General features: G+C 47.2%; 50 protein-coding genes and 1 riboswitch (2 of these 51 cut by a window edge). Of the genes, 21 read left to right on the forward strand and 29 right to left on the reverse strand.

Annotation, left to right across the window (positions count from 1 at the left end; translation table 11 throughout):
- The 4 genes from hflD to JAO78_RS08450 all read right to left on the reverse strand — a co-directional run.
- Window positions 1-322, reverse strand: the 5' portion of a protein-coding gene (gene hflD / locus JAO78_RS08435; protein WP_226750929.1) for a high frequency lysogenization protein HflD. 302 nt of this gene lie to the left of the window's left edge; only the first 322 of its 624 coding nucleotides appear in the window; the start codon lies at window positions 320-322; the stop codon falls past the left edge of the window.
- Complete coding sequence (mnmA, locus tag JAO78_RS08440) at window positions 323-1,426, reverse strand: tRNA 2-thiouridine(34) synthase MnmA (protein WP_226750930.1); 1,104 nt, start codon at window positions 1,424-1,426, stop codon at window positions 323-325.
- A gap of 69 nt (window positions 1,427-1,495) precedes the next feature.
- On the reverse strand, window positions 1,496-1,951 hold the full coding sequence (locus JAO78_RS08445; protein ID WP_226750931.1) for an NUDIX domain-containing protein: 456 nt from the start codon (window positions 1,949-1,951) through the stop codon (window positions 1,496-1,498).
- A 42-nt stretch (window positions 1,952-1,993) separates the two neighbouring features.
- A complete protein-coding gene (locus JAO78_RS08450; protein WP_306176646.1) occupies window positions 1,994-2,620 on the reverse strand; it encodes an rRNA large subunit pseudouridine synthase E in 627 nt (208 codons plus the stop codon).
- 220 nt (window positions 2,621-2,840) lie between these two features.
- On the opposite strand from JAO78_RS08450, the gene JAO78_RS08455 reads away from it, so the two are divergent.
- Window positions 2,841-5,069, forward strand: coding sequence for an NADP-dependent isocitrate dehydrogenase (locus JAO78_RS08455; RefSeq protein ID WP_226750932.1), 2,229 nt, complete (start codon window positions 2,841-2,843; stop codon window positions 5,067-5,069).
- Between the two features lie 231 nt (window positions 5,070-5,300).
- Here JAO78_RS08455 and cspD read toward each other — a convergent pair whose 3' ends face one another.
- Window positions 5,301-5,513 (reverse strand): cold shock domain-containing protein CspD, encoded by a 213-nt coding sequence (gene cspD, locus JAO78_RS08460; RefSeq protein WP_226750933.1) that lies wholly within the window; start codon window positions 5,511-5,513, stop codon window positions 5,301-5,303.
- Window positions 5,514-5,714: 201 nt separating this feature from the next.
- Between cspD and clpS the strand changes: the two genes are divergently transcribed.
- Both clpS and clpA read left to right on the forward strand, forming a co-directional pair.
- The gene (gene clpS, locus JAO78_RS08465) at window positions 5,715-6,035 is read left to right on the forward strand and encodes an ATP-dependent Clp protease adapter ClpS (protein WP_226750934.1); all 321 of its coding nucleotides are present in this window, start codon (window positions 5,715-5,717) and stop codon (window positions 6,033-6,035) included.
- 62 nt (window positions 6,036-6,097) lie between these two features.
- Complete coding sequence (clpA, locus tag JAO78_RS08470; protein ID WP_226750935.1) at window positions 6,098-8,362, forward strand: ATP-dependent Clp protease ATP-binding subunit ClpA; 2,265 nt, start codon at window positions 6,098-6,100, stop codon at window positions 8,360-8,362.
- A gap of 135 nt (window positions 8,363-8,497) precedes the next feature.
- On the opposite strand, the gene infA is transcribed toward clpA, so the two are convergent.
- The 4 genes from infA to trxB all read right to left on the reverse strand — a co-directional run bounded on the left by infA (window position 8,498) and on the right by trxB (window position 11,388).
- The gene (gene infA, locus JAO78_RS08475; protein ID WP_008610216.1) at window positions 8,498-8,716 is read right to left on the reverse strand and encodes a translation initiation factor IF-1; all 219 of its coding nucleotides are present in this window, start codon (window positions 8,714-8,716) and stop codon (window positions 8,498-8,500) included.
- A 95-nt stretch (window positions 8,717-8,811) separates the two neighbouring features.
- Complete coding sequence (locus tag JAO78_RS08480) at window positions 8,812-9,537, reverse strand: arginyltransferase (RefSeq protein WP_226750936.1); 726 nt, start codon at window positions 9,535-9,537, stop codon at window positions 8,812-8,814.
- 8 nt (window positions 9,538-9,545) lie between these two features.
- On the reverse strand, window positions 9,546-10,259 hold the full coding sequence (gene aat, locus JAO78_RS08485; RefSeq protein ID WP_226750937.1) for a leucyl/phenylalanyl-tRNA--protein transferase: 714 nt from the start codon (window positions 10,257-10,259) through the stop codon (window positions 9,546-9,548).
- A gap of 172 nt (window positions 10,260-10,431) precedes the next feature.
- Entirely contained in the window at window positions 10,432-11,388 is a 957-nt protein-coding gene (gene trxB, locus JAO78_RS08490) for a thioredoxin-disulfide reductase (protein WP_226750938.1), read from the reverse strand.
- A gap of 202 nt (window positions 11,389-11,590) precedes the next feature.
- On the opposite strand from trxB, the gene trhA reads away from it, so the two are divergent.
- The gene (gene trhA, locus JAO78_RS08495) at window positions 11,591-12,229 is read left to right on the forward strand and encodes a PAQR family membrane homeostasis protein TrhA (protein ID WP_226750939.1); all 639 of its coding nucleotides are present in this window, start codon (window positions 11,591-11,593) and stop codon (window positions 12,227-12,229) included.
- 13 nt (window positions 12,230-12,242) lie between these two features.
- On the opposite strand, the gene JAO78_RS08500 is transcribed toward trhA, so the two are convergent.
- Entirely contained in the window at window positions 12,243-13,301 is a 1,059-nt protein-coding gene (locus JAO78_RS08500; protein WP_226750940.1) for a mechanosensitive ion channel family protein, read from the reverse strand.
- A 187-nt stretch (window positions 13,302-13,488) separates the two neighbouring features.
- Between JAO78_RS08500 and JAO78_RS08505 the strand changes: the two genes are divergently transcribed.
- The 3 genes from JAO78_RS08505 to JAO78_RS08515 are packed head-to-tail and all read left to right on the forward strand — an operon-like array spanning window position 13,489 to window position 16,273.
- On the forward strand, window positions 13,489-14,724 hold the full coding sequence (locus JAO78_RS08505; RefSeq protein ID WP_226750941.1) for a glycosyltransferase: 1,236 nt from the start codon (window positions 13,489-13,491) through the stop codon (window positions 14,722-14,724).
- Entirely contained in the window at window positions 14,721-15,479 is a 759-nt protein-coding gene (locus JAO78_RS08510; RefSeq protein ID WP_226750942.1) for a Nif3-like dinuclear metal center hexameric protein, read from the forward strand. The genes JAO78_RS08505 and JAO78_RS08510 overlap by 4 nt, the downstream gene beginning before the upstream one ends.
- A gap of 20 nt (window positions 15,480-15,499) precedes the next feature.
- Entirely contained in the window at window positions 15,500-16,273 is a 774-nt protein-coding gene (locus tag JAO78_RS08515) for a methyltransferase (protein WP_226750943.1), read from the forward strand.
- Between the two features lie 1,292 nt (window positions 16,274-17,565).
- Here JAO78_RS08515 and tamB read toward each other — a convergent pair.
- Both tamB and tamA read right to left on the reverse strand, forming a co-directional pair.
- The gene (gene tamB / locus JAO78_RS08520) at window positions 17,566-21,297 is read right to left on the reverse strand and encodes an autotransporter assembly complex protein TamB (RefSeq protein WP_226750944.1); all 3,732 of its coding nucleotides are present in this window, start codon (window positions 21,295-21,297) and stop codon (window positions 17,566-17,568) included.
- A gap of 31 nt (window positions 21,298-21,328) precedes the next feature.
- Window positions 21,329-23,029, reverse strand: a complete 1,701-nt coding sequence (gene tamA, locus JAO78_RS08525; RefSeq protein WP_226750945.1) for an autotransporter assembly complex protein TamA — start codon at window positions 23,027-23,029, stop codon at window positions 21,329-21,331.
- Between the two features lie 223 nt (window positions 23,030-23,252).
- Here tamA and JAO78_RS08530 point away from each other — a divergent pair, with 223 nt between their 5' ends.
- Complete coding sequence (locus JAO78_RS08530) at window positions 23,253-24,371, forward strand: beta-ketoacyl-ACP synthase III (RefSeq protein WP_226750946.1); 1,119 nt, start codon at window positions 23,253-23,255, stop codon at window positions 24,369-24,371.
- A gap of 90 nt (window positions 24,372-24,461) precedes the next feature.
- Here the strand turns inward: JAO78_RS08530 and JAO78_RS08535 are convergent, their stop codons facing one another.
- On the reverse strand, window positions 24,462-24,770 hold the full coding sequence (locus tag JAO78_RS08535; protein ID WP_226750947.1) for an isoamylase early set domain-containing protein: 309 nt from the start codon (window positions 24,768-24,770) through the stop codon (window positions 24,462-24,464).
- Between the two features lie 395 nt (window positions 24,771-25,165).
- On the opposite strand from JAO78_RS08535, the gene JAO78_RS08540 reads away from it, so the two are divergent.
- The 5 genes from JAO78_RS08540 to JAO78_RS08560 all read left to right on the forward strand — a co-directional run bounded on the left by JAO78_RS08540 (window position 25,166) and on the right by JAO78_RS08560 (window position 32,328).
- Window positions 25,166-26,398, forward strand: a complete 1,233-nt coding sequence (locus JAO78_RS08540; RefSeq protein WP_226750948.1) for an efflux RND transporter periplasmic adaptor subunit — start codon at window positions 25,166-25,168, stop codon at window positions 26,396-26,398.
- Window positions 26,391-29,858, forward strand: coding sequence for an efflux RND transporter permease subunit (locus tag JAO78_RS08545; RefSeq protein WP_226750949.1), 3,468 nt, complete (start codon window positions 26,391-26,393; stop codon window positions 29,856-29,858). The genes JAO78_RS08540 and JAO78_RS08545 overlap by 8 nt, the downstream gene beginning before the upstream one ends.
- A gap of 19 nt (window positions 29,859-29,877) precedes the next feature.
- Window positions 29,878-31,458, forward strand: coding sequence for an L-lactate permease (locus tag JAO78_RS08550; RefSeq protein ID WP_226750950.1), 1,581 nt, complete (start codon window positions 29,878-29,880; stop codon window positions 31,456-31,458).
- A gap of 21 nt (window positions 31,459-31,479) precedes the next feature.
- Entirely contained in the window at window positions 31,480-31,746 is a 267-nt protein-coding gene (locus JAO78_RS08555) for a putative signal transducing protein (RefSeq protein ID WP_226750951.1), read from the forward strand.
- Between the two features lie 129 nt (window positions 31,747-31,875).
- On the forward strand, window positions 31,876-32,328 hold the full coding sequence (locus JAO78_RS08560) for a hypothetical protein (RefSeq protein ID WP_226750952.1): 453 nt from the start codon (window positions 31,876-31,878) through the stop codon (window positions 32,326-32,328).
- Window positions 32,329-32,400: 72 nt separating this feature from the next.
- Here JAO78_RS08560 and JAO78_RS08565 read toward each other — a convergent pair whose 3' ends face one another.
- The 3 genes from JAO78_RS08565 to pabB all read right to left on the reverse strand — a co-directional run bounded on the left by JAO78_RS08565 (window position 32,401) and on the right by pabB (window position 35,998).
- A complete protein-coding gene (locus JAO78_RS08565; RefSeq protein ID WP_226751001.1) occupies window positions 32,401-33,780 on the reverse strand; it encodes an L-serine ammonia-lyase in 1,380 nt (459 codons plus the stop codon).
- 249 nt (window positions 33,781-34,029) lie between these two features.
- Complete coding sequence (locus JAO78_RS08570; RefSeq protein ID WP_226750953.1) at window positions 34,030-34,608, reverse strand: CoA pyrophosphatase; 579 nt, start codon at window positions 34,606-34,608, stop codon at window positions 34,030-34,032.
- The gene (gene pabB / locus JAO78_RS08575; protein ID WP_226750954.1) at window positions 34,586-35,998 is read right to left on the reverse strand and encodes an aminodeoxychorismate synthase component I; all 1,413 of its coding nucleotides are present in this window, start codon (window positions 35,996-35,998) and stop codon (window positions 34,586-34,588) included. The genes JAO78_RS08570 and pabB overlap by 23 nt, the downstream gene beginning before the upstream one ends.
- A 99-nt stretch (window positions 35,999-36,097) precedes the next feature.
- Between pabB and JAO78_RS08580 the strand changes: the two genes are divergently transcribed.
- Together JAO78_RS08580 and JAO78_RS08585 are read left to right on the forward strand one after the other, a co-directional pair.
- Complete coding sequence (locus tag JAO78_RS08580) at window positions 36,098-37,636, forward strand: fumarate hydratase (protein WP_226750955.1); 1,539 nt, start codon at window positions 36,098-36,100, stop codon at window positions 37,634-37,636.
- A 51-nt stretch (window positions 37,637-37,687) separates the two neighbouring features.
- Window positions 37,688-39,706: a S9 family peptidase gene (locus tag JAO78_RS08585; protein ID WP_226750956.1), complete on the forward strand. Its 2,019-nt coding sequence runs from the start codon at window positions 37,688-37,690 to the stop codon at window positions 39,704-39,706.
- Window positions 39,707-39,906: 200 nt separating this feature from the next.
- Here the strand turns inward: JAO78_RS08585 and JAO78_RS08590 are convergent, their stop codons facing one another.
- Both JAO78_RS08590 and JAO78_RS08595 read right to left on the reverse strand, forming a co-directional pair.
- Window positions 39,907-40,647 (reverse strand): transporter substrate-binding domain-containing protein, encoded by a 741-nt coding sequence (locus tag JAO78_RS08590; RefSeq protein WP_226750957.1) that lies wholly within the window; start codon window positions 40,645-40,647, stop codon window positions 39,907-39,909.
- A gap of 150 nt (window positions 40,648-40,797) precedes the next feature.
- The gene (locus JAO78_RS08595; protein ID WP_226750958.1) at window positions 40,798-41,349 is read right to left on the reverse strand and encodes an NADPH-dependent FMN reductase; all 552 of its coding nucleotides are present in this window, start codon (window positions 41,347-41,349) and stop codon (window positions 40,798-40,800) included.
- 220 nt (window positions 41,350-41,569) lie between these two features.
- A riboswitch (cobalamin riboswitch) is annotated at window positions 41,570-41,740 on the forward strand.
- Window positions 41,741-41,825: 85 nt separating this feature from the next.
- Here JAO78_RS08595 and JAO78_RS08600 point away from each other — a divergent pair.
- Genes JAO78_RS08600 through JAO78_RS08615 form a run of 4 tightly spaced genes read left to right on the forward strand, consistent with a single transcriptional unit; the run spans window position 41,826 to window position 45,110 of the window.
- Window positions 41,826-42,653: an ABC transporter ATP-binding protein gene (locus JAO78_RS08600; protein ID WP_226750959.1), complete on the forward strand. Its 828-nt coding sequence runs from the start codon at window positions 41,826-41,828 to the stop codon at window positions 42,651-42,653.
- Window positions 42,647-43,657 carry a FecCD family ABC transporter permease gene (locus JAO78_RS08605; protein WP_226750960.1) on the forward strand — a complete coding sequence of 337 codons (1,011 nt, stop codon included), beginning with the start codon at window positions 42,647-42,649 and terminating at the stop codon, window positions 43,655-43,657. Before JAO78_RS08600 ends, JAO78_RS08605 begins: the two co-directional genes overlap by 7 nt.
- A gap of 1 nt (window position 43,658) precedes the next feature.
- Entirely contained in the window at window positions 43,659-44,264 is a 606-nt protein-coding gene (gene cobO, locus JAO78_RS08610; protein ID WP_226750961.1) for a cob(I)yrinic acid a,c-diamide adenosyltransferase, read from the forward strand.
- Entirely contained in the window at window positions 44,265-45,110 is an 846-nt protein-coding gene (locus JAO78_RS08615) for a cobalamin-binding protein (protein WP_226750962.1), read from the forward strand.
- Here the strand turns inward: JAO78_RS08615 and JAO78_RS08620 are convergent.
- The 3 genes from JAO78_RS08620 to JAO78_RS08630 form a co-directional block, all read right to left on the reverse strand.
- Window positions 45,093-45,416, reverse strand: coding sequence for a hypothetical protein (locus JAO78_RS08620; protein ID WP_226750963.1), 324 nt, complete (start codon window positions 45,414-45,416; stop codon window positions 45,093-45,095). The genes JAO78_RS08615 and JAO78_RS08620 overlap by 18 nt on opposite strands.
- Window positions 45,417-45,507: 91 nt before the next feature.
- Window positions 45,508-46,548, reverse strand: a complete 1,041-nt coding sequence (locus JAO78_RS08625) for a patatin-like phospholipase family protein (protein WP_226750964.1) — start codon at window positions 46,546-46,548, stop codon at window positions 45,508-45,510.
- 15 nt (window positions 46,549-46,563) lie between these two features.
- Entirely contained in the window at window positions 46,564-47,844 is a 1,281-nt protein-coding gene (locus JAO78_RS08630) for an anti-phage deoxyguanosine triphosphatase (protein ID WP_226750965.1), read from the reverse strand.
- Between the two features lie 127 nt (window positions 47,845-47,971).
- Between JAO78_RS08630 and JAO78_RS08635 the strand changes: the two genes are divergently transcribed.
- Window positions 47,972-48,310 (forward strand): YebG family protein, encoded by a 339-nt coding sequence (locus tag JAO78_RS08635; protein ID WP_226750966.1) that lies wholly within the window; start codon window positions 47,972-47,974, stop codon window positions 48,308-48,310.
- A 146-nt stretch (window positions 48,311-48,456) separates the two neighbouring features.
- Here the strand turns inward: JAO78_RS08635 and JAO78_RS08640 are convergent, their stop codons facing one another.
- Both JAO78_RS08640 and JAO78_RS08645 read right to left on the reverse strand, forming a co-directional pair.
- Window positions 48,457-49,851 carry an alanine/glycine:cation symporter family protein gene (locus tag JAO78_RS08640; RefSeq protein ID WP_226750967.1) on the reverse strand — a complete coding sequence of 465 codons (1,395 nt, stop codon included), beginning with the start codon at window positions 49,849-49,851 and terminating at the stop codon, window positions 48,457-48,459.
- A 114-nt stretch (window positions 49,852-49,965) separates the two neighbouring features.
- A complete protein-coding gene (locus tag JAO78_RS08645; RefSeq protein WP_226750968.1) occupies window positions 49,966-51,183 on the reverse strand; it encodes a pyridoxal phosphate-dependent aminotransferase in 1,218 nt (405 codons plus the stop codon).
- Window positions 51,184-51,409: 226 nt separating this feature from the next.
- Here JAO78_RS08645 and JAO78_RS08650 point away from each other — a divergent pair, with 226 nt between their 5' ends.
- Window positions 51,410-52,285 carry a glucosaminidase domain-containing protein gene (locus JAO78_RS08650; RefSeq protein ID WP_226750969.1) on the forward strand — a complete coding sequence of 292 codons (876 nt, stop codon included), beginning with the start codon at window positions 51,410-51,412 and terminating at the stop codon, window positions 52,283-52,285.
- A 201-nt stretch (window positions 52,286-52,486) separates the two neighbouring features.
- Here the strand turns inward: JAO78_RS08650 and ttcA are convergent, their stop codons facing one another.
- From ttcA to JAO78_RS08680, 6 genes are all read right to left on the reverse strand, one after another.
- Window positions 52,487-53,407 (reverse strand): tRNA 2-thiocytidine(32) synthetase TtcA, encoded by a 921-nt coding sequence (gene ttcA / locus JAO78_RS08655; RefSeq protein ID WP_226750970.1) that lies wholly within the window; start codon window positions 53,405-53,407, stop codon window positions 52,487-52,489.
- A gap of 68 nt (window positions 53,408-53,475) precedes the next feature.
- Window positions 53,476-54,408, reverse strand: a complete 933-nt coding sequence (gene uspE / locus JAO78_RS08660) for a universal stress protein UspE (protein ID WP_226750971.1) — start codon at window positions 54,406-54,408, stop codon at window positions 53,476-53,478.
- Between the two features lie 97 nt (window positions 54,409-54,505).
- A complete protein-coding gene (fnr, locus tag JAO78_RS08665; RefSeq protein WP_226750972.1) occupies window positions 54,506-55,210 on the reverse strand; it encodes a fumarate/nitrate reduction transcriptional regulator Fnr in 705 nt (234 codons plus the stop codon).
- A gap of 35 nt (window positions 55,211-55,245) precedes the next feature.
- The gene (locus JAO78_RS08670) at window positions 55,246-55,920 is read right to left on the reverse strand and encodes a sulfite exporter TauE/SafE family protein (RefSeq protein WP_226750973.1); all 675 of its coding nucleotides are present in this window, start codon (window positions 55,918-55,920) and stop codon (window positions 55,246-55,248) included.
- Window positions 55,910-56,089, reverse strand: coding sequence for a cbb3-type cytochrome oxidase assembly protein CcoS (ccoS, locus tag JAO78_RS08675; RefSeq protein WP_226750974.1), 180 nt, complete (start codon window positions 56,087-56,089; stop codon window positions 55,910-55,912). The genes JAO78_RS08670 and ccoS overlap by 11 nt, the downstream gene beginning before the upstream one ends.
- Window positions 56,086-57,671, reverse strand: the 3' portion of a protein-coding gene (locus JAO78_RS08680) for a heavy metal translocating P-type ATPase (RefSeq protein ID WP_226750975.1). It continues 802 nt past the right edge of the window; only the last 1,586 of its 2,388 coding nucleotides appear in the window; the start codon falls outside the window, past its right edge — the gene reads right to left on this strand; the stop codon is at window positions 56,086-56,088. Before JAO78_RS08680 ends, ccoS begins: the two co-directional genes overlap by 4 nt.

Consider the following 57,671-nt stretch of genomic DNA (forward strand, 5'->3'; position numbering starts at 1 on the left):
CGAGCTGCTGCATATTCTTGCTGTTTTTATTCAGACGGCGCTCTAGCGCTAATACGCCGACTAAATAGCGGGTTAATTCGACATCTTTTTTTGGTTTATCAGCAAGTTGTTCGATAATGAGTTCAAAACCCTGCCGCAAGTTTTGCATCTCACCGCCATAAATATCGAGCGGCTCAGCCGGGTTAAGATTAACAACACTACCAAGCGCAATGGCTAATTGACCTTGTTGCGATTCGCTGCTGCGAGCAACCGTTTGCACCAATTTTACTGCTTGGCACAGGCCCGCTAAAGCAATTAATTGAGTTTGTAACGATGCTTCCATTTAGTTTAACGCCTCATCAATAATGCCGCCGCCCAAACAGACTTCATTTAAATAAAATACGGCAGACTGACCTGGAGTAACGGCCTTTTGTGGCTGATCAAATTCGACTTTTAACCGACCTTCAGACAACGGCGTAACCAAACAAGCGATGTCGGTTTGACGGTAACGAGTTTTCACCGTTAAGCGCTGCGGTTGTTGCGGCCCCGTGCGATCAACCCAGTCTAATTGCGTGGCGATTAAGCCGCTAGACAACAGGGCCGGATGGTCATGGCCTTGTGCCACTAATAAATGATTTTTCTGAAGATCTTTACCCACCACATACCAAGGTTCGTCGCTGCCATCACGTAGCCCGCCAATGCGCAAGCCTTTACGTTGGCCAAGGGTGTGATACATCAAGCCATCGTGTTGCCCAATCACTTTATGATCATCAATACTGACAATGTCGCCTGGTTGTGCCGGTAAATATTGTTGTAGAAAATCTTTAAATTTGCGTTCGCCAATAAAACAAATACCGGTGGAATCTTTTTTGTCGTGGGTGATCAAGCCTTGTTGTTCTGCAATAGCACGCACGGCCGGCTTTTCTAGCTCACCTACCGGAAACAACGTTTGCGCAATATGCTGTTCAGCGAGTGTGTATAAAAAGTAACTTTGATCTTTATTTTGATCTAAACCACGCAGCATTTGCCAATGGCCGTCTTGAAAGCGGCGGCGCACATAATGACCGGTAGCAATATAATCGGCTTGCAAGGCTTCAGCGGCAAATTCAAGAAAGGCTTTAAATTTGATTTCTTTGTTGCACATGATATCGGGATTTGGCGTGCGACCGGCTTGGTATTCAGCCAAAAAGTACTCAAACACGTTATCCCAATATTCAGCGGCGAAATTGACTTTGTGCAGCTTAATGCCGAGCTTATCGCACACGGCTTGCGCGTCGGCCATATCTTCAGCGGCGGCACAGTATTCGTCATTATCGTCTTCTTCCCAGTTTTTCATAAACAGGCCTTCAACCTGATAACCCTGTTGTATAAGTAACCAGGCTGATACTGAGGAATCTACGCCGCCAGACATTCCGACGATGACTTTTTTACTGCTGTTATCTGACATGACACCGCACTTAACTTAGCTGAAAATTAAAGGCGCGGATTATACCACCAAATTTAGTCGGGCAAAATGCTAACGCAACGGCTCAATCAGATTAAGTGCCAACCGAGTGCCTTGTAAGTAGCTATTGATGGCATCATGTACCAGTCGACTGCGTGCTGGCACGGGGTGCTGGCGTAATTCGTCGGCGCTAAGCCAATGCAAGGCAAGTATATCGTTATCTTGCGGTTGGTAGTGTTGCGGTAGCGAGTCGGGTTCAAATAAAAAGTTAATCCGCACATAAGTATGGCCGTTACTTGCCGCTAATTGTGAGATGCCAAGCCAAGCGGTAGGCGTGAGTATTAAACCGGTTTCTTCTGTCACTTCGCGACATACGGCACTGAGTACATCTTCATCTTCTTCCATATGTCCAGCTGGCTGATTCAGTACTTTATGACCGTGTTGCTTGTCTTGCTCTTCCACAAATAAAAAACGGCCTTGATACTGAATAACCGCAGCCACGGTCAAATGTAATCGATTTCTACTCATGCAGTGTCATCCTGTAAAGCAAATAGCCCTTAACAGAGCCGTTTAACGGGTTAGCGGGATAGTACGGCTCATACCCGGTGCTAGATCGGCCAGTTGCCAATCACCAATTTGCCAGCGCACTAAGCGCAGCGTAGGAAAGCCGACCGCAGCGGTCATCCGTCTAACTTGCCTATTACGGCCCTCGCTAATGGTTAAACTTAGCCAACTGGTTGGAATATTAGCGCGATAACGCACGGCTGGGGTGCGAGGCCACAGCTCGGGCTCGGCCATCCGTTGTGCTTGGGCTGGCAGGGTGAGGCCATCTTTGAGTTGCACACCTTGGCGCAATTGCTGCAGTGCCTGTTCGCTAATGTCACCTTCAACTTGTACCCAATAGGTTTTAGGGGCTTTAAATTTCGGATCGCTGATGCGTTGCTGGGTTTTACCGCAGTTGGTCAGTAATAACAGGCCTTCACTATCTCGATCTAAGCGACCTGCCGCATACACATCTGGAATATCAATATAGTCTGCCAGCGTAGCGCGCGGTGGGGTACTGTTGTCGGTAAACTGGCTTAACACATCAAAAGGCTTATTAAAAAGGACTAAGATCGGTGTTGTAACACTCTCGCCATTGTTTTTTTTGAAAAAGCCCTTATGTTTGGATTGGGCTGCTGATGTTGATTTTTTCACACAAATTCTCGACGTTAATCTGGGGCAAACCGCCGCCGTTACCAGTAAGCATCCTACCGCGTGAATTAGAACATTTACTGGTCGGTCATACTGCGCCTGTTTTAATCTGATTGATGCTGATATAATCAGTCGGTTTTTTGGCTGCGTTTAAAACAATTTCCACACTCGGGTGGCAATGGCCCTGTCAATGCGATCCGTCGATTACAATACAGGAACTAACATGTCGAATGAAAGTGCAAAAATTATTTACACCATAACTGACGAAGCGCCAGCACTGGCGACCCAGTCTTTATTGCCAATTATCGAGGCGTTCTCTGCCGCTGCCGGTGTAGTGGTTGAAACCCGCGACATTTCATTGTCAGGTCGGATTATTGCCAGCTTCCCTGAGTTTTTGACACCAGAGCAACGGATCAACGACGACTTAGCTGAGTTGGGTGAATTAGCTAAACAGCCAGACGCCAACATTATTAAATTACCGAACATTAGCGCTTCATTACCGCAATTAAAAGCAGCGATAAAAGAATTACAAGCGCAAGGTTATGCTTTACCTGATTACACAGAAGAGCCAAAAACCGAGCAAGAACGTGACGTCAAAGCGCGTTATGACAAGATCAAAGGCTCAGCCGTAAACCCGGTTTTACGTGAAGGTAACTCGGATCGTCGTGCGCCGGCTTCGGTTAAGCAGTATGCGCGTAAAAACCCGCACAGCATGGGTGCTTGGAGCAGCAGCTCAAAATCACACGTTGCCCACATGAGTGCCGGCGATTTTTATGGCTCTGAATTATCTACAACTATGTTGGCAGCGGATGTGTTAAAAATCAGCCTGCAGCAAGCCGATGGCAGCGTACAAGTACTTAAAGAAAAAGTGCCAGTATTAGCCGGTGAAGTAGTCGATGCTACCATGATGAGCGTAGCCGCCTTACGCGAGTTTTACGCCGCTGAGATTGAAGATGCCAAAGCGCAAGACGTGTTGTTCTCGTTACACTTAAAAGCCACCATGATGAAAGTGTCGGATCCAATCTTGTTCGGTCATGCGGTTAAAGTATTCTACAAAGAAATTTTCGCAAAATACGCCACAACCTTTACTCAATTGGGTTTAGATGTTAACAACGGTATCGGCGATTTATACGCCAAGTTACCGCAGTTACCTCAAGCTGAACAAGATGCGATTAAAGCTGATATCGCCGCGCTGTATGCGGATAAACCCGCCATGGCGATGGTAAACTCTGATAAAGGTATCACCAACCTGCACGTGCCAAGCGATGTGATTATCGATGCGTCTATGCCAGCGATGATCCGTAGCTCAGGTCAAATGTGGGGTCCAGATGGTCAATTAAAAGATACCAAAGCGGTCATCCCTGATCGTTGCTATGCCGGTGTTTATCAAGAGACTATTGCCTTCTGTAAGCAAAACGGTGCTTTTGATCCTCGTACCATGGGCTCAGTGCCTAACGTTGGCTTAATGGCGCAAAAAGCCGAAGAATACGGTTCACACGATAAAACGTTTGAAATCGCCGCGGCAGGTACTGTTGTGGTAACCAACAGCAAAGGCGAAACCGTGTTCAGCCATAAAGTTGCGGCCGGTGATATTTGGCGTATGTGCCAAGTAAAAGATGAGCCGATCCGTGATTGGGTTAAATTAGCGGTTAATCGCTCACGTTTAAGCAACACGCCAGCCATTTTCTGGTTAGACAACCAACGTGCTCACGATGCTGAATTGATCAAGAAAGTGCATGCTTATTTAGCGGATCACGACACTGATGGTTTAGATATTCAAATCATGTCGCCGGTAGAGGCAACCCGTCATACCTTAGCGCGTATGAAACAAGGTTTAGACACGATTTCGGTAACCGGTAACGTATTACGCGATTACTTAACCGATTTATTTCCGATCCTTGAGCTGGGTACCAGTGCCAAGATGTTATCTATAGTGCCATTGATGAACGGTGGTGGTTTATTTGAAACGGGTGCAGGCGGTTCAGCACCGAAGCACGTTGAGCAATTCGTGCAAGAAAACCACTTACGTTGGGATTCATTGGGTGAGTTTTTAGCGTTAGCGGCGTCGTTAGAACATTTAGCCCAAGTTGCTGATAACAAGGTTGCGCAGATCTTAGCGGATACGTTAGATAAAGCCACCGCTCAGTTTTTAGATAACGACAAATCACCACGCCGTAAAGCGGGTGAGTTAGATAACCGTGGTAGCCATTTCTATTTAGCCATGTACTGGGCACAAGCGATGGCGCAACAAACTGCGGATGCTGCTTTAGCCAGCCGTTTTGCTAAGCTAGCCGACGCTCTGCAGTCTGGCGAGCAGCAAATATTGGCCGAGTTAAACGGTGTGCAAGGTCGTGAAGTGGATATCGGTGGTTACTACCGTCCGGATCAAAGCAAGGCTGCAGCGGCCATGCGTCCAAGTTCAACACTAAACGCTGCCTTAACTGCCTTGTAAGCATTTGGGCAAGTTGTTTGGTTAAGCAAAAAGGCGCAACCCTCGGGTTAGCGCCTTTTTTCTGCCTGTAGTCACTGTAATGTAGAGAGAACAGCCAACGTTGTGAACCTGAAACAGCTCAGCAAGGTTGTGGATTGTACTCGGGCAGTTTAGTAAGCCACATCGGTTATTGGGGCAAGCTAACATTATGGCTAATGAACTTACCGAAATAACCGTAACGTGTTCGCTTACTTATTCTTCGCCAGGAAGTTTGATATTAACTGCATGTAAGCCCTTAGGCCCTTCAGACAAGTCAAACTCGACATCCTGACCCGCTTTTAGCGTGCGGTAGCCGTCCATGGTGATGGTTGAATAATGCGCGAAGATATCTTCGTCGCGCCCATCTTCCCGGATAAATCCAAATCCTTTTGCATTATTGAACCATTTTACTTTACCGGTAGCCATACTACTTACATCCTTCTCTAAGTTTAGCTATATTCTGTATGCTTGAGCTTCATGTTAGAGGAGCTTTTTGGTTGCTCCACTATCTAATGTAGATAATTTGTACAGACAGTCAAGGTATTTGCTGAAATATGCTAAATACTTTTACGCAATTTTAATTGAAGCGCCTTTGCTGGATGGCGCGCGCATGGCTATAGTTTATTTATGAGCGGTAATAACAATCCAAACGTACACTTTGATGACATTGCAGAATTAACGCGGCAACGACTGGCGCCACCCCCTATGTACAAGGTGGTTTTGCACAATGACGATTTCACGCCTATGGATTTTGTTATTGATGTGCTGTCACGGTTTTTTAACCTGCAGTACGAGCAGGCAACAGAAATTATGCTGAAAGTTCATTATGAGGGTAAAGCTGTTTGTGGCATCTACACGGCAGAAATAGCAGAAACTCGCGTACAGCAGGTCAGTGATTATGCCAAGGAGCATCAGCATCCGCTGTTATGCACCATGGAGCGAGCATAATCCAATGGGAACACCGACTGTGGTCGGAGAATTATCTAACTCAGGTGGATTAGGAGTAGTGCATGTTAAATAAAGATCTTGAGTTGACACTGAATGCGGCTTTCAGGTTCGCGCGTGACCGTCGTCATGAATTCATGACAGTAGAACATCTGCTGTTGTCCTTACTCGATAACCCTGCAGCAGGAGCAGCGTTAAAATCCTGCGGGGCTAATATTGATAAATTGCGCCACGAATTGGCCAGCTTTATTGACTCCACTACACCCGTATTACCCGAAGGCGAACTCGAGCGGGATACCCAACCTACTTTAGGTTTTCAACGGGTTTTACAGCGCGCGGTATTTCACGTGCAGTCTTCAGGTAAGTCAGAAGTCACCGGCGCCAATGTGTTGGTGGCGATTTTCTCAGAACAAGAGTCTCAGGCGGTGTATCTTCTGAAAAAAATCGATATCACACGCTTAGATGTAGTCAATTACATTTCACACGGCATCGCTAAAACCGAAAAGCTGGAGCAGCATGACGATACGCCCCCTGAAGAAATGGGCGAATCCTCGGCTGATGAGCATCGTTATTTAGAAAACTTCACCGCAAACTTAAATCAATTAGCGAAAAATGGTCAAATTGATCCGTTAATTGGCCGTGATGCCGAAGTCGAGCGGGCGGTACAAATTTTATGTCGGCGTAAAAAGAATAACCCTTTACTGGTTGGTGAAGCCGGGGTGGGCAAAACCGCCATTGCCGAGGGCCTAGCGTGGCGTATTGTGCAACAACAAGTGCCTGAGGTGATTGCTGATGCAACGATTTACTCATTGGATATGGGCGCGTTACTGGCCGGTACCAAATACCGTGGCGACTTTGAGAAACGCTTAAAATCGTTACTAAAAGAAGTGGAACAAGAAAAAAATGCCATCTTATTTATTGATGAAATTCATACCGTAATTGGTGCTGGTGCCGCCTCTGGTGGCGTTATGGATGCCTCGAATTTAATTAAACCGTTATTATCCAGTGGGCGTTTACGCTGCATGGGTTCAACAACCTATCAAGAATTTAAAAGTATCTTTGAAAAAGATACTGCCTTGGTACGTCGTTTCCAAAAAATTGATGTGTTAGAACCGAGTGTTGACGACACGACGCGTATTTTAATTGGTTTAAAAGAGCGTTATGAAAAACATCACAACGTTAAATATACCCAAAAAGCGTTGCGTGCGGCAGCGGAGTTATCGGCAAAATACATTAACGAACGGCATTTACCAGACAAAGCTATCGATGTCATAGATGAAGCCGGCGCGTCACAACGCTTATTACCGGCCTCTAAGCGCCGTAAAACGATTAACGTGGCAGAGATTGAACAAGTTATTGCCAAAATTGCGCGCATCCCTGAGAAGTCGGTATCGGCTTCAGATAAAGATGTGTTAGCCAATTTAGATCGTAATCTAAAAATGGTGGTGTTTGGTCAGAACGAACCGATTGATGTATTAACCTCGGCCATTCGTTTATCTCGCTCAGGTTTGGGCAATGAAGAAAAGCCGATCGGTAATTTCTTATTTGCGGGGCCAACCGGTGTGGGTAAAACCGAAGTGACCAAGCAATTGGCAAAAGTGATGGGCGTAGAGTTATTACGCTTCGATATGTCTGAATATATGGAACGCCATGCGGTGAGCCGCTTAATTGGCGCGCCGCCAGGCTATGTCGGGTTTGAACAAGGCGGCATGTTAACCGATGCCGTGTCAAAGCATCCCTATTCGGTGGTGTTGTTAGATGAAATTGAGAAAGCGCACTCCGATATCTACAACATTCTGCTGCAGGTTATGGATCATGGCACCCTAACCGATAATAATGGCCGTAAGATTGATTTTAGAAACGTGGTGTTGGTGATGACCACCAATGCGGGTGTACAAGAAACCATCCGTAAAACCATTGGCTTTAAGCAACAAGATCATAGCCATGATGCGTTAGCCGAAATTAACCGGACTTTTAGCCCTGAGTTTCGTAACCGCTTAGATGGCATTATTTGGTTTAAGCATTTAGATCCTGCCATTATTTTGCAAATCGTTGATAAGTTTATCTGTGATCTGCAAGTGCAGTTAGATAAAAAACAGGTGTCGTTAGAGTTAACTGCCGAAGCAAGACAATGGTTAGCAGACAAAGGCTATGATCCGGCAATGGGCGCACGGCCGATGGCGCGGGTAATTCAAGAGCATTTGAAAAAGCCGTTAGCGAACGAAATCTTATTTGGTAGTTTAAGCAGTGGCGGCGACGTGAAAGTCAGCTTAGTTGCTGATGCGCTGCAGTTTGATTATCAATCGAGCCAAGCTTTAGCGGATGCCTGATGAGAAAGCAGTTGCTGCCTAATCGGGTAGTGGCTTCTTGTTTAATTACTCGTCATCAAAAATGATTTAACGCAAAAACCCGGCTAATGCCGGGTTTGTCCAATAAACGAAAGCGTGTTCGTTTTTGGCTAATGCTTAACGCTGACGGAAAACGATCCGGCCTTTGGTTAAGTCGTACGGCGTCAGTTCAACCGTGACTTTGTCACCCGTTAAGATGCGGATATAGTTCTTACGCATTTTGCCAGAGATATGAGCGATCACAACGTGACCGTTTTCTAGTTCAACTTTGAACATCGTATTTGGCAGGGTATCCAAAATGGTACCTTGCATCTCAATTACATCTTCTTTCGCCATTCAGCGTACTCGCCTCTATAAAAAATTGGGTGCCTTCGAAAAACAGCGCAGATTGTGCCGAAAAGCCGTCGATAAGTAAAGCAGCAAGCGCTTTTTTACGCAAATGAATGCCAGTAACCATTAAAAAAACGCTGATGAGGTCGAAATTCGCTCTTATAGGCCATTTTTTGGCAGCCTTCAATTTGATAGCCAAGATAAACAAAACGCCGATCGGTGGTCGCGGCGAAGTCTAATAGATATAAAATCGCCAGCTTACCCGGTGAAAACCGAGCCCCTTCAGCAGCGAAAAAAGTATAAACCGCGGAAAAACTATCACTAAGATCATCAATGATACTGACTGCCATTAACACATCAGCTTGATACAGCTTTAACAAGCGGATAGGTTGCCAGTAGCTATGTAATAACGAGTGTAACTGTTCATCTGTAGCCGGAAACATCACACTGTCAGCATGTTTAAAAGCGATATAGCGGCTGAATAGGGCAAATAACTCGGTGTATTCTGCGCTATCAATTTGGGGGGCGTCACTCAGTTTATAATGCCAACGTTCGCGTTGTGCTTTATTTAATATGCGTCGCTGTGCAGCACTAGGTTGAAAATCGCTCACCAGTATCCGTAATGATTGGCAGGCGCTGCACGCTGCACAGTGCGGCCGATAAATCTGATCACCGCTACGTCGAAAATTATAGGTGATGAGTTGGCTATAGGTATCGGCTTCAATTGGCTCAGGACCAATTAATACGGCTAATTGTTCTTGTTTTTCAGGGAGGTAACTGCAGGTTGTCGGCTGCGTTAAACCAAATTGTAAGGCAATATTTTCCATTCAGCGCCTTAATACTGCAACGTTAAGGTTTGCGCTTGCCAATGTTTTGCAGGAGCCGGCAGAGTGCGGAGTTGTTGCAGTAATTCGAGGTAATCGGCTCTTGGCATGGTACTAGCACCTTGTTTTAATAAAAAAGGGTTGGGTAGCTGACAATCAATCCAGCCCGGTGCATAACGCTGTAAATGTTGTTGTAGCGCAACGAGCGCGAATTTAGCGCCATTGTCGATAAGGTTGAACATCGATTCTCCACAAAACAGCTGGCCTAATTGTACACCGTACAATCCTCCAACTAACTGCTGCTGTTGCCAGATTTCAATACTGTGTGCTAAGCCCTGTTGATGAAGCGCAATATAGGCTTGTTGAATATCAGGCAAGATCCACGTTTGTGCTTGGCTTGGCCTCGGGGCCGCGCAAAGTTTCACCACGGCAGCAAAATCAAGATTAAGGGTAATCTGCAGATCGGATTTTTGCCATTGTTTACGCAAGGTGCGATTTAATTGCAGCGTGTTAGGAGGAAATACTGCACGCGTACCCGGGCTCCACCATAACAGCGGATCGCCATCGGCAAACCAAGGAAAAATACCAGACTGATAAGCCAACGTTAACCGTGCCACCGATAAATCCCCGCCCATCGCCAACAAACCATCCGGCTCGGTCAACGCTTGACTTACCGGGGGGAAAACAAGTGAATTAACAGTTAGCTCAGGCAAATAAATCGGCATAGCAATGTCCGGTTAAAAAGCGCTAAAAACCCCGTTACAACGCCAACCTGTCTCAGAGTGCGGTCAGACCAGTGTCTGAGTGTGGTCTAACCTGTCTCAGAGTGCGGTCTGACCAGTCTCAGAGTGTGGTTGGACCTCACTCTGAGACGTTTAAGGTGTTAACGGGGATGGCTTATTTGGCAAGGGCGTCTAGGTAGCGCTCAGCATCTAGTGCAGCCATACAGCCTGAACCGGCTGAGGTGATGGCTTGACGATAAATATGGTCGGCAACATCACCGGCAGCGAAAACGCCTTCAATACTGGTTTGTGTCGCGTTGCCTTCAGTACCACTGTGTACTTTCAGGTAGCCGCCGTTCATTTCTAGTTGTCCAGCGAAGATGTCGGTATTCGGTTTATGACCAATGGCAATAAAGACGCCTTGTAAGGCGATATCTTTAGTCGCTTCCCCTTGGGTTGAGGCTAAACGTACACCATTCACGCCCATATCATCGCCTAGCACTTCTTCTAAGGTGCGGTGCGTGTGCAGAATAATGTTACCGCTGGCCACTTTAGCCATTAAACGGTCGATTAAGATTTTTTCCGCTTTGAAGGTATCGCGGCGGTGCACTAAATGCACTTCTGCAGCGATATTGGCTAAATACAGCGCTTCTTCCACTGCGGTATTACCGCCACCGATCACTGCTACTTTTTGGTTACGATAGAAGAAACCATCGCAGGTAGCACACGCTGAAACGCCACGGCCGCTATAAGCTTGCTCTGACTCTAAACCTAGATATTTAGCCGAAGCACCGGTACAGATTATCAGCGCATCGCAGCTGTATTGGCCGTTATCACCCGTTAAAATAAAGGGGCGCTGTTGTAATTGCACGGTATGAATATGGTCAAACACGATCTCGGTATTGAAGGCTTCTGCGTGAGCCTGCATCCGTTCCATTAGCGCTGGGCCTGTTAAACCATGCGCATCACCGGGCCAGTTTTCGACTTCAGTGGTGGTGGTTAATTGACCACCTTGCTGCATACCGGTAATTAATACCGGTTGTAAGTTAGCACGGGCGGCATAAACGGCGGCCGTGTAACCGGCAGGGCCTGAGCCAAGAATAAGTAATTTGCTGTGTTTTATCTCTGACATCAGAGCGCTCCATTATCAATCATCAAAACAAGTAGGCGGATTCTACGGCAAAGGCCGAGCAAAGCGAAACCCCGTAAAGCGGATATGCGGGTGTTTTGCTGTAAATAAAGACGAACAGACAGTTAAAATTGTCGACTGTGGTTAGGCATTAGCGATAAAGCTGGTAAGATGAGTTGCATTATCGCACTTATTTTAAGATGTTATGAGTCATTACAGCCGTTTAGAAGATCAATTACACAGTTTAAGCCATGGTATTGGTGCCTTACTGGCTTGTGTCGGTGGCTATGCCTTGTTTTCACATACCCTAGAGGGGGATGTTTGGCAGCGGGTGGCCGCGCTACTTTATGCCAGTGCTTTGGTGCTGCTGTATAGCAGTTCTTGTTTGTATCATGCGGTGGTGGATCCGGTATTAAAGTTTCGCTTTAGACAGCTAGATCACGCCGCAATTTTTATTTTAATTGCGGGTACTTACAGCCCTATAACCTTAGTCAGTTTGCGGGAGCATTGGGGCTTGGCGTTGTTTGCGCTGGTTTGGACCATTGCCATTGGCGGCGTGTTGCTAGAATGGCTCACTGCGATGAAATACAAAAAATTGTCGCTGGCGCTTTATCTTGGCTTAGGTTGGGTGGCGGTTTTGGCGTTAAAACCGATGCTGCAGCAATTAGAGCCGGGGGCTTTAATGCTGCTGTTAGCCGGCGGCCTAAGTTATTCGTTTGGTGTCATTTTTTACGTTTGGAAAAGCTTGTACATGCATCATTTAATCTGGCATCTGTTTGTGATGGCCGGTAGTATTTTGCACTTTTTGGCGGTGTACTGGTATGTGCTACCCGCACCCCGCTAAGTGTGATTTAAGCTTATTGAGCAGGCGATTCGGCTTGTTCAACCGGGGTATCATTTAATATTTTTAGCTGATCTTTTAGCATTTTTAGTTGCTGCTGAAGCAGTTCTTTTTGCTCATCTTTGGCATCGCCTAACCTTTGTTCACACTCGGCAATTTGTGCCTGCAAACCTGCTTTGGCGTTCTCGCGTTGCTCTGCTTCTTCGGCTTTATCAAACACGACGCTTTCTGCCACATTTTCAGTGTGACTCGGTGTAATAGGTTGGCGCCCCACAGGGATCACCTTGCCATCATCCGGCACTTTACGTTGACTCATAAAGCTGGGTGACATAATTTCGATACCCTCACCATGCAGGGCATCTAAAACCTGTTTGCGTAAATTTGAACGTGCACTGAGTAAACTTTTTACATCAACCAACATACCGCTGATTTTATAAGTAATCGCGAAATTACCCAGCTCAAGCACTTGCACAAAGGGATCGGTTAACTGGCTATTTTCCGCCGCTTGCAGCAGCAGCGTTTCAACTTGAGCATGATGCACATCATAGCCCAAAGATAAGGTTGTTGAGACAATACAACCCGAGCTGCGCGTCACAGTAACGGCAGTACTGACCAGAAGGGTATTGGGGATCGCCACTAATTCACGGTTTTCGGTTTGGATTTCGGTATCCAGTAAACCGCGTTCTACCACACGACCGAATAGCTCCCCGACTTGAATAAAATCGCCTGTCCGAAAAGGTTTGGTCACCCTTAGCATAGTGCCGGCCATAATATTCGAAAACAGGGTGCTAGAAGAAAACGCAAATACCCCCGAAATGACTAAACCAATTAACCCAATCACTTGGTTGCGGGAGCTATCACTCACCGGTAACGCCAGGGCAATGGCTATCACACCCATCAGCGTTAGCGTTAACATGGCTAATTGCCGTGGGAAAAGGCGTTCATTGCCATCATCTTGATGGCGTTGGATTAAAAAGACGTGCGCGATCCACAAGATTGCAGTGACGATGATTGCCGTAACCGCTAGCGGTAAAAACAGCAGTATCGTTTCGTTAACTGTTTGCAACAGTGACATAAAGACGTTTTCCCTAATCGCAATGTGATGCAGACAATCTGATGTTGCTGATAATGATGAACACTAGCCAATCACCTGATTTTAATCAATGTCTTTTTATCTCAATGTCAGTGAAATACGGGGTGGCAACACAGATGCTATTTACAGGCTTAGCAGGTAGAATATGGCCTTTTGAATAGGAGCCAACATGCCACTGTTAGTGATTATTGGTTACGTTTGGCCTGAACCCAATTCGTCGGCGGCGGGGAGCCGAATGCTCAGTTTACTGCAGTTATTTCAACAGCAGGGCTGGCAGGTGATCTTTGCCAGTGCGGCGGAAAAAAGCCCGCATCGCTTTGCTTTAGAAAGTATTGGTGTTACTGAGCAGAGCATTACACTGAACGACAGCCGTTTTGATCAATGGATCGCTGAGTTACAACCTGCTGCCGTATTGTTCGATCGTTTTATGTTAGAAGAACAATTTGGCTGGCGCGTAGCCGAGGCTTACCCAGAGGCTTTACGTTTACTTGATATGGAAGACGTGCATGCGCTGCGCCATGCCCGGCATGAAGCTGTTAAGCAGCAGCGACCGTTGCAGCTAGCTGACTTGAACAATGAACTTGCTATGCGTGAAGTGGCCGCGATTTATCGTTGTGATCTTACCTTGGTGATTTCTGAGTATGAGCTGCAATTATTACAACAGCATTATCAGCTGCCAGCCAACTTAATGGCCTATTGCCCATTTTGGCAAACTGAGCCGGTTGCTAGCGCGCCTGGCTTTGCTGAACGGCAGCACTTTATTAGTATTGGTAATTTCCGGCATGCGCCCAATTGGGATGCCGTATTGTGGTTAAAGCAGCAGTTATGGCCACAGATCCGAGCGCAGTTACCCCAAGCAGAGTTGCATATTTATGGAGCCTATCCGCCACCCAAAGCCACCGCCTTACATAATGCTCGAGAAGGTTTTTTAGTGAAAGGCTGGGTAGATAATGCCGAGCAGGTTATGCGTCAAGCCCGAGTCTGTTTAGCGCCGCTGCGCTTTGGCGCCGGTTTAAAAGGCAAGTTATTGCAAGCCATGCAATGTGGCACACCCAGTGTGACGACGCCTATTGGTGCAGAAGGGATGACCATCGACAGTGGCTGGGCCGGTCAGATTGCCCAGACTAGCAGCGAGCAGGCAGCTGCCGCCTGTCAGTTGTATCAAGATGCTGCCGCTTGGCAAAGCGCGCAACAGCAAGGTTATCACATTCTAGCTAAGCGCTTTGACAGTGATCAAGCTCAGTATTTTTGGCAGCGATTACAACCGCTGCTGGTCGAAACGGCTCTAACGCGAGCAGAGCGGCGCGCCAGCAATTTTACTGGCCAGATGTTACAATCGCATGCTTATCGTAGTACCCGTTATATGGGGCAGTGGATAGAAGCGAAAAATAGGAAAATGCCATGATTGAACGCCAACAGTTAGTCGACTATTTGGATCAGTTACTCGACAGTGGGCGCATTAAAGATTATTGCCCTAATGGTTTGCAGGTAGAAGGCAAAGCACAGATCCAAACCGTGGTCACTGGTGTCACTGCCAGCATGGCGCTATTAGAGCAAGCGGCGGCCTTAAATGCCGATGCCATCCTGGTGCATCATGGTTACTTCTGGAAAAATGAAGCGCCCATGGTGGTTGGCATGAAAAAGCGCCGTTTACAGCTTTTGTTAGCGCATGACATCAATTTACTGGGCTATCATTTGCCGTTAGATGTGCACCCAGCCTTAGGTAATAATGCGCAATTAGCCCAGATTTTAAATGTCGAGGCTGCAACACCGGTATTGGGTGTCGAGCCGATTGGCGTATTGCAACAAGGTGAGTTAGCCAAAGCTACGCCACTAAGCGATATTGCGGCGTTATTATCAGAAAAATTGCAGCGCGACCTGTTGGTGGAAGATGTGGGCATTGGTGCTGTAACCAAATTAGCATGGTGTAGCGGCGGCGGCCAAGGCTATATCGAGCAAGCCGCAGCGGCCGGGGCACAGCTATTTATTAGTGGTGAAGTTTCAGAGCAAACTATTCACTGTGCGCGCGAGCTGGGCATTCATTTTATTGCCGCAGGCCATCACGCCACAGAGCGTTATGGTGTAAAAGCTTTGGGTGAGCATTTAGCCGCTGAGCTGGGTTTAACCGTACATTTTGTTGATATTGCTAACCCGGCCTAAGCCGCCGACAAAGAGGCGCAATGCGCGATAAATTAACCGATCGTAATTTTGATCAATTAGCTGAGCGTTTCCAGCAAAACATTTATAACACCAGCAAGGGGCAGTTACGCCAAGCGGTGTTAATGCGCGATCTCTTGGCGCTACCGCTGTTAGCTAAGCCTTGTTCGGTGTTAGATGTCGGCGGTGGTCAGGGGCAACTCGCTTTGCGGCTAGCAGCCTTGGGGCATCAGGTGCACTTAACCGATATTTCTGCCGACATGTTGGAGATTGCACAGGCGCAGGCTGCAGCGGCAAACTTGTCGCAACAGTTTCGCTTTACCCATAGCCCATTACAAACCTTGGCGAGTCAACTTGCCGGGCAACAGTATCCGCTGGTGCTTTGTCATGCGGTATTAGAGTGGTTGGTTGATCCGGCCAGCGCAATTCAACAATTACGGCAAGTGCTGGCACCCGGTGGCATTTTGTCTCTGATGTTTTTTAATAAAGACGCGCTTCGCTTTAGTAATATTGTGTATGGCAACTTTGATTACGTAAAAGCCGATATGCGAGTGAAAAAACCGGTACGCTTAAGCCCACAGCAGCCGTTACTGCAAGCGGATGTGCTGGCGTGGTGTCAGCAAGCGGGGTTCAGCGTCATCAGTAAAAGTGGTGTACGCTGTTTTCATGATTATTTACGTGATCGTCAGCTACAAATCACTCAATACAGCGAACTTGAAGCACTCGAGTTACAATACAATCAACAAGAGCCGTATGCGTCGTTAGGGCGTTACACGCATTTGCTGTTGCAAGGTTAAGCATAATGCCGTGATATCTAGCTTTAGCTTCGGGGGCAGATACCAAGTCCCTTAACCTTTTCGCCGTTGGCGAGATACTTTCTTTTGCGTCGCCAAAAGAAAGTATCCAAAGAAAATGCGACCCCACTTCCGCTCGAAAGCCCGACTGCTCATGCGTTGTCCAAGGCGAAAACGTAACTCGCGCGGCGCTACCGTCGCCGCACTCAAACACCCGTTTTCTTAAAACCTTGGACAACGATGATCAGTCGGCTCGCTCTAAGGGGAATAAAATCCAGAGTAAGCTTCAAGCTTCGGGGCAGATACCAAGACTCTATTGATGAGTTAATAGCGAAGTAAACGTTGGCTTAAGACGTCTTTTCAGGATGAAAAAGAGCAGCGTACACGGATGTATTTACCGCGTGCTCCAGTCAAAGCTTTACGGAGAATTTAACCTTTTCGTCGTTGGCGAGATACTTTCTTTTGCGTCGCCAAAAGAAAGTATCCAAAGAAAATGCGACCCCACTTCCGCTCGAAAGCCCGACTGATCATCGTTGTCCAAGGCGAAAACGTAACTCGCGCGGCGCTACCGTCGCCGCACTCAAACACCCGTTTTCTTAAAACCTTGGACAACGATGATCAGTCGGCTCGCTCTAAGGGGAATAAATGCCAGAGCGGTATTCGTTTTGCTGAATAGCTTGTTTGTGCAAATTGCTGACATTTTAGAGGGTAATCAGCAAAGACTGTTTTCAGTTCTTAGCTGTAATAATCTTAAAAACCGAAATACGTCTAAGTCTGATGTGCTTTTAAATCCCATTACGTTGCAAGCCGAGCAAGTTTGTACGACCAAGGTTTTAAGACGAGGGGTGTTTGAGTGAGGTGCGGTAGCGCCGAGCGAGTTACCTCGTCGCCTTGGGCGGGCAAAATTGAACGGGCTTTCGCCGCAACGTGGGTCGAATTTTCTTTGGTGACTTTCTTTTGGCGAAACAAAAGAAAGTTACTCGCCAATGGCGAAAACGTTGTTTCTTTAATAAGTTATTGCAGACACGCGCATAAACATCTTGGCGCAGCAGGAATTTCTGTTATTCGCTCTGAGCTGTAATAATCTTAAAACCGAAATACGCCTAAGTCTGATGCGCTTTTAAAACCCATTACGTTGCAAGCCGAGCGAGTTACCTCGTCGCCGTGGGCGGGCAAAATTGAACGGGCTTTCGCCGCAACGTGGGGCGCATTTACTTTGGTGACGTTCTTTTGGCTAGGCAAAAGAACGTGACTCGCCAACGGCGAAAACGTGGTTCACTTATAATTAAGTTGCTTTAATCAAATTCAAATTTGTAGAGCACATCAACAGCGTTATCCAAGCCTGATACCGCTTCTAAAAACAGGCTGCGCATCAAGCGATAGCGCAGTGTAAACTGGCCAATCGGCTGAAAAATACCTATACCGTATTTTAGTTGTAAATCTCGGGTCAGATAACCACTGACTGTCACCTGTGAGTTATCACCGGCACCTTCGGTATCCAGTGTGAGATCACTGACCCCAAAAGCCTCGCCAATTTCACCAACCAGCTTGCCACTGGAGGCGAAGCTCATGCCAATTAAGCTGGTGGTAACGCTGTTGGCGGCATTGCCTGATTCACTGTCGAGATCTCGGCCCATAATTAAATAGGAAAGGGCATTGGCTTGCGGTTTGGAGGGCTCGGAGAAAATACTAATCACCGGTTGATCGGCCGGACCTGTGACGCGAATACCGGCGATCACGTCATCTTCCATATTAATTGGGTTACGAATGGCTTCGACGTTTAAAAACGGCTGATCAGCGGGGCCACTGAACGTCATTTTGCCTTGGCGGATTAATAAGTCTTGGCCATAAGCACGAAAGGTACCGTCTTGTAAGTTCACTTCACCGCGCACGGTGGGGTTAAACTGTTGCTGTTGTACACGTAAGTCACCGTTTAAACGGGTTTTTAAGCCAAATGCGGATAAATTCACCGCTTGGCCCAGTTGCACGCGAATGTCTGTTTCAATGGCAAAAGCCGCCGCTTGCTCTTCGCTGATGGGTTTTAAGCGGCGATCTAAGAGCACCAAATCGCTTGATAAGCCCACCGCATTTTGTGGCAAGCTATCCACCGTGATAGTAGCGCGTGGGATCTGTACTATACCTGTTATTTTACTGCGCCCGGGTGCGGCGGTGATCTGCAGGTCGGGTTTTACAAACAGTAAGGCTTGTGGGATCTGCAGTTTTAATTCATCCCCTTTAACTTGCACCGCTAAACGCCAATCTTCACGCTGTTGCCAATTAGCATCACCGCTTAAGGTGACCCGGCCTTCAGGGGTGTTGACGATGCCGCTTAAGCTGGCTTGTTCACCGGTAAACTTCACTTGTAAATCGGCTTGCTCAATATCGGTTGGCGCTAATTTACCTTTAACCCGCAGATCGGCAAGGCGCAGCTCACCGGCAATTTGCGGCTCGGCTAAATCGCCGCTGATACTTAATTGGCTGGATAAGGTGCCCGCCAGCTCGCTGTATTCATCCAGTAACGGCCGTAAAAAATCTAATGTCAGGTTTTGTAGCGTAATTTCACTGCGTAACGGTTTTTGTTCTTGGTTTAAATCACTGATCAGCGTTTGTGCTTGTAGCAGTCCGTCATTGCCAATACGCAGCTCAAGTTGGCTGCGAAGCTGATGTTGCTCGAGTGACGCATTAAGCGATAATGCCGACCAATCTAGAGTCACCGGCACATCCAGTTGTTGTGTAAAACTGCCCGGTTCACCGTTTAATTGTAGCGTTGCCTTGGCGGCTTGGCCTTGTTGCCAATTGGCGGCCAATTGCAGTGAAATGCCGCCTTTTAAACTCGATTGATAGGGCAGTAGCGGGTTTAATTGTGCTAATTGATAATCTGCTAGCGTTAAGCTGAGGTTGATCGCTTCACGGTTTAAGGTGGTTGCTTCGGTTAAACATAAGGTGGTGGGGGCTTGCTGCCAACAATGCGCGGCCAGGCTTAATTGTTGCTTGATAATATCGACAGTAATAGGCAGCGGCGCAGTCAATTGCCAAGCGCCTGCTGGGCTGGTTAAGGCCACTTGTTGCAGCTCGGCTTGCCAAAACTGGCGATCGGTCAAAGCACCCGCTAAGTTGATATCGGTACTGAACTCATCCGCGGTCAGCGCCAGTTTTAGTTGATGTGCCAACTCGGTGCCGCTGAGCTCTAGCGATAATTGCTGTAAACGTTGTTGTTGATATTGCCCCTTCGTCGCGCTCAGTTTCAGTTGGCTGCGGATCGGTTGTGCCAAAGACACCTGTGCGGTTAGGTTCGCTTCGGCCAGTCGAAAATCTTCATAGTTGAGCTTGCTGGCATTAAGTGCGATTGAAATATCAGGCTGTTTCGCCAGACCGCGTACTGATAAAGCACCGTTTAGTGCGCCTTTTAAACCCGGAATACTCAGTGCTAATTGCGGCAGTGTGATTTCGCCATCCAATTGCCATTGTTCCGCCAGTGAACCTTGGACACTCAGCGAATTGCTGCCGTGACTTAAGGTTAAGCCCGGTGTCGTCAGCTGCCAATCGGCTTTAGTTAGGTTGCCGGTTAGCGCTAATTCGCCCTGTAATTGCAGTGCTTGACCACGTAATGGGCCGCTCAAGTTTACTTGTGGTACGTGCAACTCAAGTTGTTCTGCTGTGTTAAAGCTGCCTTGGGTTTGCAGCGAGCCTTGCAAGCGACCGGGGAAATCAGGCCAATATTGACCCGGCTGGATATCGCTTAAGGTTAGGGCTAATTGCCAAGCTATCTGCTGCTGTAAGTTGAGTAAACCTTCGGCACTGATCATGCCGCCTAGGGTCGTCAATTGCAGTTGGGCAAGATCAAGTTGTTGTTGCCAATGTTGCCATTGACCTTGCAGCAGCAGTTGACTGTCGGGCAGGTTGCTACCCGTGATGGCGCTGGCTAATGACAGGTTTAAAGCACTTAAACGGCCAGTCACTTTTAATTGGGTGTCTTGCAACTGCATAGTCGGTGCGCTTAACGGCCAGTTCAACTGGGGGCTTTGCAGGCTAAGTTGTAACGGTAAATCATCGGTTAACAACGCCAATTCGCTGTGTAACTCTGCAGTAATAGGCCCTGAAGCCAACAATGACACCGACAGATCCGCCAGATCGCCACCGAGTGTTAACTTCAAGCGCTGTCCTGCAAAATCGCCTTGTTTTAACGTTGCATCAAGTTGTGCTTGTAGCGGGTAGTTAGGTTTGAGCTCGACATTGGCGCTGAATTGTACAGAGGCAAGCGGATGCTCGGCGCTGACATCCAGTAGCCGGATTTGTTGCGGCGTTAACTGGGCACTCAAGGTTAATTTCGCCAGTTGCTGATGCAACGCTGCTTGCTTAAAGCTGAATTCGGTCAGTTGGAAATCTTCTATCAGGATAGACAGCGGCAGCGAAATCTCGGGTAATACTGGCGCGTGATAGCCGTTTAATGCGGCGGTTTCAGTAGCTGCAGGCGCGAGCTTAACACTTAATTGATGCCAGCGTGTTTCGCTCAAACGCACTCGACTGCCCCAAGCAACCAAGGTGGTACTAAAAGATTGCCAAGCAAGTTGTTGAGTCGGGGTATTGAGAGCCACATCTTCAAGTATGAGGCGGTTAATGTTAATAGGAATAGGGAGTAAAATACGGCCTGAACCGCTGGCCTCGGGTGCTGCGCTCACCGTGTCTGGGTGGGTTTCTTCAAGGCTAGCGAGAACAATCCGACTACCACGCAGTTTTAATTCAGGGATACACACACGCAACTGTATTATGCAGCGTTTTTGCAGGCGAAAGGTTAGGCTTTCAAGCTGTACATCTGCCATGTCATTTTTAAAGCGAATATCCGCTAAGCTCACCCCACTTAACCAAGCGCCCTCAGTTTTGCCGATGCTTAATTCATCGAGCAAGCTATCGGCTATCCACAGGCTAAAACGCAGCCCTGGCTGCGTAAACAGCAGCAAGCTGAGTAACAGTATAACCGCTAACAAGGGCAGTACCAGTGTACGGTTTAACCAGCGGCGCACGCGCATTAGACGCTGATCCTTTGTTCTGACCGAGTAATCATAATTCAGGTCCTAAAGAAAAATGGAGTTGAAAAGGGGAGTCAACGGCATCTAAACCCCAAGCTAAATCAATACGGACGGCGCCAACAGGCGAGGCCCAGCGTACACCAAAGCCGACCCCGAGCTTCCAATCTGGGGTATCTGTCCAAGCACTGCCATAATCGGTAAAGCCGGCTAACCACCAGTTCCCTTTTACCCGATATTGATATTCTAGTGAGGCTGTTGTCATGTAACGACCGCCAATCAGTTCGCCTTCATCGTTAAGGGGTGAAACAGATTCATAGGCGTAGCCACGTAAGTTGTTATCGCCACCAGCGAAAAAACGGATCGATGGCGGTAAGTTATCGATATCTTCCATCAGCACGGCACCAGCGTCTAGCCGACCGACGAAACGATGATTATTGGCAAAGGTGGTAATGTAGCCCGCTCGACCTCGTAACCTGACAAAGCTAGCATCAGAGCCCCAACTGCTATCTGATACTTCCACGCCAAATAACAAGCGATCAGCGCGAGTTGGCATGCCTGAACCCGTTTGCCGACTGCGCGAGAAACTCATACCGGGTATAATTAAGCTGCTGGTGTCTTGTTGATCGGCTTGGGTGTAATCCTCATACAACCAGCGTAGCGATGCCGTACGATACCAATCGTTGCTCAGCAGCCAATGCCGTTCTAATGCCAAATTAGACTCTTTTGACAAGGTATCTTGATAATCACGGTTGCGCAGGCCGTATTGTAATTGCCAGAAATCGGTGGCCACGCTTTCTAATGGCAGTTTATAGGCCGCTTGAATACTTTGCTCCGCTCCCGACAGCGCTAATTTGCTGTCTAAGCTATGGCCACGCTGATTTAACCAAGGTTTTAACCAATTGAGCTTTAAGCGCGCGCCCACATCATCTGAGAAACCAATACCGGTCTCGATACTGTTGCGTTTGCGCGGAGCAAGCTCAACATCCACCGGTAAAATATGTTCGGTCACCTTATCGGTATTACCGGTGACTAAAATAGAAGAAAACCAACTGGTGTTGGCAATCGCTTGGTTTAATTCACCCAATTGTGTTGCCAGATAAGGATCGCCCACTTTAAACGGCACTAAACTTTGTAAGCGGACATCTTCAATTTGATTGCCTTGAAACCTCACCGGGCCAAAACGGTAACGCGGGCCACTGTCAAACGTCAGTTGTACAAAGGCTTGTTTCAGCGCCGGCGCTACTTCTAAACGAGCAAGACTAAAATTTGCCTCAAAATAGCCTTTGCGTAGGGCTAAATTCGTCAGCGCTTTTTTAAAACTGTCATAGCGACCATGATGCACAGTTTGACCAACTTGGGGGGCTTGTTTTAATAGTGCCAGAAAATCACTATCGTTTTGCGCTTCGCCGTTAATCAGAATATTGGCTTTGTTGATAAGCGTGGGCTCACCGGCATCTACCTGAATGAGCAGCCGACTATTTTTACCACTGTTTTGAAGTTCAATGCTGACCGTGCTGTGGTAATAGCCCAGTGCTTGCAGAGCCGTGCTAATGTCATCTTCTAAGCGAGATTGAAAACGCAGTGCTGTGGAGATCTCGTCTGGTGTATAACGGTCGAGATAAAGTTTTACATTATCTTCCAGCTCGCCAGATAAACCCGTCAGGCGCAAGCTTGTTTGCGCCGTGGCAATGTTTGGCAACAACACCATTAAAAACATGATCAGTCGGAACATGACTCTCCTGTGAGGTCGTCGGTTAGCCAACGTTAGGTCGTTAGCAGCAAAAAACCGAACTTCTTAAGTTAAGTGTACCTTATCGCCAGCATGGCGGCAGTAAACAGCAGGTTAACTGCTGAAATATTCTGCAATAACTGAACTTGGCATCACCTCTGACCAGCAAGTTTGTTATACTGAGCCACAAAAGTGACAAAGGTTCACAATTGCACAAGGTGGCGCGATGAAAAACATAGTGATCAGCGGCTCTGGCTTATTTACGCCAGAACTAACCATTAGTAATGAAGAATTGGTACAAAGTTATAATCAGTATGCCGATAATTATAATGCGGAACATGCTGAAGCGATTGCCGCAGGCGAGTTAGCGGCACTGGCGTATTCTAGTTGTGAGTTTATTGAAAAAGCCTCGGGCATTAAATCGCGACATGTGTTGTATAAAGACGGCATTTTAGATCCTGCCGTGATGCGGCCTATTTTTCAAAAGCGTGGTGAAGAACACATGCCAGAAATGGTTGAAATGGCGTTGTTTGCCGCGCATCAAGCCTTAGTTCAAGCGAATAAAACACCGGCAGATATCGATTTAATTATTTGCGCGGCGTCGAACATGCAGCGCCCTTATCCGGCTTTATCGATAGAGCTGCAACAGCAGCTAGGGGCGGGCGGTTATGCTTTTGATATGAACGTTGCCTGTTCTTCTGCCACCTTTGCCATTAGTAATGCTGCCAATGCCATTCGCGGTGGCACGGCGAAAACCGTTTTGGTGGTCAACCCCGAGTTTGCTTCGCCACAAGTCGATTATCGTAATCGCGATAGCCACTTTATTTTTGGTGATGTGTGTACTGCAACCATTATTGAAGCGGAAGAAACCGCAAACAGCCCATACGCTTTTCGTATCTTAGGCATGCGCCTGAAAACTGAATTTTCTAATAATATTCGTTGTGATATTGGCTACACCGAGCATTGCTTTGATCAGCATGATGTCAGTACGCCTTTTTTCAAACAACAAGGGCGCAAAGTCTTTAAAGAGTTATTGCCGATTGTCGCCGATGTCATTTTAGATGAGCTTGCGGCGCAGCACATTGCGCCAACTGAGCTTAAACGGCTGTGGTTACATCAAGCCAATATCAATATGAATATTTTCGCAGCGCGGAAAATTTTAGGGCGCGAGCCTTTACCTGAAGAAGCGCCGTTAGTGTTAGATACTTATGCCAATACGGCTTCAGCAGGATCGATTATTGCTTTTCATTTGCATCAACAAGGATTGGATACGGGTGACAAAGCCATTTTATGCTCATTTGGCGCCGGATACTCTGTTGGCTGTTTAGTTTTAGAAAAGTGCTAACGCTGCGCAAAGGCAACAATAAAGCTTAACTTATTAGGTAAATTGAACGCTTAACGCTATAGGAAATAAGGGGCGATATGCCCCTTATTTTTAGATTTTTAATACTGAGTTCTGATCATGCGACATATCGCTTTGTGCAAAGCCATCTGCATCATCGTCATTTAACCAAGTGGTACCATCGATAAGATAACGAAATTGATATTCGCTATCTTTGGGTAACGTAATACTGGCACTGAAATCACCGGCTTTACTTTTCTTCATCAAAAGGGCTGCAGGATCCCAATCGTTGAACTCCCCTAACAAAGCAACCTGTGTAGCATCAGGCAGGCGAGCAGCTGCCAACTTAAAGGTCACTTTGCAAGCGGGTTTGGTTTTCAAATACTGCTTACTAATGCTCATTGCACACTCCTGTTGCGGCTTAGGGCTTATAACAAATTAATACCAAACATAATATTTGGTACCTCATAACCCTAACGCAATGTAACGATTTTGCCAATGCCTAAAAATTAAGCATGGCAGGTTTTTGGGCATCATTAGTTTGTAACAAAATGTTTTTTGCATTCAGGCGTAATAATACGGCTTGCCAAGGTCTAGCTGCTACTCGCTGTTTGGCGAACAGCGCTAAGCCCTTTGTACTAGCGCCTTTGCTTGCAACAGCGTTTTAAAAGGTATTGGGGACACGGGTTGGCGGCGTATTTTTATCGATACAAAAATTAACAGAGCAATGCAACGATCTGTCGTAATTCTGCGTATGATGGCAAATAGAAAATTCTTATTAAACTCAGGATCATCTTATGTCTTCAAAATTTATGCGGGTCGGTTTGCCGATCATCATACTGGTACTTGCCATTGCCTCCGCTTACGGTTTGTCAAAGTTGCGTAAACCTCCAGCTAAGGTGGCAGAGCAGCGTTTAGCTTTATTAGTCAATGCCGCTGAGTTACCTGCCGAAGACATTACTTATAAAATTGCTTCGCAAGGTACGGTAACGCCAAAGCTTGAAACAACCCTGATCTCTGAAGTTACCGGGCGTATTGTCGCGGTTTCTGAGCAATTTGTGGTCGGCGGTTTTTTTGAAAAAGGCGATTTATTATTTCAAGTGGATCCGGCCGATTACGAAACTGCAGTCAAGGCGGCGCAAGCATCGCTGGCGGGTGCCAAAGCGCAGTTAGAAGAAGAAAAAGCCCGTGGCCGCGTGGCTGAAACCGAATGGCGCTCTTTTACCGAAGGCAAAGCCCCGGCGTTAGGTTTGCGCCAACCGCAATTGGCCAGTGCCTTAGCCAGCGTGCAAGCAGCCGAAGCCGAAGTAGAGCGGGCACAGCGTGATCTAGACAGAACGCAGATCCGAGCGCCTTATGCCGGTATGGTGAATAGCCGCAGCGCCAACTTAGGGCAATTTATCACTCGCGGCTCTCAGTTAGGGATGATTTACGGCACTGAGATTGCCGAAATTCGTTTACCACTAACGGATACCGATTTTGGTTTTTTACCGCCAGCCAACACGCAACAAAGCTTGTCTATTCCGGTGAGCTTAAGCACTGTGGTAGCAGGTCAGCCGCAGCAATGGCAAGCCACTATCGTCCGTACCGAAGGGGTATTGGATGAGCGCAGCCGCGTTATCTATGCCGTGGCAGAAGTCGCCGATCCTTATCAGCGGCAAAATGCTGCTGGCCAGCCGCTGCAATTTGGTCGTTTTGTACAAGCTGAAATCAGTGGTATTGCCGCATCACAAGTGGTTAAAGTGGCAAGGCATTTACTGCAAGCCGGTAATCGGGTGTTAATTGTCGATGAGCAAAACACGTTGCAATTTCGCCAAGTTAACCTAGCACGCGCTGATGCTAATTTTGCCTATATCAATGCGGGCTTTATGCCGAGCGATCGTTTAGTGGTATCACCGGTCACCAATCCGATTGGTGGTACTGTGGTGCGCGTGGCGGGTGATACGCCCAAGAATGTATCAGATAATGATTCACCTGCGGTAACAACCGAGCAAGTCGCAAGCGCAACTGAGGCAACCGGCAATGAATAAAGAAACAGGTATTATTGCTTGGTTTGCTCGCAATAGCGTAGCGGCCAATTTGTTGATGATTATTTTGCTGCTCGCGGGTGTTGCGGCGGTTTTAACCATTAAAAAACAAGGTTTTCCAGAAATTCAGCTAGAGCAAGTGAATATTCGGGTGCCTTATTTAGGTGCTGCGCCACAAGAAGTGGAAACCGGCGTTATAGATAAAATCGAAGAGAGCATTCGGGGCGTTAACGGTATAAAACGTATTCGCTCAACGGCCGTTGAAGGTTTAGGTACGGTGGTGGCCGAAATTGCTTCGGGGTATGACATCACCGAGGTAATGGAAGAGATTAAAACGCAGGTGAACTCTATTTCCACTCTGCCAGAGCAAACCGAGCGGCCATTAGTCTATCGGATTCGTTTTCAAAGTAATGTGATGTTTCTATCGCTCTATGGTGCAGCCTCAGAGGCGGCATTAAAAGAACTGGCGAAAACCATTCGCGATGAAATTAAAAAACAGCCGGGTGTGAGTAAGGTTGATGTCATGTCTGCTCGAAACTACGAAATCTCTGTTGAGATCCCTGAATCACGCTTGCGTGAATACGGTTTAACTTTTGATCAAGTAGTCAGTGCTATTCGCGGCAGTTCGGTCGATTTACCCGGTGGTTCGATCCGTTCAGAAAGCGGCAATATTTTGTTGCGCACCAAAGGCCAAGCTTACGATCAAAACGATTTCGACAACATTGTGTTAGTGAAATACCCTGATGGTACTCGCTTAACATTAAGTGATATCGCGACAGTGACCGACGGTTTTATTGAGCGCGCCAGTTTAGCGACCTTTAATGGCCAAAACAGCGTGACGGTGCGCATTGATGCGGTGGGGGAAGACGACACCCTACAAATTGCTGAAACAGTTAAAAAATATGTTGAAAACAAGCGCAATGAGCTGCCACCGAGTATCTCGTTAGATTATTGGGGCGATTTTAGCTATTACTTGCAAGGCCGCTTGGATTTAATGACCAGTAACTTGCTGTATGGCGTGTTATTGGTGCTGCTGGCGCTCACGCTGTTTTTAGAATTCCGCATTGCTTTTTGGGTGATGGTGGGTATTCCAATTTGTTTCTTGGGTGCCTTGGCCATGTTACCGCTGCCCTTTTTTGATGTGTCCATCAATATGATCAGCTTATTTGGTTTTATCTTGGTGCTGGGGATAGTGGTCGATGATGCCATTATTATCGGCGAAAGCGCCTATACCGAAATTGAAAAACGTGGCAAGTCAACCGAAGCGGTCATTGCTGGGGCAAAAAAAGTGGCGATGCCCGCCACCTTTGGGGTGTTAACCACCGTGGCTGCCTTTGTGCCGATGCTATTGGTCGGCGGCGCACAATCGGCTATTTGGGGCTCGATTGCTTGGGTTGTGGTGTTGTGTTTATTGTTTTCGATTGTGGAATCTAAGCTGATTTTACCGGCGCACATTGCCAATATGGACACCAAACCTTGGGATCCCGATAAAGGCGGTATTTATGCTTTAGGTCGTTTTGGTAGCAATACCCTGAAAAAAATCCGTGGCGCGGTTACTCGCCACTTAAACCACTTTATTCAACAGAAATACCGGCCTTTTATTGAGAAATGCATCGAATTTCGCTATTTAACCATGGCGGTATTTTTTGCCTTGTTGATTTTAATGTTTGGGGTCATTTCGGCCGGTTTTGTGCGTTGGGTGTTTTTTCCTGATGTGCCGAATGATATCTTACGCGCTACGGTGCAAATGGAAGAGGGCGCTTCAAACGAAGCAACGGTGCTCGCCATGAAAGAAATTGAAGCAGCGTTAATGCGGGTAGATAAAGAGCTGTTAGCAGAAGGCGAAGATTTAGTGGTGAAACATCGCTTGGTTTCCCTTAATAGCGACACCGCAGGACAATTTACGGTAGAGCTGGATAAAAGCGAAGGCCGCGAAGTGGACAGCAACGAGATTGGTCGACGCTGGCGTGAACAGATCCCAGAAATTCCAGGCTTAAAAACCTTTAAACTCAGTAGCTCTGGTTTTGGTGGCGGGGCTGACATTGCGCTGCAATTACGCGGCAGTAATTTGGCTAATTTGCAATTAGCCACTGCAGAATTAAAAGAGCGTTTAGCCACTTATGAAGGGGTCTTTGATATTGAAGATAACCTGCTCGGCGGCAACGATGAAATTGTGCTGGCGCTAAAGCCCGAGGCCGATGTGTTAGGCATCACTTTAGCTGATTTAGCGCGTCAGGTGCGCTATGGTTTTTATGGTGCCGAAGCGCAGCGTATTCAGCGCAATGGCGAAGAAATTAAAGTGATGGTGCGCTACCCACAAGAAGAGCGTCGTTCGATTGGTGATTTAGAGAATATGCGTGTGCGCACCGCTAACGGCGGCGAAGTGCCATTCTCACAAATTGCCAGTTACACCTTACAGCCCAGCTTTAGTGCCATTAACCGGGTTAATGGTGAACGAGCCGTAACCATAACCGCGGCGGCTGACAAAGCGCGTATTGAACCGGGTAAAGTGGTCGCCGAAGTGCGTAAGACCCTTATCAAAGAGCTGGAACAAAAATACCCAGGTGTCACCGGTGAGCTTGATGGCGCCAGTCAGGATGAAGTGGATGCCATTCGTGATTTATTAATTGCCGGTGTCTTTGCCTTGTTCTGTATTTATGCCTTGATGGCGGTACCGCTAAAGTCTTATGCGCAACCGTTAATTATTATGAGCGTGATCCCCTTTGGTTTAGTCGGTGCGTTAATCGGCCATATGTTGTTGGGGTTAAGCTTAAGTATCATGTCCGTATTTGGTTTGGTCGCGCTGGCCGGGGTCGTGGTAAACGACAGTTTGATCATGGTTGACTTTGTGAACCGGGCACGGGCAGAAGGTATCGCGATTAAGCAAGCGGTGGTGGAAGCCGGTGCGCAACGTTTTCGCGCCATTTTGCTGACGTCATTAACCACCTTTGTGGGTTTAGTGCCGATTGTATTTGAGCGCAGCTTACAAGCAAAAATTGTGGTGCCTATGGCGGTGTCGTTGGCTTTTGGTATTTTGTTCGCTACGGTGATTACCTTAGTGTTGATCCCTGCGCTATATGTGATGCTAGAAGATGCTAAAAAGCATTTACCACAGTGGTTCCGTAACTTTATGCAGGAGTTTGGCCGTTATGCCGATTGGCGTGGTTTAACGGAACGTAAAGCATATGTGCATTTTTATATGCTGCATCTGGTGGTGATTGTCGTGTTCTTAATCATTGATGCCATTTTACGCACTAAAGGCATGGTCGCTTTGACCTATATGTTGTTTATGTATTTGCCAATCACCGCCGCCACGGTTCGTCGTTTACGCAGTATAGGCTGGAATCCGTGGTGGGTGTTTGTTAGTTTTATTCCGACCATAGGTAGATTATTTGTACTCGTGATCTGTGCCATGCCTAGTCGGCAAGAAAAACAGCAGGCGTCTTTAGTGACCAGCCAGTAATCAGCCCAAGGAGCGTGGCATGACCCTGTGGCAAATTCTGACAGCGGCCATGCCGCTGCTCAGTGTATTTATCTTATTGGTGTTATGTCGCCTGCCAGCAAAGCAGGCGATGCCGCTCAGTTTACTGCTTAGCGCGCTATTGGCTTATAGCGTGTGGCAGATGCCGTTACAGCAATTAAGTGCTGCCGTGTTAGAAGGCTTAGTGATTGCCGCGACCATTATTTGGATTATCTTTGGCGCTATTTTACTGCTCAATGTGTTGAAGCGAAGTGGTGCTTTAGAGGTCATCAAACAGGGTTTTGGTCAGATTTCGTCGGATAAACGCGTACAACTGATCATCATTGCTTGGCTATTTGGCAGCTTTTTAGAAGGTGCCGCTGGTTTTGGTACCCCGGCTGCCATTGCTGCACCCTTACTCGTCGCTTTAGGTTTTCCACCGCTAGCGGCCGTGGTGTTGGCACTGATTGCCGATTCCAGTGCCGTGTCTTTCGGCGCAGTGGGTACGCCGGTGTTAGTGGGGATTGCGCAAGGTGTACCCGGCACTTCCTCCAGCGAATTACAGCAGATAGCCCTTATTGCGATTAGTATTGATATTATGGTGGCCTCTTGGCTACCGCTTTTGATGTGTGTGCTGTATACCCGTTTTTTCAGTACGCCTGCCAGTTGGCGCGCCGGTTTTGTTATGGCGCCGTTTGCCCTGTTTTCCGGCTTAGCCTTTACTGTGCCAGCTTATTGGGTGGCGTGGGCGTTTGGTCCAGAGTTTCCCTCTGTATTAGGTGCCTTAGTGGGCTTAGCCTTGGTTTGCACCGCTGCCAAGTATCGGTTTTTACTGCCCGGCACGTTAGCAAATTCATCCCTATCAACAGAGCCAAGCATTGCACCCACCTTAAGTCTTTGGCGTGCCTGGTTACCCTATCTAATGGTCGCGTTGTTGCTGGTGCTAAGCCGCGTGCCGGCTTTACCCTTTAAAAGCGGGTTACAACAAGTGAGTTGGCAATGGCAGGGTATTATCGGTTCCAGCTTAAATGTCAGTGTTGCGCCCTTGTATTTACCGGGCACGATTTTTGTGGTCATTGCTATTTTAGCCTGTTTTATGTTGGCGGCACCGCGCCAGACGTTGCGCCATGCCTTTAAAGACAGTTACAAGATGTTGCTTCCTTCCGTGATTGCCTTAGCCGCTGCCGTGCCCATGGTGCGGATTTTTTTACACTCTGATTTGAATGACGCGGGTTTACCGGCGATGCCGATGGCCTTAGCCCAGCTAGCCGCAGGCAGTTTAGCAGAGAGTTGGTTATGGCTAGCGCCTTTTGTTGGTGCCTTAGGTTCCTTTATCGCAGGCTCTGCAACCTTTTCTAATCTGATGTTTGGCAGTTTTCAGCACGCCATGGCGGTAGAAGCTGACGTGAATAGCCAGTTGGTGCTGGCCTTACAAATGCTTGGCGCCAATGCCGGGAATATGATTTGTGTGGTGAACGTGGTGGCGGCGGCCAGTGTGGTTAATTTAAATGGCCGTGAAGGTGAGATCATCCGCTATACCCTGTGGCCAATGCTGTTTTATTGCTTTGGTGCGGTGCTGGTGGCAAACTGGTTATTCAACTAAGCTCAAAGAAAAGGATGAAGTATGCAAATAGTCTTTCGAGCTCATGAAATAATCGAAGCCCATATCGTTGCCGGTATGCTACAAGCGCATGATATCCCTGCTCATGTTGGTGGGCATTATTTACAAGGCGCTATTGGCGATATTGGCACCATGGGCTTTGCAAATGTATTTGTGGCTGATGAAGACATGCCACGGGCCGAGCAGTTATTAAAAGATTATCAAGCGGCGGAAATCGTTGAGCCTACTGCAGCAGACTGGGATGAAACAGGTTTGCAAGGCGTTAAATAACACCAGACGGTTTAAGAGGCATGAATTAAGCCGCGAGAACCGGCTGGTAACCTATTAGTGTATGGCATGGGCCGCAGTTATCGCGTTTTATTAACGAACGCTCAAATGAACAAGGACGTTAGCAGTTAAATGACCAAGTTAAGTACGATACAGTCGGCTGTGCAGGCTAAGCCTTTTTACCAACAACCGCGCATCATGTTTGCAATCTGGTTGTTATTGAGCATCCTCTACTTAGCGTATCGCTATATAACTGACCAGTTTTGGCTGTTCGAAACGCTCTATGGTTTACTTTTACTGAGTTATCCTTTTTGGCTACCGTCGTTATTTAAAGCACCAAAACCATTGCTGATCAACGATCCGAAGAATTATGTGCGCTTTGATGCTGAGCAAATGCTGATTGGTGAGGCGAATATAGAAATAAAGAAGGTACAAAAAGTGGCACTAGATGTGGTGGAGCAGCAAGTGTATTTTTCGTTACCTTTTAATAGCAACAAATTACCGAGCTTTGTCTTTGCTTTAGAACAGCTTGAAGATTTTAAAGCGCACTTGGTTAAGGGGTTAGGCAAGATTGAGTATGTTTAAGCTGCTTAGCAAAGTCAGTGAGACCTAGGCCTTACTGACTTCACTTGCACAAGTAGGGATATTAAAAAGCCATTAACACTCAATAATATTAACCGCTAAACCACCACGTGATGTTTCTTTGTACTTAGTTTGCATATCTTTACCTGTATCCCACATGGTTTTAATCACTTTATCTAACGAGACTTTGTGATCGCCACTACCTCGGATCGCCAAGCGTGAAGCGTTAATGGCTTTAATGGCGCCCATCGCGTTACGTTCAATGCAAGGTACTTGCACTAAACCCCCGACCGGATCGCAAGTTAGCCCAAGATTATGCTCCATACCAATTTCGGCGGCGTTTTCGACATGTGAGGGGCTGCCTCCAAGAATTTCCGTTAAGGCGGCGGCGGCCATGGAACACGCAACCCCAACTTCACCCTGACAGCCCACTTCAGCGCCAGAGATTGAGGCATTTTTCTTATACAAAATACCTATAGCCGCCGCCGTTAAGAGATAACGCGAGGCGATTTCTGGGGTTACCGGTTGAATAAATTTATCGTAGTACATCAACACTGCGGGGATAATGCCGGCAGCACCATTGGTCGGCGCTGTTACGACACGGCCACCAGCGGCGTTTTCTTCGTTAACGGCTAACGCAAACAGGTTAACCCAGTCCATCACTTGCAACGGATCATTGCTTTTTTCAGCGATTAAACGTTTATAGAGCCCTGGTGCGCGCCGCCGCACTTTCAGGCCGCCGGGTAAGATGCCTTCAGTTCGAATACCCCGTTCGATACAGGCGCGCATCGTTAACCAGATATTATTTAACTCACTTTCAATTTGCTGGGTGCTGCGCAGTACTTTTTCGTTTTCTTGCATTAAACCGGCAATACAAAAGCCGTGTTCTTTACATAGCGCGAGTAACTCAGCACCCGATTCAAACGGAAAGGGGGGCGGATTATCGGCGGCAAATTGGCTGGCCGCTTCTTTTTCTTTGGCAAAATCGCTGGCTTTAACAATAAAGCCACCGCCAATTGAAAAGTAGATTTCGCGCAGCAAGACATTTTTCTCGGCATCAAAAGCAATCAGCTCCATGCCGTTAGAGTGTTCTTTTAACGTTTTACGCCGATGAAACATAATGGCGCCTTCGCGCGCAAAACTGACCGAGTGTTGCTGTGCCAATTGTAAACGCTGGCTGTCGTGTACTTGTTTTAAAATACCGTCAACGGCATCAGGATCAATGGTTTCTGGCAGATAGCCCGATAAGCCTAAAATAACGGCTTTGCCGGTGCCATGGCCAATGCCGGTTTGGCCAAGTGAGCCATAAAGCTCTACTTTTACACTGGCTACCTGAGGTAGCATCTCATTGTGTGCTAAGTCTTCGGTAAACTTTTTAGCGGCGCGCATCGGGCCAACCGTGTGTGAGCTAGAGGGGCCGATACCGATACTAAACATATCAAATGCACTGATAATCATAATAAATCTACTTCTGAATTCTCTTTGGCTGACGAACAGAGGGCAGGGCTAGCGTATTGGCAAATCCTTGCACCCGGCCGTTTCCATTTTGGTTTATGCAGGGGTGTTGTTAAGGCCATTGTAGCTGAAGCACCGACAGACTGTAAGCTGCGAGCCGTTGAGCAGAGCTGTCGTCTCTGAGTTTGTCGAAGCAAATCGCACACTGGTGTATTGAAAACGTTACAGGTTGGCAGGGCTTAAGCTTAGTTAGCGGATGTGTTGCAGCAATTGCGCCATGATGGCTGCGGTGGCGCCCCAAATCAGTTTGTTCTCAAAAGGCATAAAATGCAGTTGTCGAGCCTGCCCGCGCAAAGGCAGCCACAGTTCATGGCAGTTCCTTGGGTCGAGAAAAAAAGTCAGTGGCACTTCAAACACCGCGCTGACTTCAGCCGGATCGGCAATGATCGGGGTGCCGGCAGGCAATAAGCCCACCCAGGGGCTAATTTGAAAACCGGTCAGCGTATGATGTGAGCCCAACTGCCCTAATAGCTGAATACGGTTAGCTGTAACGCCAATTTCTTCTTCGGTTTCACGTAGCGCAGCGGCCGCAGGCGTTTCAGCGTGTTCCAGTTTGCCGCCCGGGAAACTAATTTGTCCTGGGTGATGGGTTAAATGCCAGCAGCGCTGGGTAAATAACACACTGAGCCTGTCGCCATAATCAATAATCGGCACCAGCACCGCACTTTGTTTAACGTGCGTGGCTTGCTCGATAGGCAGTAACTCGCTTTGCGGCGGCAAACCAGGCTGCAGCAAAAAACGATTTTTAAACTGCGCGGCTAACATCATCGTCCTGATCAGAGCGAGTCGCCGAGAGTACCGGTAAAATGCGGGCAACTTTATCTAAGGTTTCTTGATATTCGCTATCGGCATCAGAGTCTGCAACGAGACCGCCGCCGGCCCAGCAATGCAGTTGTCCTTGTTCGCAAACCAGGGTACGAATGGCAATATTGGTATCCATATTGCCGTTACTGCTGATATAGCCGATAGCACCACAATACACGTTACGCCGATGCGGTTCTAACTGCTCAATAATATGCATAGCACTGATTTTCGGTGCACCGGTGATCGAGCCTCCTGGAAAGGCGCCGCGTAATAAGTCACAGGCGCTGAACGGCGCTGCTAAGGTGCTGGTGATAGTGCTGACTAAGTGGTGTACCGCTGGGAAGCTTTCGATAGCAAACAATGCGGGCACTTTCACTGAACCGGCTTCACTTACTTTACCTAGATCGTTACGCAGTAAATCGACAATCATCACGTTTTCAGCGCGATCTTTTTCAGATAGGGTCAGCGCATCGGCTTCAGCTTGATCGGTCTCAGGGCAAAGCCCACGCGGTCGAGTGCCTTTAATCGGTTTGGTTTCGATTTGTCGATCGGTAAGTTTAATAAAACGCTCAGGTGACATGCTGATCACCGCACCTTCAGGGATACGAATAAACGCCGAGAAAGGTGCGGCATTTTTCTCACGTAACAGTTTATAGGCTTGCCATTCATCCCCTTGATACGTTGCACTAAAGCGCTGCGCTAAGTTAATTTGATAGCAGTTACCGCTGAGCAACTCTTGTTGTACTTGCGCAAACTTTTCTTGATATTGCTGTTGGCTCATATTAGCTTGCCAAGCTGAGGTTAATTGAAAGTGGCTTGACGTTTGAGGTGCCGCTTGTAAGCGTTGTTGTAACTTATACCAATTTTCTTCGGCATCGCCCGTGTAGTCAGTAAACCACAATTGCTTGCTGTGCTGATCAAAGATCAGTGCCCAGCTGTATAGCCCAAGTGCCATATCCGGCAGGTGAATGTCCGCGGCTGCCAGGCTAGGTTGTTTTTCCAGGTAACGGCCAAGATCATAAGCAAAATAGCCCAGAGCACCGCCATGAAAGGGCAATTCACTGCTGATAACCTGAGGAAAATACCGTTTTAGCGCACAGTCTAATACCTTAAACGGATCGGTTGTGTAATGATGGGCGCCGTGTTCATCTGTTAAAATGGTCTGGCCGTGCTGACTGGTCAGGGTGGCAATGGGCTCGGCAACCATAATCTGATAACGACTGTTTGGATGGCTGGCATCTGCCGAGTCAAGAAACATTGACCAAGGCTGCTCAGCAAATACTTCGAACAGGCTTAACAGAGAAAATATCGGGTCAGGAACCTTTTTCGCGTCGTAGATTAGATACTGCTGCATGATTGGGACTAGCCGCTGTTTTCGATGCACGCTATCATACCAGTACCTACATCAATAGTTAAATGTCTCGCCAAGTTTGGCGACTGAGGAAGGGCAAGCATGACGGTTATTCGCCAACAAGATTTTATTGATAGTATCGAAGATGCATTACAGTATATCTCTTACTATCACCCACTGGATTTTATCAAAGCGCTGGAAGTGGCTTACCATAAAGAGCAAAACCAAGCGGCTAAAGATGCCATCGCCCAAATTCTAATTAACTCGCGCATGTCGGCAGAAGGCCACCGGCCTATTTGCCAAGATACCGGCATCGTCACCTGTTTTGTGAAGATCGGTATGGATGTGAAGTGGGATAAAACCGACTTGACGGTACAGCAAATGGTTGATGAAGGCACCCGTCGTGCTTATCTTAACCCAGACAATCCGCTACGAGCCTCTATTGTTGCTGATCCTGCTGGTCTGCGCAAAAATACCAAAGATAATACCCCAGCCGTGGTGCACATTGATTTAGTCCCAGGCCATCACGTTGAAGTGATGATTGCGGCCAAAGGCGGTGGCTCTGAAAATAAAACCAAGATGGCGATGTTAAATCCGTCAGATTCTATTGTGGATTGGGTACTTGAAACCCTGCCCAAAATGGGTGCCGGCTGGTGTCCACCAGGCATGCTAGGTATTGGTATCGGTGGTACGGCTGAAAAAGCGGCGGTATTGGCCAAAGAATCATTAATGGATCCCGTGGATATTCAAGATTTACTGGATAAAGGCGCAGAGACCGCAGAAGAGAAACTGCGGGTTGAACTGTACGAAAAAGTGAACAAATTAGGTATCGGCGCTCAAGGGTTAGGCGGTTTGACCACGGTTGTTGATATTAAGATCAAATCGGTACCGACCCACGCCGCATCTTTACCGGTAGTGATGATCCCTAACTGTGCGGCTACTCGGCATTTACATTTTCATTTAGATGGTAGCGGCCCGGCTGATATCAAGCCGCCTAAATTGGAAGACTGGCCACAAGTGACGTGGGAGCTGGGCGATAAAGTGCGACGGGTCAACCTTGATACCGTGACACCCGAGGAAGTACAAAGCTGGCAAGCCGGTGAAACAGTATTACTAAGCGGTAAAATGCTTACGGGGCGTGATGCGGCGCACAAGCGTATTGCTGATATGCTGAATAAAGGCGAAGGCTTACCCGCTGGCGTTGATTTTAAAAACAAATTTATTTATTACGTTGGCCCAGTTGATGCGGTAGGTGATGAAGTAGTAGGGCCTGCCGGTCCAACTACCGCAACACGAATGGATAAATTTACCGATATGATGTTATCGCAAACCGGTTTACTGGGCATGATTGGTAAATCTGAGCGCGGTGATAAAACCGTAGCCAGTATCAAGCAACACAAAGCAGCCTATTTAATGGCGGTAGGTGGCGCGGCATACTTAGTGTCAAAAGCGATTAAAAAAGCCCGCGTAGTGGCATTCGCAGACTTAGGTATGGAAGCGATTTACGAGTTTGATGTTGAAGATATGCCGGTGACGGTTGCCGTTGATAGCAACGGTAATAATGTGCACCAACAAGGGCCGGTAATTTGGAAAGCGAACATCGCTGAGTTAGATGCCAAGTTAAGCAAAGGCTCGAAATAATAATAACAGGCCGCAGCAACGACTGCGGCCTTTTGCTAACCGAGGGAACTGATGAAAAAACTGACGTTACTGGCTGCCTGTATTTTAAGCAGTACGGCCATGGCAAAGGGGCCGCTGACGGTCGAGCACCTAAACCAATTTAATAAAGTGGGTAATGTGGCGTTAGCGCCAGATGGTCAAGCGGTGGTTTACAGCCAGAGCAATGGCGGTTTTGCGCCCGCCGATACCAGCCATGATTTGTATTTAATGACGCTGGGTGAAAATCGCAGTGTGAAACGCCTGACTACACACAGTAGCCGTGAAACTGCAGTGCAGTGGCATCCTAACGGCCAGAGTATTTTCTTTATTGCCAATCGTAGTGGCAGTAATCAAATTTGGCGGTTGTCGTTAGACGGTGGTGAAGCACAGCAAGTCACGCAACTGCCGGTACCCGTAAATGCGTTTAAATTGGCCGCTGATGGCAAAACCCTGGCATTAGCGTTGACCGTGAAACCAGGTTGCCAAACGTTGCAATGCACCTTGGATGCTCAAGCCAAAGACGCCGAGAAAAAAGACAGTGCCTTAGCTTATGACCAGCTTATGGTTCGGCATTGGGATCACTGGCGCGATCAATATCGTGAACATCTGCATATCGCCACCATCGGTGATAAAGTGCTGACCGATGCCAAAAATGTGATGGCAGATTGGAACACCGATATTGCCGGGATCAGTGAAGTATCTTTCACGCCAGACAATCAGCAACTGGTGTTTAGTGCCAAGATCCCTGCCGTCGATCAAGCCTGGCATACCAATTACGATATTTTTCAGGTACCGATTAGCGGTGGTGAAAAAGTTAATTTAACCGCCAATAACCCCGCTTGGGATGCAAAGCCAAAATTCTCCATCGATGGCCGTTTTATGGCTTATTTGGCCATGAAGAAACCCGGCGCTGAAGCCGATCGCTTTGGCTTAATGTTGTTGGATCTGGTGACCGGTGAGCAGAAAGAAGTGGCGCCAAACTGGGACCGCTCGATTTCTGATTATCAGTTTGGCTTAGATAATCGTACTATTTATGTAACAACCCAAGATGTTGGGCAATATAGCATTTATGCCATCAACACCAGCTTTGGTGATGTCGTCAAAGTGTATGGTGATGGCTATGCCGGTAACTTACAGGTTGCCAGCGATAAAATTGTGTTTACCAATCATCGCTTAAATATGCCGCCAGAAATTTTTCAAACCGGGCCAGATGGTTCGCAATTACAACAATTAACCGATGTTAACGCCACTTGGCGCGAGCAGGTACAATTTGGTGAGTACGAGCAATTTAGCTTTAAAGGCGCCAATGATGCCACCGTATACGGCTATTTAGTGAAGCCGTGGAATTTTGAGCCAAGCAAAAAATACCCGATGGCCTTTTTGGTGCACGGTGGGCCACAAGGTAGCTTCGGTAATATGTTTAACGAGCGTTGGAATGCGCAAATGTATGCGGCTAAAGGCTATGCTGTGGTCATGGTCGATTTCCATGGCTCTACCGGTTATGGCCAAGCTTTTACTGATGCGATTAGCCGTGATTGGGGTGGCAAGCCCTTAATCGATTTGCAAAAAGGCTTTGAGTATATTGTGCAAGCTCAGCCTTGGATTGATGGCGAACGTGCTTGTGCGCTGGGGGCTTCCTACGGCGGTTATATGATGAACTGGATTGCCGGTAACTGGCCAGAGGGCTTTAAATGCTTAGTGAACCATGCCGGTTTGTATGATATGCCGAGTTTTTATGGCAGTACAGAAGAGCTGTGGTTTCCTGAGTTTGATTTAGGCGGGCCAGCTTGGCAGGCTGAGTCAGATTATCAAAAGTTTAATCCGGCGGCGCATGCCGCAAAGTGGCAAACGCCGATGTTGGTGACCCACGGCTTAAAAGATTTCCGTGTGCCTTATGCTCAAGGCTTAGGGGCTTTTACTAATTTACAACGTAAAGGCATTGATTCACGGTTGGTGATCTTTCCAGATGAAAATCACTGGATTTTAAACCCGGATAACCGCGTGCGTTGGTACAACGAAGTGTTTCAGTGGTTAGATAAATATACACGTTAAACATAAGCTCTGTTAAGCGTAATGCAAGTGAATCAAGCTAACACTGTTTGCGTTAAATCAACTGTTACAGGCCATGGATGGCCGCAAAGAATCCTCAGGGAATACTTATGGCGTGTTGGCTAAACAAACCGCGTTATGCTTAACACTAAACTGATTAGTATGAGCGTCCTATGTGGCTTTGTTATGGAGTCATGCAGCGGTTAATAGTAAGCAAAGGGTTGTTGCCCTGTTTGTAATTGTCGGCTTGGGGCGGCAATGCCAAAATGTAAACGCAAATTTTCGGTGAAGCCTTCACGCTCTAATTGAAACAGCATATTTGCCAAGGGCTGTAATAAGGCGCTGTGGTCGCGATGCAGTAAATGGTAATCAGGTAAGCTAAAAATAAATTGCTCGCTAATCGGGAATTCGCTTTGTGCATTAAGCTGGTAAGCCGCAAAAATCACGGCATCGACTTTGCCGGTTAAAAATAAATTTTTGGTACTTTCGATACTGCCAGAGCTAATTACTTGGCGCGAAGGCGGCAGCTTTTTTAAGATTTCTTCTAACACCAAAGAGCCACGGACATAAGCCAAGCTTGGCACGTCTTCTAGGCTACATTTTGCACAGCGTTGCTGATTGATATACAAATAAACCTTGGTATCAAACAACACATAGGGTACAGCGACGAGGTTAGGGTAATGCTTGGTCACATCCAGCACCCTAGCTAGCTCACCATCTAAGCTGCCTTTATTCGACTCTAATAAACTTCGGCCAAACGGAATATCAATAAAGTGTGCATCAATATTTAAACGCCGATAGGCTTCAGACAACAAAGCTTGGCTGTATTGCGCTGCAGGTGAGGTTAGCGCTTCGCGAAATTGTAGTTTTGACGGCAATGTCTCTGCCGTTTCGGCGTACGACACACTCAAGATCATTATGCTAAAAAGTAGCAGCCATTTCATCAGATCAATCCGTTTAGTCTCAGCGTTTGAACATCTTGTGAGATGCTGTTCGGCTATTTATGTTTTAATAAAGCAACGTCAGGCGAATAGTGTTACCCGTTCAGCTAAAAGGGCGCTAAAAATATCCCTAACAGGCAACGTGTTATCAATTTACGGCTGCAGTTTTTGTTGCCATGCCGCCAACGCGAGCAGTTGCTGTTTGATATTTTCTTGGATTTTACTATCAATTAAATGTCCTTCGTTGTCAAAAGCGCCGCTAAACGCATTGGCAAAAACTTCGGGTTTATTTAACGGGTGTAAATCGAGATATACACAGACTTGACGTAAATGATATTGCGCGCGCGAGCTACCCATGCCCCCTGCCGCTCCCATAATAGCCACCGCCTTGCCACGTAATAGGTAATTATCAGGTTCACGCGATGCCCAATCTAGCGCGTTTTTTAAAGCGGGGGCCAGTGAGTAATTGTACTCTGGGCAGCCCAGAATTAATGCATCTGCTTGGGCGAAATCGTTAAGTAACCGGCTGACAGCAGCAGGTTTCTCTGCTAAATCGGCGTTATAAAAGGGCACATCTAATAAGTCGGCCAGGTGGATTTTCATACCTTTTGGTGCGTGTGCTTGTGCCCATAGCAACATACCCCGATTAGTCGATTTAGCGCGTAAACTGCCGCAGATGGCCAAGACGTTGAGTGTTTTTGTCATAGTGATAGGTTGCTCCATGTCAGGTGTTTAGCCCTGAGGCTTGCAGCGTTCAGATTTTATAAATAGCTTAAGCCTAGCAGTTATCTTTAAAATTGCAGGATAAAAGTTAACCCTATGCGTAATAAATTTCACCGGTAGAGCGCAATAAAGCAAAGCAGTAATCCGATATCTGCTGTAACCTTTTACTGTTACAATAGCCAGCGTTGCTATCTTATAACAAGCAACGCTTAAACACTAAGGTGAGCTTAAAGCTTAACATAGGGAATCAGGTGCAAACCCTGAACTGTACCCGCAACTGTAAACTATGCTGTGTTTCAAGGCCACTTAACGGGAAGGCGAAACAGGGGTTATCGTAGTCAGTCAGGATACCTGCCTTGGTGTAAAAATGCCCCCGTGCGGGAAAACACGGTAGCGGCCTGCCACCTGTGTCAAACGGGCTGTAGGATGCTGCCTGCGAGTAATTACAGGATATCGTTTTGACAGCCGCCATTTATACTCTAGACCAGCTTTGCTTAGCGTATCCCAATTCGCGTAGCTCAGGCTCTGTGCTGGCGCTCGACCAGATTACGTTGGCTATTTCCCCTAATGAAGTCGTTGGTATTATCGGCCCAAATGGCGCGGGTAAAAGTAGTTTATTACAACTACTCAATGGCCGTTATGCGCCGAATAGTGGCCGAATTTTACTTTCTGGCCAGCCGTTGCAGCAGCAGAGTGCACAGGCTTTAGCACGGCAAGTTGCCACCGTGGCACAAATCAGCAGTGCACCGCAGGGGTTGTGTTGTGAGCAAGTTGCGGCGATGGGCTTGTTACCACATAAGCGCTGGTATGAGGGCACCAGTGCCCAAGACCTGCAGCAGGTAAGGTTAGCATTGCAGCAAGTGGGTTTGGCTGATAAAGCGCAACTACGCGCCGATACTTTATCGGGGGGCGAATTACAGCGGCTAAATATTGCACGCGCTTTGGTGCAGCAAGCGACTATTTTATTATTGGATGAGCCGACCAATCATTTAGATGTGAAATACCAACATCAGGTATTGCAACTGCTACAGGGGCTGAATAAAACCATTATTTGTTGTTTGCACGATCTGAATTTAGCCGCGCGTTATTGCCAGAAGCTATTGTTATTGGAAAACGGTAAGGTGCGGGCCTATGGTACGCCACACGACGTTTTGCGCCCAGCATTATTACAGCAGGTTTTTGGTTTGCCTTGCGTGGTATCATCGCAAGCCGATTATGGCTGGTTGCAAGTGACCTTTATACCTGAGCTCGCGCACGCGAAAGTCGGAGTGCCAAGCCCATGCTAAAACAGTTAAAACCCCGTCAGCGAGCCTTGCTATGGCTGTTAAGCGGTTTATTGGTACTGAGTTTACTATTGAGTTTGCAAATTGGCAGTGTCGCGATCAGTTGGCGTGAATTGCTGCTCGCTTTAACTGGCCAAGCATTGAGCGAGCCGCTAACCCAGACGATTATCTGGCAAATTCGTTTACCTCGTTTATTTGTTGCCATGTTAGTGGGGGCAGGCTTGGCTGTGGCCGGTGCCGTTTTACAAAACGTCAGTCGTAATCCACTGGCTGATCCTTATTTATTTGGTTTAATGGCTGGGGCTGGGTTAGGGGCGACCATTGTCAGTATTGTGCTACCCGATCAACTGATCAGCATGGCGTTGGCGGCCTTTTTAGGGGCTTTGCTTGCGGTGCTGTTGGTGTTTATTGCCTGTATGGGTAATAGGCTACAAAAAATGGAAGTGACCTTACTCGCTGGGGTGGCGGTGTCATTTATGCTCAGCGCGATCAGCAGCTTTATTCTGTATTTTGCTGAGCCTTTTGCGGCTAATCGGGTTATTTTTTGGATGATGGGGAGCTTAAGTCGTGCCGATTGGCACAGTGTTGCATTAATTGCGCCCGCTGTTTTGGTATTGCTGGTGGTGGCATTAGCGGTCAGGCGGCAACTGGATGCCTTGTTATTATCAGACGACAGTGCCCGCAGCTTGGGCGTGAATACACAGCGTCTGCGTCTGGTGTTATTACTGCTTACCGCGTTAGTCACTGCCTGTATTGTGGCGCAATGTGGTGGTATCGCCTTTGTGGGCTTAATGGTGCCGCATATGGTGCGTTATTTTATGGGGGTAACCGCAGTGCCATTATTGCTGGGCTCGGCGCTATTTGGGGCCATCTTTATGATGTGGGTGGATAATGCCGCGCGTAGCCTGTTAGCGATGCAAGAAATTCCACTAGGGGTGATCACCTCGGTGCTTGGCAGTGTATTCTTTCTGATTATTTTACGGCGACAGTTACAACAAGGTGGATAGCATGAGTGCAGATGAATTAAAACAACAACGCCATCAGGCACGGCAACAACGCTTAAAAGAGTACGTTGATGCCGCTGTAACACGAGCCAATATTGAAAAAGGTTTGTTGTTAGTCATAACCGGCAACGGCAAAGGTAAATCAACCGCCGGTTTTGGCACCGTGGCTCGTGCGGTCGGCCATGGTCTAAATGCGGCAGTGGTGCAATTTATTAAAGGCAGTTGGGCTTGTGGTGAACGTAATTTACTGCAACAACATGGTGTTGAGTTCTCGGTGATGGCAACGGGCTTTACCTGGGATACGCAAGACAAAGCGGCAGATATCGAAGCGGCCGAGCGAGTGTGGCAAGATGCCGAGCGCTTTTTAGCCGACGATACGCTCGATTTGGTGTTACTAGACGAGCTTACCTACATGCTCAGTTATCATTATTTACCACTAGAACGCATTGAAAAAGCGCTGATGCAGCGCCCAGCTAAACAACATGTGGTGATAACCGGTCGCGCTTGTCATCGACGTATCTTGGAATTAGCCGATACCGTTAGCGAGATCCAAGCAGTAAAACATGCATTTGACGCTGGTGTGAAAGCGCAACAAGGTTTGGATTGGTAAATGCGATTATTACACCGTATGTCGCGGCTTTGGCTTAGTGGAATTATTTTAACACTGCTCGCTTTGCCGCTTGCTGCCGCGCCGCAGCGGGTGATCAGTTTGGCGCCGCATATTACGGAATTAGTGTATGCGGTGGGGGCGGGCGAGCAATTAATTGCGGTGAGCGATTACAGTGATTACCCTGAGGCTGCCTTAGCATTACCGCGAGTGAACAGTTTTGCGGCCTTAAATATTGAGGCCATTCTAGCGTTAAAACCGGATCTAGTGCTGGCCTGGCGCAGTGGCAATCCGGCGCAGGATCTTGAACGCTTGCAGCAATTTGGTATTCAGGTGGCTTATTCTGATCCGGTCACGCTTGATGATATTGCACTGGAGTTAAAGCAGCTCGGTGCTTTGCTCGGGCATGCACAGTTAGGTCAGCAACAAGCGGCAGCGTTTCAGCAACGCTTAACCACGTTGCGTAAAGCCTATGCGCATAAACCGCGGCCAAGGGTGTTTTATGCCATGGGGGTGGCCCCGTTAACGACGGTCGCCAATTCGGCTTGGCCTGCGCAACTATTACGTGAGTGTGCCAGTGATAACATTTTCGCTGATGCTAAAGGCGATTATCCGCAGCCGTTGTTAGAGCAGTTATTAGTCCGCCAACCCACGGTGATTATTCAACCACAGCAGGCCGCAACAGCAGCGTTTTGGCAGCGCTATCCCAACCTGCCCGCGGTAAAAAATCAGGCTTTTGTTAGTTTAAATGCGGATTGGGTGTATCGAGCAGGCCCACGTATGCTCGATGCTATGCAGGCCTTGTGCGAAGGGCTAGAACCTTATCGTGGCTCAGTCGATAATATCTGAGCGTTGCTTGCCGAGCGGTCGACATTCGTTGAAGTGACCGTTGTGCTTGCAAATTTCTTTTGGCTGCTCGTCTTTGCCGAGCTTTTTCACGCCTTCAATCACCGCACTATCTAGCGCAATGCCCAGCTCCGTTAACAGTAAAGGCGGCTCAACGGTTTTGCTTTGCCCTGTTTGTTGATCTTGCACCACGCGCCTGTTATCGCTTCGTAGCTGACTATCACCGAGCATCCCTAACGCGGTACAACCCGATAACAGGTTACCAAGCAGCAAGCAGCCGCCTAAAACTATCCATTTAGTTGATAACATTGTGCCGCTCCATTTGTGAAACATCCTTTTTGTTGCTGCTAAGGTGACAAAAGTACAACCTCGGCTAACAAAAAGTCAATTAAAAAGAACGTTACAGCCGCTCTAACTGATAGTGGCCACTGGCAAAGGCGTCGGCGAGTTCATGTGAACGACTTAGCACCGTTTGCCAGGCTTGGATGCGCTGTGCCTCGTTGAGTTTAAAGTCTTTACGATCGGGAATTTTGCCGTGAGGTAAGCTGCTGATCCAAGCCGGACTAGGACAGAGAATCACCACATTATCAAGATAAGCACGATTGGCTCTGCGCCATTTTAAACCTTTATCAAACCAGCCTGGCGTTAAGTCGGGGTAGAAATGCGGATAGAGCACTAAGCCTTCGCTGCTAAATTGCTGATTGAAGTGATAATCGGTGATACCACCATCAAAGTAGTGTCCTTGGCCCGCACCTTGAATATCCAAAACGGGCTCTAATACCATGGGAATAGCGCCACTGGCGATCACCGCGGCGGATAAATTGTGTTCATTCAGTAATACGTGTTCGGTTGGTAAATCAGCACTGTGGAAAAAAGGCGCCGCTTCTCCGGCGACATGAAAATGGATACGCTGAAAAAAATGCCGTAACAATCGTCGATTTAATAAATTCGCCCCTGCAGCGAGCATCAACCCCGTGCCTTGCAGCCAAGGGCGGTTGCTGCGGTTTAAGCCTTTAGCGCGGTCAACTATTAAATTTAACTTCATAACCGGGTGCTGCAATACCTGTTGAATACTGTCGTTATCCGGCAGGATCTGTTTAATAATATTTTGTGAGATCTGCGTGATCAGTTTAATGTCGGCCTGCGGGGGAAAACGAATTTCGGAGTAGGCTTTAGCAAAGCGGCTTGATGCAGCTGCACCATCTTGCTGGGCGTAACAAGTAAAGCGCCAAGCACCGGCAGAACTGCCCAGCAGGTGCAATGGCTTGCTGCGGTTTTTAAAAAATTGTGTAAGTAGATACTGATCAAGCCCATACAGGCAAAACCATTTAGGGCCACCGCTGGCGCCAATCATCACGCTGATATCATCAGCGTGTAAGCCCTGTTGTTGGATCTGTGTAAAGGCGCGTTGGCCTGCGAGAACCCGAAGTGGTTTTTGCACTTTTACACCCTCAGTTTAACTACCAAATAAGCTGCTATACATCCGCTCGGCATAATCATCGGTCATGCCTGAAATATAATCGCAAATTACTCGCTGCTTGGCAGTTTTATCTGCGGCATCTAGCCAACGTTGCTGTGTATTAAGCGGCAACAAACGTTGGGGATCCGAGGCAAAAGCATCGAATAATTTCAGTAACATATTTTGACTACGAAAGCGTGATTGTTGAATGGTCGGTTGTTGGATCACACACCGATAGACCAGTTGTTTCAGCGTTTGTAAGATGTGTTGCTCGGCTTCAGTTAGGCAGGCATTAAAACGAATTAGCGGCTCTTCGCAGCGGGGTAGGCTTTCATATAAAGATACCGAAGTAATTAACTGATTTACCAAGGAGCCAATCGCATCTTTGCGCAAGTGATGCGCTTTAGCAAACAACTTAACGCCAACGGCCTGCAATGCTTGTTGTTGCTCGTGGCTCAGTGCAGCAAAGGGCTCGGCAGTAAACTGTTGCCATTGGCTAAAGCTAATATTACCTAGCACGATAGCATCTTCAAGATCATGCACACCGTAAGCGATGTCATCGGCCAGTTCCATAATCGATGCATCTAAGGATTTATAGCGCGATTTTTGCCACGGTGAGTCATCCAGTACTTGGGTTTGTTGAAACGCTTGGCGATCAGTTGCGCTTAGTGGCGCTAAGATCCAATCTAAAATAGCACTGTCAGCCGCAAAAATCGCCTTTGCGGGTTTCCACGGCGCTAAACTTAACGGGTTATCGAGCTGAGTTGGTGCTGTCAGCATTGGTTGTAGCACCGGATATTTTAATAATCCCAGTAAGGTGCGGCGTGTTAAATCCATACCGTGATGTTCGGTATAAGGTTCTAATTTACTGACAATACGTAAGGTTTGGCCGTTGCCTTCAAAGCCACCGTAGGCCAGCATTTTGTAATTAAGTGCTGTTTCGCCACCATGCCCAAACGGGGGGTGACCTAAGTCATGCGCTAAACACAGCGCTTCCATTAGGTTGTCTTCGGGTAAGAAGGCGCGTACGGTATCATCAGCGTTTAGGCGTAATTGATTGAGTAAACCGGTGCCAATTTGCGCGGTTTCTAAAGAATGGGTTAACCGCGTGCGGTAAAAGTCATTTTGACCAATACCAAGAATCTGCGTTTTAGACTGCAAGCGACGAAAGGCAGCTGAATGTAAGACACGAGCCCGATCTCGTTGCCATGGCGTACGATGATCTAAGGGGCGACTACCGGGTGCCGCCGACCGCCGTTCTGACCAGACTGAACCCATAAATCCTCCGCTGAAATCGCTATAGTTCAATTACTTATAGTAATGTAAATAACAGTGAGATGCGAGCGCTGGACAGGGTCTTATTTATACTGTATAAATAAACAGTTTTCTAGCAGAGGGTAAAACGATGGCGGTAATCACCAAATATGTTGTAGAGCGAAATGGAGTAGAAAAAATGACGTTTACCTCAAAAGCTGAGGCGGATGCCTATGACAAAATGCTCGATACGGCAGATGCTTTGCAACTATTACTTCAAGACAGCGCTTTAATCGCTGACGAACAACAAACTGAAACCTTGGCGTTATATTTAGCGCAGCAAAAAGACGCGGTATTAATTGCCTTAGGTGCCAAAAAAGCGCCAGCAAAAACGGCAGAGAAAGAGCCTAAAGTCAGCGAGAAGTCGCAGCTAAACACAGCAGAGTTAACGGCCGTAAAGAAAAGCAGTAAAACCGAGCAAGCGGCTTAACCCTCATTTCAGCCTTCCTAGCTAATACGGCTAAGGCAACACTTTGTCTGCGCGCGTGAAGCGCCAAAGGCAAGGTGTTGCTCTTAATCTTAATTTGCAGTACAAATCTCAGTTGCGCTACAAGGCTCAGCCTACCTCAACACCATCTAGTGCTTAACGCGGTTTTGCCAATAACGATTTAAATCGGCTTTTACCTCTGGCAGCAGTAAATACAAAGCCAGAATATTCGGGATCGCCATTAAGAAAATCATTGAATCGATAAAATCAAACACTGCCATAATGCTGGGTACTGCGCCCATCGATACCATGCCACAGAATAAAATCTTATACAGCGTGGTCATTTTTGGGCCGGTACCCACAATGTAACGCCAGCCGGTTAAGCCATAGTAAGACCAGCTAAGTACGGTTGAGAAACCAAACAGCAACAACGCCACCATTAAGACTATCGGAAACCAATCAAATACCGTAGCAAAGGCACCCGAGGTAATTTGTACGCCATCCAGCCCTTGTAATTGATAAGCCCCAGTTAAAATAATCACCAAAGCCGTAATGGTACAAATCACCACTGTATCAATAAAAGGCTCGAGCAAGCCGACAAAGCCTTGCGAGATAGGATCTTTGGTTCGTGCTGCCGCATGCGCGATAGGCGACGAGCCGATGCCCGCTTCATTCGAGTAAGCGGCGCGCCGAAAACCTTGGATCAACACGCCAATAAAACCACCATAGGCCGCATCGGGTGCAAAGGCACTATGTACGATTAACAGCAAGGCGCTGGGCACGGCAGTTAAATGCTGTGCAATCACCACAAAGGCAGCCAGCAAATAAATGGCACACATAAAAGGCACCAGTTTACTGGTGACATTGGCAATACTTTTGATACCGCCAATAATCACTGCGCCAATTAGCGCCGCGTAAATCACCCCAAACAGCCAAGGTTGATCAAAGCCCGTTACACTTTCTACTTGCACAAAGCCTTGGTTTACATGCACAAAGCCGGCCGAGCCAAAGATAACAGCAATAGAAAAAAAGATGGCCAAAGCGGAGCCCAAGCGGGGTAAATGATATTTATCTAGCGCGGCTTTAATGTAGAACATCGGGCCACCCGAGATACTGCCGTCGGCGTTTTGCTGACGATACTTCACAGCCAAGGTACATTCGACAAACTTGGTCGACATACCCAATAAACCGGCCATGATCATCCAAAACGTCGCGCCCGGCCCGCCAAGGCTGATAGCAATCGCCACACCTGCAATATTACCTGTACCCACCGTACCAGAGAGGGCGGTGGTTAGGGCTTTATAAGGGGAGATTTCACCGGCGCTATCACGTTCTGGTTTAGCGAATAAGCGGCCAATCGCATAGCGAAAGCCACGGATATTAATAAATCCGAGGTATAGGGTAAAAATGATGGCACCGCTGATCAGCCAAATCATGACCAAGGGAATATCCACGCCATTAAAGGAAAAGGCGTAAAATACGACTGCAGCAAGTTGCGTCGTAAAAGCTTCAAACAGAGTTTGGAAAGAGTATTCAGCAGACATTTTGCTATCCAGATGGCTACAACCTGGCCGAGCATACCTGCTTGACGCCGTGCTGACAACAGTGATGTGTCAAACACGGCATTTTTACCGATGAAGTTCTTAAAGCGTCATGTTTTATTCTTGGCTATAGCTGGGTAAAAATTGTGCAAGCTTACTAATTGCCTGTCGCAATTGATCTTTATGCGGCAGTGTAACGATCCTAAAGTGATCAGGCTCTGGCCAGTTAAAGGCGCGACCATGCACTAACAGCACTTTGTGTTGCCGTAAAAAATCTAACACAAACAGTTCGTCATCTTTAATGTGATATTTCTTTAAATCAATTTTGGGGAAGAGATACATGGCGCCTTTTGGGCGCATGCAGCTTACGCCATCAATCTCATTGACCAACTTGTGCGCCAAATCCATTTGATCGTATAAACGGCCACCAGGAACGGTAAGCTCATTAATGCTTTGATAGCCACCCAGTGCCGTTTGTACGGCGTGCTGGCAGGGTACATTGGCACATAACCGCATCGAGGCCAGGATATTTAAACCCTCGATATAGTTTTTGGCGAGCTTTTTTGCACCAGAGATAAACAACCAACCGATGCGAAAACCGGCTATGCGGTAATTTTTAGATAAGCCACCAAAGGTCAGCATTACTAAATCATCTGCTAATGCTGCCGTGCTGACATGCTCTGTACCGTCGTATAAGACCTTGTCGTAGATTTCATCACTCATCACCACCAGCTTATGTTGCCGGGCGATTTCAAGCAGTTCACGTAAGAATTCAGGGCTGTACACCGCACCGGTTGGGTTATTTGGGTTGATTAACACGATAGCACGGGTTTTTTTGCTGATCTTCGCTTTAATATCCTCAAGCGAAGGATACCAGTCTTGCTGTTCATCACATAAATAATGTACCGCTTTGCCCCCCGCTAAATTAACTGCGGCAGTCCATAGCGGATAATCGGGCATCGGCACTAACACTTCATCGGCGGTATTCAATAAACCTTGTAAGGCCATCAATATCAATTCAGAGACGCCATTACCGATATAAACATCATCGGCATCGGCACCACGAATACCCCGTTGTTGATAATATTGCGCAACAGCCACTCGCGCCGGATAGATACCTTGTGAATCAGAATAGCCCTGTGCCGTTGGCAAATTATGAATAACGTGCTTGAGAATTTCATCGGGTGCTTCAAAACCAAATGGGGCAGGGTTACCAATATTGAGTTTTAGGATCCGATGACCTTCTTCTTCCATGCGCTTGGCTTCTCGAGCAACTGGCCCACGGATGTCATAACATACCCCATCTAACTTAGTTGAACGTTCAATTGGTTTCATATCTTCGCCATTTACCCCGTTATATCCATCCAGACAGCTAAATCTTACCAAGCCAGTTTTTATCAGACAGACTAAATTTGCAATGATTTCAGCATAAAATGCGTAAAAAAACCCAGCGTAGCAACTTTTGGTCGAATCTAGCAGACTAAGGCGGTAGAATGGCAGGTTAAATAATAATAATACGTTCTAATAGTGTTGAATTGTTGTTTCATGACAAAGGTGGTTAATGCTGTTTTTCCGAAAATTATTGCTGGTATTGTTTTGGTTAGGGGTGCTGATTGCCACGTTAAGCCCTTTTAGCCAACTCGAACCATTAAAAGAAAGCGATTCGCTCGAGTCTTTCGAGCAATGGCAGATCCCAACTCGGCTGTCTGCATTATCGCAGGCTGATCAGAAAAAACTGCTACAGCGGTTGGCTTATCCTCGCTCTGAAATTCCCGCTCGGCCGTTACCCGACTTTAATGCCATTACAGATGTCCGTAAAAAGAAAAAAGCTTTTTTTGATTATTTGCGCCCTCACGTGCGTCGCGAAAATCAACGCTTGCTGTTATTGCGCGAGCAATTATTAGAAATTGAAGATAAAAAGCGTAAGAATATGCGCTTACATATCGACGAATATGCCTTTCTTTATAGTTTGTATGATGAGTTCCGCTTAGATATTACTGAAACGGATATGGCATCGCTGCAAGAATTACTGTTGCGCGTGGATATTATTCCGGAGAGTTTAGTCTTAATGCAGGCAGCCAATGAGTCGGCTTGGGGCACTAGTCGTTTTGCCGTGGAAGGCTATAACTTTTTTGGGCAATGGTGCTTTCGGGAGGGCTGTGGCCTCGTGCCATTAAATCGTGCTGAAGATCAGTTTCACGAAGTGGCCCGATTTGAAGATGCCGCCGCAGCGATTAGCAGTTATTTTTATAATCTGAATACTTTTCATACCTATGAGTCGTTACGCCAAATCCGCTGGAAGTTGCGTGAAGAGGATCGCCCCTTACGTGGTGAAGCATTGGCGCATGGGTTGCATGCTTATTCTGAACGTGGTGAAGAGTACATCGAAGAGATAACCGCCATGATCCGTTACAATCGACGTTTTTTAGAAGATTAAGCTGATTGCTATTTCCTGCGCTGCGATGTGCTGTTGGGTATGGTTTTAGCTGGACATCACAGCTAAGCAGCCAGAATGCGCATAAGCCAAGGTGCAGCTTGGTTATCAAAGGCAGGCTGGTATATCGCGCTGCAATGCCGATGTGAAAAGCTGCGCTCTAACAGCATGATGCCAAGTTAAAGCGCAGAGATAATCAAGGAGTTAGTTTAACTCAACCGCTTGTAGCAGCGGCTGTTCATCTTCGTTATCTATTTCTAAGCCAACCGGAATGCTGGGGATGGTCGCTTTATCAAATGCTAAATCACCCTCAGTCGCTAAAGCGTCGCCCTTCGTCAGCCCTGCGAAATTAAACAGCGATTTATCTGCTAAATGTGATGGCACGATGTTTTGCATGGCTTGAAACATGGTCTCGATGCGCCCAGGAAAGCGTTTATCCCAATCTTGCAGCATTTCTTTGACCACTTGGCGCTGCAGGCCGTCTTGTGAGCCACAAAGGTTACAAGGGATGATCGGAAACTCACGCGCGACAGCGTATTTTTCAATGTCTTTTTCTTTGCAATAAGCTAAAGGTCGGATCACGATATGTTCACCGTTGTCACTGACCAGTTTAGGCGGCATCGACTTCATCTTGCCACCATAAAACATGTTTAAAAACAGGGTTTCAAGCATATCATCACGATGATGGCCTAACGCAATTTTAGTGGCGCCCAGCTCTTTTGCAGTACGATATAAAATGCCCCGGCGCAAACGTGAACACAGCGAACAGGTGGTTTTACCCTCTGGAATTTTATCTTTGACTATCGAGTAGGTATCTTCAGTAACAATCAGATATTCAATACCCAGCTGGTTTAAATACTGAGGTAATACCTCAGCAGGGAAGCCAGGTTGTTTTTGATCGAGGTTAACAGCAATAAGGCTAAAATTTACCGGCGCGGATTGCTGTAAATTCATCAGGATATCGAGCATGGTGTAAGAGTCTTTGCCGCCAGAAAGGCAGACCATGATCTTATCACCTTCTTCAATCATGCCGAAATCAGCAATGGCTTGACCCACACCCCGGCGCAATCTTTTGTGTAATTTGTTCAGATTGTATTGAGCTTTTGCTTGTGCTGCGTGCGACATCAGTAACTACCCGCCAGAAAAAAGGCGCTCATTATACCCAACCTCGCGCCTTTACCAAAGTCTGATAGTTAGCTTTTTTCAAGCGGACAAATAAAGTCAGCCGGTTTCATGGCTAATACATCGCAATCTAGGCGGTCGATGACATGTTCAGCGGTATTACCAATGATCGCCGCGGATAAGCCCGTACGCCCAATAGTGCCGATAATGACCATTTCGGCATCCAGCTTTTTGGCCAGTTTCGGGATCACGTCTTCGGGCATACCTTCTAACACATGACATTGCTCGTTACTAATTTGATGTTTTTCGGCCAGACTTAATATCGCATCTTTATGATGGCGGCGTAGGGTGTCATTGTATTCTTGTGGATTAAACTCGGGGATCTCAATTGCGATATTCACCGGGGTGCCGGGGTAGGCATTGACTAAATGCACCCTAGCATCGAGTAATTGCGACATTTGTTGTGCTTTGTGGATCACTCGTTGATTTAATGACAGGTGATGCTCTTGCTCACTACCCGCATTAACGGCAGCAATGATATTGCCTTTAGCAGGCCAAGCATGATCTTTAACTAACAATACTGGGCAAGGACATTTACGCAAAATATGCCAATCGGTCGGCGTAAAAATCATCGATTTTAAAACATCATGATCATGCGTCCCTTTGATCACCAGATCATAATTATTATCTAAGACGGTTTTCACTACGGCTTCAAAGGGGCGATTGTGCCAAACCACGTGCATTTTGATGTTTAAACCCAAGGCGCTGGGTTGTTCTAAAAAGGTTTTGACCCAAAGCTCGCGATCTTTAATCACCGACTGTTTCATCGATTCGCGCTCGTCACCCGATAACATGGTGGTCATCTCGTAAGAGAATTCATAAACACTAAGAAAAGCGGTCAGTTGACAGCCTTGTTTGCGGGCAAGTTCGATGGCTCTATCGAGCGCTTTTTGCTCATCAGCGCTCGGATCTAAAACCACTAACACATTATTGTAAATAGACATTAAAGCTTCCCTCTTAAGTCAATCAGCTTATCTAAGTGTAGACCAAGATAAGCGATTAATAGGGATTTATGTTTGTGCTATATCAAGTTAAGGGGAGTTAACATTGGCCTGAAAGCGCGGTTAAGCTGGGAGCATCCAAAATGGTGATAAGTTTGCCATCAACTTGAATGATTTCATCTTTGTGCATTTTACTCAGCAAACGGCTGATGGTTTCTACGGTCAAGCCCAAATAATTACCAATGTCGCTGCGGGTCATACTGAGCCGGAAGGCTTTTTCAGAAAAACCACGATTGCCATAACGAGAAGCCAAATGATTTAAAAAAGTTGCCAATTTTTGCTCTGCGGTTTTACGATTTAACAGCAACATCATTTGTTGATCAGATTGAATATCTTGGCTCATTAAACGCATCATTTGCTGGCGTAGTTTAGGTAATTGACTTAACAGATTTTCAAGGTTTTGATAGGGTATTTCACAAATCATACCGGTTTCTAAGGCTTCAGCATAGCTGGCATGTTTTTCAGTATTGATGGCGTCAAAACCAATGACATCGCCAGGTAAATGAAAGCCGGTGATTTGCTGCTCACCTTGTGAGGTGAGCGTAAAGGTTTTAAAAGAACCCGTGCGGATGGCATACAGCGATTTAAGCTCGTTACCGCTTTCAAACAACATATCGCCTTTGTGCAAAGGGCGTTTTCGCTGAATAATATCATCAAGTTTGCTCATTTCTTGCTCACTGAGCGAAAACGGTAAACACAGTTGACTAAAACCGCAATCCTGACAATTTATAGCTGAACGTTGCATCACACACACCCTTTTACCCTTAATAGGGTAACAGCTTAAAAAACTAGTCTATGCAAAGCAAGCCATATTGTGTAAATACCATAAACCGCTAACAATAATGCCGCACTGTAACGAAACCATAATTGGTTTTTTAGTTTGACTAGGCTATTAGCCGCGGAGCCAAATACCAGTAACGCCGGTAAGGTGCCGACGCCAAAAAGTAACATGATCAGTGCACCGCTACTGGCACTGCCGCTGGCTAAACTCCAACTAAGGGTCGAATAAACCAAACCACAAGGCAAAAAGCCCCATAACATGCCATAGCTTAAGGCTTTACCACTGCTATCAAGCGGTAATAAGCGTTTGGTATAAGGTTGGATAAAGCGCCACAAACCTTGCCCTGCGCGCTCTAAGCGTGTTAAACCAAACCAAAGTCTCGCAATATACAGCGCCATCGCCAGCAATAATAAGCCGGCCAATAAACGTAACCCAATAAAAGTGGCCCCGGTAATGCCCATAGCGGTCGCACCAAAATAACCAACAAGGCCACCAAAGCAGGCATAAGTAATCAAGCGGCCAAGGCTTAACAACAGTTGTAAGCGAAACTTTTGCCAAGCACTTTGGGCAGGCATGGCAAATTGTAAGGCGGCAACAATACCACCGCACATGACTAAACAATGGCTGCTGCCTAAAAAGCCAATCAGCAGCGCCGCGACATAATCAATGTTCATCAGGCTTGTTCGGTGGTGTCGCTTTGGGCTTATCTTCGTCGAACAAGATACTTAAGCCTTCTTTTTCTAAATCTTCAAATTGCTTTGAGCGCACCGCCCAAAAGAAGATACCAATGCCAATAGCCACAAACAGGATGGCAATCGGGATCAGTACATAGATAATGCTCATTTTTTCAGTAACCTCAATGAATTGGATACCACTAACAGCGAGCTAAACGACATGCCAATCACGGCAATGTAAGGGGAAACAAAACCCGCAACGGCTAGAGGGATAATAACCAGATTGTAGCCCACTGACCAGCCAAGGTTCTGTTTGATCACCCGGGCGGTTTGTTTGCCACCTTGAAGAAGGTTTTGTAATAAGCGTAAATCGGCTTTTAAAAATACCACATCTGCTTGGTTTTTCGATAAATCGGTGCCAGATTGCACCGCAACTGAAATATGCGCAGCGTTAAAGCTCGGACTATCGTTAATACCGTCACCCAGCATCAGCACTTTGGCACCTGTTGCGATTAATTGTTGGATCTCGGTGACTTTATCTTCAGGGCTGCAGCCTTTGTGCATAAAGTCGAGTTTTAACGCTGCGGTTAATTGTTCTGCTTGTACCGAGTGATCACCGGTTAACATCCCCAGTTTATAGCCTTGCTGCTGAAGTTGCTGAATTAACGCCGTCGCTTCTTCGCGTAATTTATCGACGAGTTGCAACTTGGCTTGCAGTTGGTTATCGAGAGTAAAATACACCTGCCATTCTGGCTCTGCTGGTACGCCACAAAATTGTGCGCTGCCCACTTTGAGTTGCTGGCCTTGCCAACGAGCACGAATACCGGCGCCAATGGCTACCTGTACGTCGTTTAATGTTAGGGGCTGCGTTAAATACGGCGCAAAGGCCCGGGCAATCGGATGCTCAGAATATTGTTCTAAATTGGCCACTAAGTTAAGTAAATCGGTTTCAGCAAGGGCAGGGTTGACCCTGTGCACCTGTTGTAAGCTAAATTTACCTTCAGTTAAGGTGCCGGTTTTATCTACCACGATATGGCTAATGTTGGGTAAAACCTCAAGCACTTGAGCATTTTTAATCAGCACGCCTTGTCGATTTAATCTGGCCAAGGCACAGGTTATCGCCGTGGGGGTCGCTAAGCTAAGGGCGCAAGGGCAGGTGGCAACTAACACCGATAGGGTGACCCAAAATGCGCGGCTAGGATCCCACCAGAAATACCAAAGTAAGAACGTGAGCAGGGCGATCACCAATAAACGCTCGACAAAATACTTGGCTAATTGGTCGGTTTTTTCGACTAGTTTCGGTTTTTGGCTCAGCGTCAGTTGTTGTAATTGAATGATTTGACCCAAGCGCGAATGGGCTAAAACTCGGCTTACTTGCACCTGTAATAAACCATCGTGATTAACGCTACCGGCCAATACTGTATCGCCAATTGTTTTACTGATCGCGCGATATTCACCGGTTAACATCGACTCATCAACTGAGCTTTGCCCGTCTTTTACTATGCCATCGGCGGGCAGGGTTTCACCGGCTTTAACTAAGATGATATCGCCCGTCTGTAAGCGCCGAGCCGATGTGGGCTGTGGCCCTTGCTCGGTGTGAAGGGTGGCCGTAACCGGCATGATTTTTAATAAATTACTGGTCGCTTCGCGGGCTTGCGCACGGGCGCGGAATTCAAAGAATTTGCCTAATTGCAGCAAGAAGGTAAACATGCAAACGGATTCAAAATACACTTCGCCGGTTTGCATCGCGG

Source organism: Alishewanella maricola (genome assembly GCF_016343785.1).
Taxonomy (GTDB): domain Bacteria; phylum Pseudomonadota; class Gammaproteobacteria; order Enterobacterales; family Alteromonadaceae; genus Alishewanella; species Alishewanella maricola.

Excerpts from the sequence above, each read along its gene's own strand:
- clpA (WP_226750935.1), top strand. The coding sequence starts at position 6,098 with ATGTTAAATAAAGATCTTGAGTTGACACTGAATGCGGCTTTCAGGTTC.
- JAO78_RS08510 (WP_226750942.1), top strand. The coding sequence starts at position 14,721 with ATGATTGAACGCCAACAGTTAGTCGACTATTTGGATCAGTTACTCGAC.
- JAO78_RS08570 (WP_226750953.1), bottom strand. The coding sequence starts at position 34,608 with ATGATGTTAGCCGCGCAGTTTAAAAATCGTTTTTTGCTGCAGCCTGGT.
- JAO78_RS08620 (WP_226750963.1), bottom strand. The coding sequence starts at position 45,416 with ATGTTATCAACTAAATGGATAGTTTTAGGCGGCTGCTTGCTGCTTGGT.
- trxB (WP_226750938.1), bottom strand. The coding sequence starts at position 11,388 with ATGTCAGAGATAAAACACAGCAAATTACTTATTCTTGGCTCAGGCCCT.
- JAO78_RS08605 (WP_226750960.1), top strand. The coding sequence starts at position 42,647 with ATGCTAAAACAGTTAAAACCCCGTCAGCGAGCCTTGCTATGGCTGTTA.
- JAO78_RS08555 (WP_226750951.1), top strand. The coding sequence starts at position 31,480 with ATGCAAATAGTCTTTCGAGCTCATGAAATAATCGAAGCCCATATCGTT.
- aat (WP_226750937.1), bottom strand. The coding sequence starts at position 10,259 with ATGCCGATTTATTTGCCTGAGCTAACTGTTAATTCACTTGTTTTCCCC.
- JAO78_RS08585 (WP_226750956.1), top strand. The coding sequence starts at position 37,688 with ATGAAAAAACTGACGTTACTGGCTGCCTGTATTTTAAGCAGTACGGCC.
- JAO78_RS08535 (WP_226750947.1), bottom strand. The coding sequence starts at position 24,770 with ATGAGCATTAGTAAGCAGTATTTGAAAACCAAACCCGCTTGCAAAGTG.
- JAO78_RS08590 (WP_226750957.1), bottom strand. The coding sequence starts at position 40,647 with ATGAAATGGCTGCTACTTTTTAGCATAATGATCTTGAGTGTGTCGTAC.
- JAO78_RS08670 (WP_226750973.1), bottom strand. The coding sequence starts at position 55,920 with ATGAACATTGATTATGTCGCGGCGCTGCTGATTGGCTTTTTAGGCAGC.
- JAO78_RS08640 (WP_226750967.1), bottom strand. The coding sequence starts at position 49,851 with ATGTCTGCTGAATACTCTTTCCAAACTCTGTTTGAAGCTTTTACGACG.
- JAO78_RS08540 (WP_226750948.1), top strand. The coding sequence starts at position 25,166 with ATGTCTTCAAAATTTATGCGGGTCGGTTTGCCGATCATCATACTGGTA.
- JAO78_RS08480 (WP_226750936.1), bottom strand. The coding sequence starts at position 9,537 with ATGGAAAATATTGCCTTACAATTTGGTTTAACGCAGCCGACAACCTGC.
- JAO78_RS08580 (WP_226750955.1), top strand. The coding sequence starts at position 36,098 with ATGACGGTTATTCGCCAACAAGATTTTATTGATAGTATCGAAGATGCA.
- mnmA (WP_226750930.1), bottom strand. The coding sequence starts at position 1,426 with ATGTCAGATAACAGCAGTAAAAAAGTCATCGTCGGAATGTCTGGCGGC.
- JAO78_RS08515 (WP_226750943.1), top strand. The coding sequence starts at position 15,500 with ATGCGCGATAAATTAACCGATCGTAATTTTGATCAATTAGCTGAGCGT.
- cobO (WP_226750961.1), top strand. The coding sequence starts at position 43,659 with ATGAGTGCAGATGAATTAAAACAACAACGCCATCAGGCACGGCAACAA.
- JAO78_RS08615 (WP_226750962.1), top strand. The coding sequence starts at position 44,265 with ATGCGATTATTACACCGTATGTCGCGGCTTTGGCTTAGTGGAATTATT.
- JAO78_RS08595 (WP_226750958.1), bottom strand. The coding sequence starts at position 41,349 with ATGACAAAAACACTCAACGTCTTGGCCATCTGCGGCAGTTTACGCGCT.
- JAO78_RS08545 (WP_226750949.1), top strand. The coding sequence starts at position 26,391 with ATGAATAAAGAAACAGGTATTATTGCTTGGTTTGCTCGCAATAGCGTA.
- ccoS (WP_226750974.1), bottom strand. The coding sequence starts at position 56,089 with ATGAGCATTATCTATGTACTGATCCCGATTGCCATCCTGTTTGTGGCT.
- tamA (WP_226750945.1), bottom strand. The coding sequence starts at position 23,029 with ATGTTCCGACTGATCATGTTTTTAATGGTGTTGTTGCCAAACATTGCC.
- JAO78_RS08635 (WP_226750966.1), top strand. The coding sequence starts at position 47,972 with ATGGCGGTAATCACCAAATATGTTGTAGAGCGAAATGGAGTAGAAAAA.
- JAO78_RS08455 (WP_226750932.1), top strand. The coding sequence starts at position 2,841 with ATGTCGAATGAAAGTGCAAAAATTATTTACACCATAACTGACGAAGCG.
- JAO78_RS08645 (WP_226750968.1), bottom strand. The coding sequence starts at position 51,183 with ATGAAACCAATTGAACGTTCAACTAAGTTAGATGGGGTATGTTATGAC.
- pabB (WP_226750954.1), bottom strand. The coding sequence starts at position 35,998 with ATGCAGCAGTATCTAATCTACGACGCGAAAAAGGTTCCTGACCCGATA.
- JAO78_RS08505 (WP_226750941.1), top strand. The coding sequence starts at position 13,489 with ATGCCACTGTTAGTGATTATTGGTTACGTTTGGCCTGAACCCAATTCG.
- clpS (WP_226750934.1), top strand. The coding sequence starts at position 5,715 with ATGAGCGGTAATAACAATCCAAACGTACACTTTGATGACATTGCAGAA.
- JAO78_RS08630 (WP_226750965.1), bottom strand. The coding sequence starts at position 47,844 with ATGGGTTCAGTCTGGTCAGAACGGCGGTCGGCGGCACCCGGTAGTCGC.
- trhA (WP_226750939.1), top strand. The coding sequence starts at position 11,591 with ATGAGTCATTACAGCCGTTTAGAAGATCAATTACACAGTTTAAGCCAT.
- ttcA (WP_226750970.1), bottom strand. The coding sequence starts at position 53,407 with ATGTCGCACGCAGCACAAGCAAAAGCTCAATACAATCTGAACAAATTA.
- JAO78_RS08530 (WP_226750946.1), top strand. The coding sequence starts at position 23,253 with ATGAAAAACATAGTGATCAGCGGCTCTGGCTTATTTACGCCAGAACTA.
- JAO78_RS08650 (WP_226750969.1), top strand. The coding sequence starts at position 51,410 with ATGCTGTTTTTCCGAAAATTATTGCTGGTATTGTTTTGGTTAGGGGTG.
- JAO78_RS08560 (WP_226750952.1), top strand. The coding sequence starts at position 31,876 with ATGACCAAGTTAAGTACGATACAGTCGGCTGTGCAGGCTAAGCCTTTT.
- JAO78_RS08445 (WP_226750931.1), bottom strand. The coding sequence starts at position 1,951 with ATGAGTAGAAATCGATTACATTTGACCGTGGCTGCGGTTATTCAGTAT.
- cspD (WP_226750933.1), bottom strand. The coding sequence starts at position 5,513 with ATGGCTACCGGTAAAGTAAAATGGTTCAATAATGCAAAAGGATTTGGA.
- infA (WP_008610216.1), bottom strand. The coding sequence starts at position 8,716 with ATGGCGAAAGAAGATGTAATTGAGATGCAAGGTACCATTTTGGATACC.
- tamB (WP_226750944.1), bottom strand. The coding sequence starts at position 21,297 with ATGCGCGTGCGCCGCTGGTTAAACCGTACACTGGTACTGCCCTTGTTA.
- JAO78_RS08500 (WP_226750940.1), bottom strand. The coding sequence starts at position 13,301 with ATGTCACTGTTGCAAACAGTTAACGAAACGATACTGCTGTTTTTACCG.
- JAO78_RS08550 (WP_226750950.1), top strand. The coding sequence starts at position 29,878 with ATGACCCTGTGGCAAATTCTGACAGCGGCCATGCCGCTGCTCAGTGTA.
- fnr (WP_226750972.1), bottom strand. The coding sequence starts at position 55,210 with ATGCAACGTTCAGCTATAAATTGTCAGGATTGCGGTTTTAGTCAACTG.
- uspE (WP_226750971.1), bottom strand. The coding sequence starts at position 54,408 with ATGTCTATTTACAATAATGTGTTAGTGGTTTTAGATCCGAGCGCTGAT.